Annotated in this window: 39 protein-coding genes and 3 pseudogenes; 22 read left to right on the plus strand and 20 right to left on the minus strand. The window is 44.9% G+C overall.

All coding sequences use genetic code 11. From position 1 onward, the window contains the following. From RIG66_RS09795 to RIG66_RS09805, 3 genes and pseudogenes are all read right to left on the minus strand, one after another. Positions 1 to 337 (minus strand): annotated as a pseudogene (locus tag RIG66_RS09795) (RNA-guided endonuclease InsQ/TnpB family protein); the annotation flags it as partial. 459 nt (positions 338 to 796) lie between these two features. Continuing rightward, complete coding sequence (locus tag RIG66_RS09800; RefSeq protein WP_446377512.1) at positions 797 to 925, minus strand: hypothetical protein; 129 nt, start codon at positions 923 to 925, stop codon at positions 797 to 799. Between the two features lie 116 nt (positions 926 to 1,041). After that, positions 1,042 to 1,154: pseudogene (locus tag RIG66_RS09805) on the minus strand (ROK family protein); the annotation flags it as partial. 210 nt (positions 1,155 to 1,364) lie between these two features. Here RIG66_RS09805 and RIG66_RS09810 point away from each other — a divergent pair. From RIG66_RS09810 to RIG66_RS09825, 4 genes are all read left to right on the plus strand, one after another. Then, positions 1,365 to 2,345 (plus strand): serine/threonine protein kinase, encoded by a 981-nt coding sequence (locus tag RIG66_RS09810; protein ID WP_446377514.1) that lies wholly within the window; start codon positions 1,365 to 1,367, stop codon positions 2,343 to 2,345. Positions 2,346 to 2,406: 61 nt separating this feature from the next. After that, positions 2,407 to 3,756 carry a protein kinase domain-containing protein gene (locus tag RIG66_RS09815; protein WP_446377516.1) on the plus strand — a complete coding sequence of 450 codons (1,350 nt, stop codon included), beginning with the start codon at positions 2,407 to 2,409 and terminating at the stop codon, positions 3,754 to 3,756. A gap of 71 nt (positions 3,757 to 3,827) precedes the next feature. Next, on the plus strand, positions 3,828 to 4,382 hold the full coding sequence (locus RIG66_RS09820) for a COP23 domain-containing protein (RefSeq protein WP_446377518.1): 555 nt from the start codon (positions 3,828 to 3,830) through the stop codon (positions 4,380 to 4,382). A gap of 12 nt (positions 4,383 to 4,394) precedes the next feature. After that, positions 4,395 to 6,695 carry a trypsin-like peptidase domain-containing protein gene (locus RIG66_RS09825; protein ID WP_446377520.1) on the plus strand — a complete coding sequence of 767 codons (2,301 nt, stop codon included), beginning with the start codon at positions 4,395 to 4,397 and terminating at the stop codon, positions 6,693 to 6,695. Here the strand turns inward: RIG66_RS09825 and RIG66_RS09830 are convergent. From RIG66_RS09830 to RIG66_RS09850, 5 genes are all read right to left on the minus strand, one after another. Beyond that, entirely contained in the window at positions 6,670 to 9,651 is a 2,982-nt protein-coding gene (locus RIG66_RS09830) for a CHAT domain-containing protein (RefSeq protein WP_446377522.1), read from the minus strand. The genes RIG66_RS09825 and RIG66_RS09830 overlap by 26 nt on opposite strands. 65 nt (positions 9,652 to 9,716) lie before the next feature. Then, positions 9,717 to 10,349 (minus strand): type I restriction endonuclease, encoded by a 633-nt coding sequence (locus tag RIG66_RS09835; protein WP_446377524.1) that lies wholly within the window; start codon positions 10,347 to 10,349, stop codon positions 9,717 to 9,719. Positions 10,350 to 10,760: 411 nt separating this feature from the next. After that, a complete protein-coding gene (locus tag RIG66_RS09840; protein ID WP_446377526.1) occupies positions 10,761 to 11,468 on the minus strand; it encodes an ROK family protein in 708 nt (235 codons plus the stop codon). A 241-nt stretch (positions 11,469 to 11,709) separates the two neighbouring features. After that, complete coding sequence (locus tag RIG66_RS09845; RefSeq protein ID WP_446377528.1) at positions 11,710 to 12,609, minus strand: S1 RNA-binding domain-containing protein; 900 nt, start codon at positions 12,607 to 12,609, stop codon at positions 11,710 to 11,712. A gap of 85 nt (positions 12,610 to 12,694) precedes the next feature. Further along, positions 12,695 to 13,435 carry a dienelactone hydrolase family protein gene (locus RIG66_RS09850; RefSeq protein ID WP_446377530.1) on the minus strand — a complete coding sequence of 247 codons (741 nt, stop codon included), beginning with the start codon at positions 13,433 to 13,435 and terminating at the stop codon, positions 12,695 to 12,697. Between the two features lie 589 nt (positions 13,436 to 14,024). On the opposite strand from RIG66_RS09850, the gene RIG66_RS09855 reads away from it, so the two are divergent. Further along, positions 14,025 to 15,008 (plus strand): GntR family transcriptional regulator, encoded by a 984-nt coding sequence (locus tag RIG66_RS09855; RefSeq protein ID WP_446377532.1) that lies wholly within the window; start codon positions 14,025 to 14,027, stop codon positions 15,006 to 15,008. 160 nt (positions 15,009 to 15,168) lie between these two features. On the opposite strand, the gene RIG66_RS09860 is transcribed toward RIG66_RS09855, so the two are convergent. The 3 genes from RIG66_RS09860 to RIG66_RS09870 form a co-directional block, all read right to left on the minus strand. After that, positions 15,169 to 15,438, minus strand: a complete 270-nt coding sequence (locus RIG66_RS09860; RefSeq protein ID WP_446377534.1) for a BrnA antitoxin family protein — start codon at positions 15,436 to 15,438, stop codon at positions 15,169 to 15,171. A 297-nt stretch (positions 15,439 to 15,735) separates the two neighbouring features. After that, positions 15,736 to 16,083: a DUF4870 domain-containing protein gene (locus RIG66_RS09865; RefSeq protein ID WP_446377536.1), complete on the minus strand. Its 348-nt coding sequence runs from the start codon at positions 16,081 to 16,083 to the stop codon at positions 15,736 to 15,738. Between the two features lie 184 nt (positions 16,084 to 16,267). Further along, positions 16,268 to 17,653, minus strand: coding sequence for a sensor histidine kinase (locus tag RIG66_RS09870; RefSeq protein ID WP_446377538.1), 1,386 nt, complete (start codon positions 17,651 to 17,653; stop codon positions 16,268 to 16,270). Positions 17,654 to 18,093: 440 nt separating this feature from the next. Between RIG66_RS09870 and prfC the strand changes: the two genes are divergently transcribed. Both prfC and RIG66_RS09880 read left to right on the plus strand, forming a co-directional pair. Beyond that, on the plus strand, positions 18,094 to 19,722 hold the full coding sequence (gene prfC, locus RIG66_RS09875) for a peptide chain release factor 3 (protein WP_006106022.1): 1,629 nt from the start codon (positions 18,094 to 18,096) through the stop codon (positions 19,720 to 19,722). A gap of 509 nt (positions 19,723 to 20,231) precedes the next feature. Then, on the plus strand, positions 20,232 to 20,486 hold the full coding sequence (locus RIG66_RS09880; RefSeq protein ID WP_446377541.1) for a hypothetical protein: 255 nt from the start codon (positions 20,232 to 20,234) through the stop codon (positions 20,484 to 20,486). Positions 20,487 to 20,698: 212 nt separating this feature from the next. Here RIG66_RS09880 and purM read toward each other — a convergent pair whose 3' ends face one another. Continuing rightward, complete coding sequence (gene purM, locus RIG66_RS09885; RefSeq protein ID WP_446377543.1) at positions 20,699 to 21,742, minus strand: phosphoribosylformylglycinamidine cyclo-ligase; 1,044 nt, start codon at positions 21,740 to 21,742, stop codon at positions 20,699 to 20,701. Between the two features lie 613 nt (positions 21,743 to 22,355). Between purM and RIG66_RS09890 the strand changes: the two genes are divergently transcribed. The 4 genes from RIG66_RS09890 (at position 22,356) to RIG66_RS09905 (ending at position 27,770) form a co-directional block, all read left to right on the plus strand. Further along, a complete protein-coding gene (locus tag RIG66_RS09890; protein ID WP_446377545.1) occupies positions 22,356 to 23,477 on the plus strand; it encodes a septal ring lytic transglycosylase RlpA family protein in 1,122 nt (373 codons plus the stop codon). Positions 23,478 to 23,790: 313 nt separating this feature from the next. After that, positions 23,791 to 25,353, plus strand: coding sequence for a bifunctional pantoate--beta-alanine ligase/(d)CMP kinase (locus tag RIG66_RS09895; RefSeq protein WP_446377547.1), 1,563 nt, complete (start codon positions 23,791 to 23,793; stop codon positions 25,351 to 25,353). A gap of 520 nt (positions 25,354 to 25,873) precedes the next feature. Continuing rightward, positions 25,874 to 26,776 carry a polysaccharide deacetylase family protein gene (locus tag RIG66_RS09900; protein WP_446377548.1) on the plus strand — a complete coding sequence of 301 codons (903 nt, stop codon included), beginning with the start codon at positions 25,874 to 25,876 and terminating at the stop codon, positions 26,774 to 26,776. Positions 26,777 to 27,326: 550 nt separating this feature from the next. After that, the gene (locus RIG66_RS09905; RefSeq protein ID WP_446377550.1) at positions 27,327 to 27,770 is read left to right on the plus strand and encodes a hypothetical protein; all 444 of its coding nucleotides are present in this window, start codon (positions 27,327 to 27,329) and stop codon (positions 27,768 to 27,770) included. A gap of 132 nt (positions 27,771 to 27,902) precedes the next feature. Here the strand turns inward: RIG66_RS09905 and RIG66_RS09910 are convergent, their stop codons facing one another. Continuing rightward, complete coding sequence (locus RIG66_RS09910; RefSeq protein WP_446377552.1) at positions 27,903 to 30,389, minus strand: substrate-binding domain-containing protein; 2,487 nt, start codon at positions 30,387 to 30,389, stop codon at positions 27,903 to 27,905. Positions 30,390 to 30,563: 174 nt separating this feature from the next. Between RIG66_RS09910 and RIG66_RS09915 the strand changes: the two genes are divergently transcribed. The 3 genes from RIG66_RS09915 to RIG66_RS09925 all read left to right on the plus strand — a co-directional run bounded on the left by RIG66_RS09915 (position 30,564) and on the right by RIG66_RS09925 (position 32,855). Beyond that, positions 30,564 to 30,773: a Nif11-like leader peptide family natural product precursor gene (locus RIG66_RS09915; protein WP_446377554.1), complete on the plus strand. Its 210-nt coding sequence runs from the start codon at positions 30,564 to 30,566 to the stop codon at positions 30,771 to 30,773. Between the two features lie 738 nt (positions 30,774 to 31,511). Beyond that, complete coding sequence (locus RIG66_RS09920) at positions 31,512 to 31,694, plus strand: hypothetical protein (RefSeq protein WP_446377556.1); 183 nt, start codon at positions 31,512 to 31,514, stop codon at positions 31,692 to 31,694. Between the two features lie 99 nt (positions 31,695 to 31,793). After that, on the plus strand, positions 31,794 to 32,855 hold the full coding sequence (locus RIG66_RS09925; protein WP_446377558.1) for a hypothetical protein: 1,062 nt from the start codon (positions 31,794 to 31,796) through the stop codon (positions 32,853 to 32,855). 25 nt (positions 32,856 to 32,880) lie between these two features. On the opposite strand, the gene RIG66_RS09930 is transcribed toward RIG66_RS09925, so the two are convergent. Together RIG66_RS09930 and RIG66_RS09935 are read right to left on the minus strand one after the other, a co-directional pair. Next, a complete protein-coding gene (locus RIG66_RS09930; protein ID WP_446377560.1) occupies positions 32,881 to 34,095 on the minus strand; it encodes an AAA family ATPase in 1,215 nt (404 codons plus the stop codon). 304 nt (positions 34,096 to 34,399) lie between these two features. Further along, complete coding sequence (locus RIG66_RS09935) at positions 34,400 to 34,654, minus strand: hypothetical protein (RefSeq protein WP_446377562.1); 255 nt, start codon at positions 34,652 to 34,654, stop codon at positions 34,400 to 34,402. A 124-nt stretch (positions 34,655 to 34,778) separates the two neighbouring features. Here RIG66_RS09935 and RIG66_RS09940 point away from each other — a divergent pair, with 124 nt between their 5' ends. The 5 genes and pseudogenes from RIG66_RS09940 (at position 34,779) to RIG66_RS09960 (ending at position 38,291) form a co-directional block, all read left to right on the plus strand. Further along, entirely contained in the window at positions 34,779 to 35,024 is a 246-nt protein-coding gene (locus RIG66_RS09940; protein ID WP_446340516.1) for a helix-turn-helix domain-containing protein, read from the plus strand. Between the two features lie 107 nt (positions 35,025 to 35,131). Further along, on the plus strand, positions 35,132 to 35,347 hold the full coding sequence (locus RIG66_RS09945; protein ID WP_446340527.1) for a hypothetical protein: 216 nt from the start codon (positions 35,132 to 35,134) through the stop codon (positions 35,345 to 35,347). Beyond that, positions 35,338 to 35,622: pseudogene (locus RIG66_RS09950) on the plus strand (PIN domain-containing protein); the annotation flags it as partial. The gene RIG66_RS09945 and the pseudogene RIG66_RS09950, both read left to right, overlap by 10 nt. A gap of 77 nt (positions 35,623 to 35,699) precedes the next feature. Then, positions 35,700 to 37,085, plus strand: coding sequence for a ribosome biogenesis GTPase Der (der, locus tag RIG66_RS09955; RefSeq protein ID WP_446377564.1), 1,386 nt, complete (start codon positions 35,700 to 35,702; stop codon positions 37,083 to 37,085). A 201-nt stretch (positions 37,086 to 37,286) separates the two neighbouring features. Then, positions 37,287 to 38,291 (plus strand): energy-coupling factor transporter transmembrane component T family protein, encoded by a 1,005-nt coding sequence (locus tag RIG66_RS09960; protein ID WP_446377566.1) that lies wholly within the window; start codon positions 37,287 to 37,289, stop codon positions 38,289 to 38,291. Between the two features lie 145 nt (positions 38,292 to 38,436). Here the strand turns inward: RIG66_RS09960 and RIG66_RS09965 are convergent, their stop codons facing one another. Further along, complete coding sequence (locus RIG66_RS09965) at positions 38,437 to 39,195, minus strand: hypothetical protein (RefSeq protein WP_446377568.1); 759 nt, start codon at positions 39,193 to 39,195, stop codon at positions 38,437 to 38,439. A gap of 281 nt (positions 39,196 to 39,476) precedes the next feature. Between RIG66_RS09965 and RIG66_RS09970 the strand changes: the two genes are divergently transcribed. Next, on the plus strand, positions 39,477 to 40,886 hold the full coding sequence (locus tag RIG66_RS09970; protein ID WP_446377570.1) for a DUF3370 domain-containing protein: 1,410 nt from the start codon (positions 39,477 to 39,479) through the stop codon (positions 40,884 to 40,886). A gap of 140 nt (positions 40,887 to 41,026) precedes the next feature. Here the strand turns inward: RIG66_RS09970 and RIG66_RS09975 are convergent, their stop codons facing one another. Then, positions 41,027 to 41,236, minus strand: coding sequence for a hypothetical protein (locus RIG66_RS09975; protein WP_446377572.1), 210 nt, complete (start codon positions 41,234 to 41,236; stop codon positions 41,027 to 41,029). 259 nt (positions 41,237 to 41,495) lie between these two features. On the opposite strand from RIG66_RS09975, the gene RIG66_RS09980 reads away from it, so the two are divergent. Both RIG66_RS09980 and RIG66_RS09985 read left to right on the plus strand, forming a co-directional pair. After that, on the plus strand, positions 41,496 to 42,926 hold the full coding sequence (locus tag RIG66_RS09980; RefSeq protein ID WP_446377582.1) for a protein kinase domain-containing protein: 1,431 nt from the start codon (positions 41,496 to 41,498) through the stop codon (positions 42,924 to 42,926). A gap of 208 nt (positions 42,927 to 43,134) precedes the next feature. Further along, positions 43,135 to 44,532, plus strand: coding sequence for a protein kinase domain-containing protein (locus tag RIG66_RS09985; RefSeq protein WP_446377574.1), 1,398 nt, complete (start codon positions 43,135 to 43,137; stop codon positions 44,530 to 44,532). 157 nt (positions 44,533 to 44,689) lie between these two features. Here the strand turns inward: RIG66_RS09985 and RIG66_RS09990 are convergent, their stop codons facing one another. From RIG66_RS09990 to RIG66_RS10000, 3 genes are all read right to left on the minus strand, one after another. Further along, positions 44,690 to 45,511 carry an SIMPL domain-containing protein gene (locus RIG66_RS09990; protein WP_446377576.1) on the minus strand — a complete coding sequence of 274 codons (822 nt, stop codon included), beginning with the start codon at positions 45,509 to 45,511 and terminating at the stop codon, positions 44,690 to 44,692. A 223-nt stretch (positions 45,512 to 45,734) separates the two neighbouring features. Continuing rightward, complete coding sequence (locus RIG66_RS09995; protein ID WP_446377578.1) at positions 45,735 to 46,352, minus strand: CP12 domain-containing protein; 618 nt, start codon at positions 46,350 to 46,352, stop codon at positions 45,735 to 45,737. Between the two features lie 449 nt (positions 46,353 to 46,801). Further along, positions 46,802 to 47,455, minus strand: coding sequence for a sigma-70 family RNA polymerase sigma factor (locus RIG66_RS10000; protein WP_446377580.1), 654 nt, complete (start codon positions 47,453 to 47,455; stop codon positions 46,802 to 46,804). Positions 47,456 to 47,888 lie beyond the last annotated feature (433 nt).

Consider the following 47,888-nt stretch of genomic DNA (forward strand, 5'->3'; position numbering starts at 1 on the left):
CGTGTTCACGAAGTCGAAACAAGTCCTTGTCACAATCCATACTGCTTGGTATAAAGCCTTTAACCGGCTTACCCTTTGAACAGGCAACCTTTCGGTTAGCCGCTACTCTTGCACAAGCTCTGACTGCCATATTTGCTACCAGATTGAATTGGTTTTTAATGGTTTGATAAGTCAAAGATTGGATAGCAATTTTGTTAGTCAGTTTTGGAGCTGTATGTTCGTTCACGTAGTTGCAAGCATCCGCAAACGCCTGAAGGGTTGCCTCTAAGAAGGCCACCTGTTCAGGGGAGGGTTGAAGCTTTATGACTATCGTGAGGACTTGTTTCATGGCTACCATTGTACCACCCGGGAAATAACTGGAAATACTTCGGCTAAACGCCCGAAGTATTTCCCGCTCTCCCCCTACGGCTTACCTCCACTTCGTTCCGGTTGAAGCCGTAGCCCCTCGCGATTTAGGTGGCGCTAAGAGTTTTAGGTTTAATTTGGATTATTTTAGCAGATTGAAGGATGGATGCTCCAGAATCAAGGCTTTGTTACAAAACTTTATCGGTGGGCATGGCTGAAGCTACGTTGAGGTAGTCTTTGGGAATGTGATTGTGGAATTCATTGCAATTTTACTACTATTTTAAGGCGGTCAACATTAGGTATCAGTTAACCTAAAAAAGCCACGAAATAAATTTACGGAACCAACGCTCAAGTAAGAATCGAGCTGACTGGGTAAGTCTTTCAACCCGTTTTAACGGGTTTAAGCTTTTAGCCAGAACTTTAGTTCTAGGCTGAATGCTTATGTCAGCTATTATGACTGTAGATAACTCCCATCTACAACTACCCAAATTTCCGGTTCAAATAATGTAAGTAATTTGATACCTGTTCGTTCTTGAGGAGTGACAAAATGTTCCTCTGCTTTTAATTCCTCAGCATTCATGAATGGTTATTTAGTCACGACAATTGAAAAAGGGCGGGTTTTGAAGCAACGTTATTATCAATAGCGCAATGAAAGTCCCTAAACCCGCCCCTACATGGGTAAACAATTAGGAAAAATTAATCCCGCCACAAGGCAATTCCGCCTAATAATCCATTGATATTGGGGACAATTTTGACATTGGGCGGTAACTCGAAGGTGATTTTTTTGCTTCTCCACCCCCAATATATAGTTGTAGGGTGGGCATTGCGACACGGGATACTCCTGGCATCTTACCCTGTAGGATATGCAATGCCCACCAAACGTATGGGGGTAGACGGCTACAACTGTTAGATTTGGCAGAGATTGCCCGAAAAATTGGGGAGTGAGGGATTTGGGTTAACGTTTCACTGCTGGATGAGTGTGTCAAAATTAACTCAACAGGAGTTGAGCGTTTTGAGCAATGGTGTGGACACCCGGACAGCAGTTGCACGGCGGCAAATATACGATTCAGAAAGTGTTAGGGCATGGGCGGTTTGGTCTCACCTACCTTGCCAGGGATAAAGATGGTGAGGCGGTTGTGATTAAAACACCGAACGATGAATCCCTTAACCGACCTGACTTTGACCGATTACAGCAAGTGTTTGTACAAGAAGCCGTCAAACTGGCTAAGTGCAAACATCCCCATATTGTCAAGGCGGAGGAACCCTTCCAAGAAAATGGGGTGTGGTGTATTGCCATGGAGTATATTGACGGGGTGGATTTAGATAGCCGCGCCCAGCCTATTTTGCCTCAAGAGGAAGCGCTACGTTATATCCAGCAAATTAGTGATGCTTTGATTGTCGTTCATGAGAATGGCTTGCTGCATCGAGATATTCAGCCACAAAACATTATGGTACGGGCTGGCAAAGCTGAAGCGGTACTGATTGATTTTGGGTTGGCACGAGAATTTGACCACGATTTGACTGTGACTCGTACCGAAGAAATTGCTGAAGGTTTTGCCCCCCTAGAACTCTATTCTCGACAAGCCGAACGGGGTGCATATACTGATATCTATTCCTTGGGTGCTACCCTTTATGTTTTATTAACAGGTAAATTACCTGTTAGCGTTCAAAAACGTAAGCTTTCAAATGAGCGTCTAATTCCACCAAAAAAAATTAATCCTCAAATTAGTAATCGCGTTAATCGAGCAGTTCTCTGGGCAATGGAATTGGAAGCAAAAGATCGACCTTCGTCAATACCAGAATGGCTTGATTCCTTAAAGTTAAGTCCCACAAATCCAGACCCTAAACCCTCTGTCTCAGAGTCTAAATTTAATTGGACAGTGTTTTGGGCTGCAGTCGCAGCCGTGGGAACCTTATTGTCAGGAATTGCTGCCTGGATGAGTATTCCTAAGCCTGAACCCCCACCAGCTTCAATTCAGTCACCTAGTCAAACTCCCTAGCCAGAGGTAACAACAATAACTATTAGCCAAAAATAAATACTGCGTTCTGAAACTATTTTTTATGAGATGGGCAAAGGGACAACAATTAAAAGCTGGACAATATATCATTGAAGAGGTTCTTGGTCAAGGAGGTTTTGGTATAACGTATAAGGCGGTGCATGAATCTCTTAATCAGCTTGTTGTGATTAAGACACCGAATGATTATCTGAAATATGAAGCGGATTACAATAAATACGTCGAGCGTTTTATTAAGGAAGGACAGATTCTAGCTAGATTGTCGGAAACTCATCATCCTCATATTGTGGCAGTCCGTGAATTATTCCGGGATGGTGATACTTACTGTTTAGTTATGGATTTTGTTTCCGGGAAAAATTTGTTTGATGTGGTTAAACAACGTGGACGACTTTTGGAACGAGAAGCTGTGAGATGTATCTGTCAAATTGGAGAAGCATTGGCATTTATTCATCAAGCAGGATTGGTACATCGAGATGCTCATCCGGGAAATATTATTTTATGTGAAAATGGTCAAGCTGTTTTAATTGATTTTGGTATTTCAAAAGAGTTAACTCCCTCAACACAAACGTCAACGGGGGATGCAGGAAACCGGGGCTTTGCCCCCTATGAACAGCTTGCTAAAGGGAGTCGAGAACCAACAGTAGATGTTTACTGTCTGGCTGCTACTCTCTATTACGCAGTGACAGCTCAACGTCCGCCTACTTCTCTGGAGCGCAAGCTCAATAATGTGGCGTTGATTGCGCCAAAGCAAATTGTTCCAGAGATTAGCAATCGTTTAAATCAGGCAATTCTCTGGGGGATGGCTCTAGAGCCAGAAGATCGTCCAAAATCAATGCTGGATTGGCTCAAGGTGTTGGATTTAGAGGGAAATGATTTTTCGTTTTGGTTGACACCTAGGTATGTCGTATCGCAAGCTGTTACTCTCTTCAGGCAAAATACACGAAGGCGTTTTCATTTAATTTTTAGTATCTCAATTTTGGTATTTACGCTCAGTTTATTTGCCATGGTTAGAATTGGAATACAAATTAAAAACGCTGTGTCTGTTCCTAAACTGCTTCTGAATGGTGAAGTGGTTAAGGGTGTTCTCAGTGGTGATGACATCAGTGATCATCCTCTAGATAAAACCTATTCTGATGTCTATGTTGTTGAGGGGAGGAAGGGTCAGCAATTAACTATTGAGATGAGCAGTAAAGCGTTTGATCCCTATCTGATTTTACGTCAGTCTGATGGCAGCCAATTAGCGTACAAAGATGATATTTCGCCGATGGATTTTAATGCTAAAATTGTGGTGACATTGCCTAAAGATGACATCTATACTGTAATTGCTCGCTCATCTGCACCAGGAGAGGTCGGATCTTACAGTTTGAAAGCTATGGCTACTGAACCGTCTCGTTAAGTTTAATTTCAATAAATTGACAAAATTATTATTTTAGAGTATTCCGAGAATGGAATGGGTAGTGGAACGTGGTGAATGTAAAATTAGCAATCACAGTACTGGCAACCGGAGTAATCGCGGCGCTAAGTCCGACAATTGCTCTCAGCCAAGGGAACCAATCAAGTCAGGTTCAGTTTATCTGTGCCGAGGGCTACGACCCTGAAGGGAACCGATATGTACCGACAACCTTTGCCTGGACAGAACGGGGAAAAAGTCCCGTGATTCGCTGGCGCTCAGATGCTTCATTCAGCTCACAATGGGATACTCCAACACGGTGTCACGCCGTCTCTGCTCGATTCCAAAAGTATTACCAAGACGGTCGGTTGAACTTGATTACTCATGGGATTATGAACCGTCAACAGGTTATTTGTGTCACCAATAACTATGGCGGTTCTTGTACAGGTATCCTTTATACCTTGAAGTCCGGTGACGACCCAGAGGTTGAGGCTGAACAGCTTCGTGACATTCTCAATGGTAGAAGCCGGAGTGTGATCAATCAAACCTCTGGTGCTCTTCAACTCTATATCGAAGTTGATATTGAGGAGTTTATCCGCACTGCCCCGATTGAGGAAGACCCAGGAAATTAGGGGGTGAATGGAATGAATGGTCGCGCACTGGCTTTTTTTGCCTGTCTCGGCAGTTTGTTACTACTGCCAGCATCTGCCATTTATTTAAGTGTGCCGACTCCCCAAGTATTTGCTCAACAGTCTGACCAACTCTCCGAAGACCAACTGCGTCAGGTGGCTGAATCCATTACAGTTCGGATTGCGACTAAACATGAAAATGCGGGTTCGGGAATACTGGTTGATAAACAGGGGCAAGTTTATCAGGTGGTCACCAATGCTCATGTGTTGACATCGGGCGCACCTTACGCGGTCAAGATGCCGGATGGTCGTGTTTATCCAGCCGAGAGAGTAAAGACTGTTGATTTTGGCAGGAATGATTTAGGACTATTGCAGTTTCAATCTGAGGTAGATTATGCCGTCGCGTCTCTGGGACGGTCATCGGCTTTAGACCTGAATGAGGCAGTGTTTGCGGCTGGATTTCCCTCTGAGGCGGACGAACTTGTCTTCAATCAAGGAAAGTTTACTCAGTGGCAAGATAGAGCGCTAATCGGTGGCTATCAGTTAGGGTATACCAATGAAATTCAACAGGGTATGAGTGGCGGACCCGTTCTCAATCAGCAGGGAGAAGTCGTGGCGATTAATAGCCTGAGGGCTTATCCGATTTTGAATAATGCCTATGTCTATGAGGGAGAGCAGGGGGACCAATTGCCGGATGAGTGGGAGTTACAACAACTGAGGCAATCGAATTGGGCGGTTACGACAGAGACGTTTGTCGCTCAAGCTCCCGGATTTGACTATGCTTGTGTTGCCTCACCCGCGTCACAGCAATCGAATGACTTCTCAACTGTATCCCAATCGCCGATTATGGCAGAGGTTCACCAAAAATCTCAAAGGATTACGGTTTGGATTGATGGACCCCAAGAGCGGGATGGGTCTGGTGTGATTATTGGCAAGGACGGTAATGTTTATACGGTTCTCACGGCAGAACACGTCGTTCCCACTCAAGCCCAAGATGGAAAATATGATATTGTCACTTCCGATAATCAACGGTGTCCAGTCAATTATCGGCGGGTGAAGAAACTGCCAGGAGCAGATTTAGCCCTATTACAATTTACAAGTAACCATTCTTATCCCGTGGCAATGCTGGCGTCTTATAAGCCGGGAGAAGATAGACGATATGTTTTTGTTTCGGGTTGGCTCCCATCAAATCCTTCCAATCCGGTATCCCAGCGTCTGTTTACGGTAAGCACTGGATTGCTTTTTGGCAGAGAATCATCGCCGTTTTGGACACGAGATTTTGTGTCATTGACGTATGGTTATGAGTTGGTCTATACCAATCTGACAAATCCAGGAATGAGTGGGGGACCTGTATTAGATACCCAGGGACGGGTGATTGGCATCCATGGACGAGCTGATGGGATTGATACGATTGATCAAGCTGGTCAGTCACGACCGATTCAGTTATTTTTTAGTTTAGGCATTCCGGTGAGTACGTTTCTGAATCTGGCAGCAAAAGTGGAACTAGAGCCTGGGATGTTGAAACAAGAAACCTCTGAGCCAAAGAAACTGACGCCATCGGAGGAAGATTCCCTGAAAAAATCATTATTAAAAAATGTCGAAGTTCCTCAAAACAGTACCGATGCTATTGCTTGGCTTAATTATGGCAATCAACTGTGGCGGGTATTGCAGTTTACAGAAGCGCTAGATGCTTTTGATCAGGCGATTCAACTTCAGCCAGATTTTTATCAAGCCTGGTATGCTCGTGGACTCATCCTACAATCTCAGGGTCAAGAGCAGTATCAAAAGGCAATTGAGTCTTTTGATAGAGCGATTCAAAAAAGTCCACCCAGTTTTGCTCCACCTTGGCGTTCCAAAGGCTGGTTGCTGTCGTTGTTGAACCAACATCAAGAGGCGTTGATATCCTTTGACAAGGTACTGAAGCTTGATCCCAAAGCGGAAAAGGAGGATTTTGCCCTTCATCTGTTACGGGGTATTTCATTAGGAGAGTTAGAGCGTTACCCAGAAGCGATCGCAGCTTACACTCAAGCGATTAAAATCAATCCTCATCCTTGGGCTTATAACAATCGCGGTAATGTTTATTTTAGATTAGAAGACTACCAACAGGCGATCGCGGATTACACCCAAGCCATTGAACTCAACCCTGATTTGACTGTTTTGGCAACGGCTTATTACAACCGAGGAGATGCTTATTGTCAATTGGGCGATGAGCAGACAGCGTTGAGAGACTTTCAGCAAGCTGGGGAGTTTTATCAGCAACAGGGAAGAACAAAAGAGTATCAAGAGGCGATTACCAGGGACTGCCAATCATCGTGAATCCTGCCCAATAGTAAGGATGGGAGAAATCTCGATTGTTTGACCCGTATATTGGTGAAAGGGGTATACTCTCCCCACTGTTACGTAATTGTCCTTCTTCTATACGAATTTGTCCTCTAAGCAGGGCTAACTGTGCTTGCCGCAGAGCCTCAGCTTTAGTCGGTGCGGTTCGTAGTTGCCGATAGAACTCCGTCATCAAAGCTAAACTTCCTCTGTCGTCAACGTGCCAAATACTTCCCAGTACCGACTTCACACCTATTTGCACCGCCAACCCAGCAAAGCCTAATTCAGCGTTCACATCCCCGAAAGCAGTACGAGAGGCACTCAGAACCAAAAGTTCTACGTCTTTCAAGCCAAGTTCTCGCAACTGATCCAAACGCAGCTTGGTGTCCCAAAGTTGGATATAACTATTAGAGGGATTTCCTGACTGAAACTCAGCATGAGTAGCTAAGTGAACAATGCCATAATCTCCTTGTCCAAGTTGGTTTTTGAGGTTATCCAGCGTAAACGCTTCGTTGAGGAAGGATGTGCCTTGCCAAATCTGCTCAGCAATAATTTCAAGTTCTATCGGAACAGTTGGTAGGGGAGGCAGATCAACGAATTCTGAAGCACCCATTGCTAGAACTGGCAAGTTTTTGATATCAACATAGCTAAAATCCGTCAAGCTTACACTAGGAATCAAGCTGATACTGTAGTTTTCAACTAGAAATTGTTGTCCGTCATGGAGGGCGGCGAGGGGAATGAGGCGTAATCCGGTATCCATGGAGAAGATGAGGGTGTCGATTTCTAGGTGTTCGATTTCATTTTCTAGGGGAGCAATTAGCCATTTATAGAGGGTTTGAGCACTGGGTAAGTAGGCATGGCTGGTGTTATTGTTAATCGCGTGGTTGAATTTATTTAATTCTTGCTTTAGTTTTTGGCGGTTGATATTTGGGATGGTTTTGGGGATGGGTGGGGTGTCGGGGGTGACTAAAACGAGTTGCAATTGGTCGGGAAAGGCGCGAACATAGATAACCACGGCTCGTTGTCCAGTTTGACTTTCGATGGTTTTTAGGGTTTCCCTGACACTGTTCGAGGTACGGGTATCCCTGTCTCTTACTCCTACCTCATCTATTCCTTGGTATCTTCGGCGAATAGGTAGTTGATAATTCACACTAAAGTAAAATCCCTCATCCTGGGCATTTTCTCTCCTATCGTTGAGGTCAACCAGTGGTAAAGCGTAGTCCAATCGCAGAATCAGTCCTGGTAGTGGCTCCCATAATGCTCCTAAACCCATGCCAGCAATAAATTTTTGGTCTTGTAACGAATTCGGATTATCACCCACATTCCAGACATAACCAGCATCAAAAAAAGGAGCCAGTTGAAACGTCGCAACCCCTGTTCCATCTCGTTCTAGGGTAATCCGGTCTTCAATAGACAAGCGAAAACCATTGTCACTCGCCCGAACATTTTGCCGATAGCCCCGCACCGATTGATCCCCACCAATCACCAATTGTTCTGAGGGGAGTAAGCTATCAGTTGTTAGCTGAAGGTCAGCTTCAATAACTAAATAATTATCAGGATGAAGAATTTGCACACGCTGCACCTGACCTAGCCAACTCAAAAAACGACTATCAGGAATCGGGTGATCATTTACCGTGGCATCAAAAAAGCCAGTACCGAGACTAAACTGAGAACGGAATGCCCAAGCTCCAGATACATCTCGAAGAGTATAATCTTGTCCAAATCGAAACACACTGGTACGACTCGAACCCTCTTCATCAGTGCCAAAACTAAAAGGTGTGGGACTTGCAAAAGTAAAGGTTTGACCGTCTTTGAAGCTAAAGCCTAAGGATAAAGCAAATTCTTCACGGGGGGTACGAATTAAGGGTTGCCGATAGCTGATTTCATATCGCTGAGATTCTCCCTGGATATCCTCATCCTCGAAAGGCTCCCCAATAAATTCATTACGCTCAAATTCCGTCTCCAACGTCACAGTGCCATTCATTGGGTTGACTGGTACTGTATAGTTAAACTGCAAACTTTCAGCACCACCCGCCGTCGTCCGAGTATAAGTACCGGAAATTTCATCACCCATGCCAGTTGGATTGTGATAGCCTAAATTGACACCTAAACGTTCGGAACCAACAGGAGGAGGAGAATAGTTATCAACAAACACACTCTCCCCAAAAGAATCAGCTTCATCAACACGTACCACTAGAATACTCTGACCTAAGCCAATTCCTGCTCTCAAACTGGCTTCCACATTCACAAATAAAGGGTTAACTCGAAGCAATCGCAATTGATCTTCCAACGCACCCGTATTGAGTGGTGTTCCAGCCGCCAATTGTACTCGCGAACGGACATAACTCTCATCTAACCGTTGTGTACCTTCAACCAGAATTTCTTCCAAACTCCCTTCAATTACGCGAATTTCTACAATTTCCGTGGATAAAGATTCTTCGACGATAACGGCTCTAGAGGTAGTATAGCCTTGCAGTAAATACAGCTCGGAAATAGCATTAGCAATAGATCTGAGTTCTTCAAGGGTAGTTATGCTTCCTTCTAAGGGTTGAATAATAGGATTTAATTCAGTTTCATCAAAAATAGTACTCCCTGTGACTCGAATATCCGCGACCTGAATTTCCGTTGAGTCTGGCGTTTGAATAGGAGGTGCTTCTTTGACTTCTATTTCTTGAATAATCGATCCGGGTTGATCAAATCGGGGATTAGGTATGATATCTCTTTGTGCTAATTGTGAAAAGCTTGGCTCAGATGTGCTTGTCGGATTCTGCTCTTGTAGATTAGAGCTTAGAGTTTGTAAGGTTAAAGGTTGCTCAAGCAGCAGATGTTCGGGTGTGTCAATCGGGGAGAATTCCGGTTGAAGTATTACTTCTAATTCTTCAGCCGCGACAGTGGGTAGAGTGTAACTAAAGACCATACCAACTGCACCCATGAGGGGAAACAGTGGCAACATACTCCAAAAAACCTTTGCTTGATGCCGATCTATCATTAGTTCAATGAGGTAATTACGGCTGAAAACTAATCGTCTATCGCTAGCATCTTCAAGCGTTTCAATATCCTTAAGACATCGTATAAATCATGACCTGGGTTAAACATATCAAAAATTCTAGACATTGCATATTGAGGTAAGGGATTCTGTACCAACTTGAGAAAGCGAAAACTACTGCCATTGGCAATTAGTCCAAAACTAGGACGTTCGGGATGAGGATTGGATAACATATAGGCTAAAATTTGAGGTCTGGCTATATCGAGAGAAAAATCTGCTTTTTTGGACTCAATTACGACTAACCACAGTCGTTCTAGTAATACTAAGACATCAATATCCCCTCTCATCAATATGCCATTATCTTCTGCGGAGATCTGGGTAGACGCTTCGGATTTAATATGTAAGGGGAATTGGTAGAAGTCAGCTAAATCCAATAACTGACCTAGGACGACCATTTTGACGGTGTTTTCTAAGGTTGGTGGATATTTTAAAAGGTTAGAAAAGTTTGTTTCAATGCGATCAAGCCGTTGTTTTTCTGTGTCACTAATATCGGGTAGATTGTCTTGCCACTCGCGGAAAAACTGTTCCTGCTTAGTAAACTGAAGCCCAAACCGAGTTTCTAAGTCAAGTAATGTAACATTTTTTGCCTGAATTGTTTGTACCATCGTGTTGAGCTGACTATGAGGTATAAGCTAGACCAAGGTGGAATGAATTTCAATTTTACTACTATATATTTGAAAGCGGTCAGCATTAGGTATCAGTTAACCGAAGGAAGCCACAAAATAAATTTCCTGCTAAAAGCTCAAGTAATAATCGATCTTACTGGGTAAGTCTTTCAACCCGTTTTAACGGGTTTAAGCTTTTAGCCAGAACTTTAGTTCTAGGCGTAATGCGTAAGCTGTTCGGCATTTAAACCATAATGTTAAGAACTGCGAAATCCTTGCGGTGCAACTATCTTGGTCACTACCCATTCCCAATTTAAATGCATAACAGCTTACCATTCGACCTAAGTTGAAGTAAGTTTGTAGTCAGTCCCGCAGCGTTTATGGCGCTAAAGCGCAACTACAAACCCAGAATTAATCCCGCCACAAGGCAATTCCACCTAATAATCCATTGATATTGGGGACAATTTTGACATTCGCTGGTAAGTCGAAGGTGATTTTTTTTGCTTCTCCGCCACCAATATAAAGATAATCGTAATTAAATAACTCGGCTAGCGTCGCGATCGCCTTTTTTAACCGATTGTTCCATTTCTTCTCTCCCTTCTTCTCTAACGCCGCCCGCCCTAACCGTTGTTCGTAGGTGTCTCCCTTGCGAAAGGGGTGATGCGCCATCTCTAGATTGGGGACGAGTTTACCATCGATAAATAAGGCTGAACCAAATCCTGTCCCTAGGGTAATCATCAATTCCACGCCTTTACCCTGAATCGTGGCTAATCCCTGCATGTCTGCATCGTTAGCTACACGCACCGGCTTTTTCAAGGCTTTAGACAGAGTAGTCGCTAGATCAAATCCTTGCCAACTGGGATCTAAATTCGCGGCGGTTTTGACGACTCCAGCCATAACTACCCCAGGAAAACCCACAGATACGCGATCGCATTCTCCTTGGGCGGCGGCTAATTCTGCGATCGCCTCAATGACAACATCCGGTTTAGCGGGTTGGGGTGTGGTGACTCGATGGCGTTCAGTGATTGGATTTCCCGCCTGATCTAACACGATCGCTTTAATTCCACTTCCACCAATATCTACGCTAAGAGTACGACTGGATTCATCTGCTTGCGCCATCGGATTTTGATCCTCCTGTTTCAAATAAAAAAAATAGGAAACCGCTACAACATTTTGAATGTGTAGGGGCGGGTTTAGGGACTAACTTTGATTGTTGTTCTTAGCTTAGCTACAAAACCCGCCCTCCCCTCTGTTCGTTCAAAAGCCAAACTTGGGCTAGGGCGGGTTTAGTTACATCTGGATGAGGTAATAAACGATAATAGTCAAACCCGCCCCTACACACAATTTAGAACGATTCAGATTAGATCATTTTCGCCCTCGCCCGTTCTGAACGTGCCTCAGCACTTTCCATCACGTCTGCCATTTTATGCACCATTTCTCCGGGATAGTTTTCTAACACTTTTGTCGATAGAGAAACGCGATTCGTCCCTTCATCTAAGTCAATCACGATCGCTTTAATGGATTGACCCACCTCAAACATATCAGTCAGTGATTCCACCATGTTTTGGCTGACTTGCTTGATATGCAACAAGCCAGTAATCCCTTCTAATTCGACAAACACACCAAAAGGTCTGATATTAGAGACAGTACCTTCCACTAACTGTGCAACCTCTAGCATCGAGAAACTTGCAGCGCGAGTGGCTTCCCGTTGCGAAAAGACTAACTTGCTGCGATCGCGATCGGCTTCCAAGATGCTGACGGTTAAACTTTGACCAATCAACGACTCTAAATTCCCCCGTTGATTCAGGTGCGATCGCGGAATAAATCCTCGCAATCCCTGCCAATCTACCGTAACGCCGCCTTTATTCACGCCAGTCACCTGCACCTGTAGCGACTTGCCACTGTCTTGGATTTGCACCAATTGATCCCAAATCTTATTGATTTCCAACTGACGCCGTGATAGAGTTATCTGACCTTCAGCATTCTGTTCCCGAATAATCAGAAATTCCAACTCTTCCCGCAATGGCAGCACCTCTGACCAATCTTCTACGGGTGCTACTGACACTTCCCCTCCCGGAACATACGCCAGGGATTTCCCGCCAATATCGACATAAACGCCTTCCATTTCATAGCTATGCACTTTGCCTCGCACCACCTGCCCTTGGCTAAATTCGTAGTCATACTCTTCTAGGGCTTTGGCAAAATCTTCCATGGAAAAGGCAGTTTTGCTGGTTTGAGGACGGGTTGATTCTGAAGTCATGAGTATTAAGTGTTGAAAAAAATCGATGTATCATTTATCATTTGCCATTCGAGGTTATTAATGACAAATAATCGATGACGAATAACTACAGTTCTTGCTGAAATAGCGTCTTCACTTTTTCCCAAGCATCTTTTGCCGCTTGTGGGTTATAGCTAGCACGTTGATCGCAGAAAAATCCATGATCAGCGCCCTCATAGCGAAAGATCTGGTGAGAAATTTGATGCTTTTTCAGTTCAGCTTCAATCTGGTTAACTTGTTCAGCCGGGATGCTAGCATCGTCCAAACCAAAGAAGAGATGGATGGTTCCGGTAATATCTTGGGTGCGGGTAATCGTTGGTTCATCTCCTCCTGGCGTCATCGTGGCAATTCCTGCACCATAGAAAGAGGCTGTGGCTTTGATGTCGGGTAAGGTTGCCGCTAAATAGGCGACATGACCCCCAAAACAGAAGCCGATACAGCCGATCGCATTTGATTTAACGGGTGTTTGCCCCCGTAAGTAGTCAATCGCCCCTTGGATGTCACCCAGCAGTTCCTCCGCCTTAGTTTGCGCCTTATACTCCTTGCCGATTTTCAAGTCTTGTTCGGTGTATCCCGTTTCAAAACCGGGGGCTTGGCGTTGATAGAGGGCGGGTGCGATCGCGACATATCCCTCTTTGGCAATCCGCTGAGTCACGTCTCGGATATGGTCATTCACGCCAAAAATTTCCTGCAACACGACCACCCCTGGTAAAGACTCCTCTCCCACGGGCATCGCTAAGTAAGCGTCTATTTGTAGAGAGCCGTTTGTAATCTTCACCCAATCGCTTTTGATTTCTCTAGCCGTCATAATTCAGGTTCATGCTGTTGTTCGTCGATCTATCGCAGTCCTCGCTGCTATGGCTTTTGACCTTTTGGTCAACGGTCAAACTTCTGCTTAATTGTAACGCTCACGTCCCCCCAATTCAGCAAATCATTTACGGATTATTATAATTCTATTGGTTTACTTATTATTTTTCAAGGATTTATTATCTATTTCTGGTGGTGAGCCACCCTCTAATGATTTGGACAAACCTGAATAGGATTTTAGTTTTCAATCTACTGATTTAAACAAACAAAAATTCTGTTGCATTTTGTAGGCTGATCAAACTAGACTATTTAATGAACACATATCATTAAGCTAACAGATTACCTGTTTTGTTTTTGCTCAGGAGCGGCTATTTAAATGCACAAGAGCTTAGTCAAGAGGGTATTCTGGTATAAAGCGCCAAATGATACATCAGATTAAGAAAATCCCACTTGTTTTAAAGTTTAGCTATGATACATGCTTAGAGAAATGCCTAGGTCAGGACTAGAGGGTCAGCCACCCACCATCCGATCTTCAACTGTACGTTATACTCTTGTGTCTATTGAAGAGCAAGTGCTTGGGAGACTTTATAATGGTTCAGCATCATATTCAGCCCGATAGCGAAATCCCTGCTTCAAAGCAGCTATTCGACCAAATTCAGTTTGCGATCGCCTCTCGCCAATATCCGCCGGGACATAAACTGCCCAGTACCCGTCAGTTAGCCATGGAGACGGGGTTGCATCGGAATACAATCAGTAAAGTATACCGCCAGCTAGAAGAAACCGGACTGGTTGAATCCATCGCCGGATCAGGGATTTATGTGAAAGCCCAGGGTCATGAAGGCGGAACTCAGCGTCAATCTCCGATTCTCCAGCAATATCCCCAAGCCTCCAGAATTGTCCAGCAGAGTTTGGACGAATTACTCTCTCAAGGGTGTTCCCTCAATGAAGCCCGCGAACTCTTTTTAGCCGAAATTGACTGGCGGTTGCGCTGTAGTGCTAGAGTGCTTGTTACCGTAGAATCACGAGATATGGGCGCTGGGGAATTAATGGTGCAGGAATTGGAATCCGCCCTGGGAATTCCCGTCCAGTTAGTCCCCTTAGAAGAATTAGAACAAACCCTAGAACGCACCAATTCCGGAACAGTCGTCACTAGCCGTTATTTTATCCAAAAAGCCGAAGCGATCGCCGCGCCGAAATCTGTGCGGGTGATTCCTGTGGATATCCACGACTATGGACAAGAAATCGAAATTGTTAAAAGTCTTCCCAAAGACAGTTGTCTGGGTTGTGTAAGTTTGAGTGGGGGTATTCTACGGATTGTAGATGTGATTATCCACAGTTTGCGTGGGGACGATTTACTCCTGATTACCGCTCAGGTTAGTGATAAATATAAACTGAATGCTTTAGTTCGTAGTGCGCGAACAATTATTAGCGATCAAGCCAGTTATGATGCCGTTAAACGGGCAATTCTAGACGCCAGGGATGATCTGATCCGTCCGCCTAAGCTGGTTTGCAGTGAAAATTATATTGGCACAAAATCGATTAATTTACTCAAACGTGAGTTGGGTTTAGGGTAATTAGGGGTTGCTGAATAAGGATTGTGGTGAGGATAGGGAACTCTTAACAGGGAACGGTTGTAGTGCGAGCGTCTCGCTCGCTATTTTGTATGTTTTTATAGCAGTAGACACATCGATTAGGACTTTCGACACCATTGTAGAGACGTTGCATACAACGTCTCTACAGACTAATTCGCTCTAGCAATACCTCATTAATAACTGTTTGATAACCAATCCCTCTTTTTTGGGCTTCTTCTTTCGCCCATGCTAAGACTTTCGGGTGAAGTCTAATCGAAATTGGCTCATACTTCTCCTCTTCATTTTTAACAGGTCTATCCCGCTTTCTTAATTCCATACCAAACTGTTCAGAAATCGCTGCTCTGAATTTCTGATTTTCTTCTGGTGTAACTCGCCTCGCCCTCTCAAAAGGGAATTCAGATTCCTTGTTCATATCTCCTGCGTTCTATTTTGGTCTTCAAATTATTTTATAGTAGCGATCGGCTTTTCTCAGCTAGCACGTTAACGCAAGTCACTAAATTGGCGATCGCACTGTGCGTCAGGATGAATCGCTTTTCAGGGAGAGGGCGGTCATGTACTCTCAGGGAGCGAAGTCGGGGCGGGTTTAGTTACATTTAGGTGAAGGAAGAAACGATAGTAGTGAAACCCGCCCCTACACACTCAAAACTTAAAGGACTCCACCTTTTCACTGAGATGGAGTCCGAATGGGTGTGACTAAATGAAGCGAAAACTACAGAATACGGAAGATAAAGGGATAGCGGAAAGATTGATCAGGATTATTCAATACTTGCCAAATCGCGATAATTGGCATAACAACATTCACGATACCCAAAAGACCCAGTAGGGGCCAACCAATAAGCACAATCGTCAAGATGCCAAAGATTAATCCGTAGATCCAAAGGTTAATGTGAAAGTTCAGTGATTCTTTCGCGTTTTCTTTCACCACTGGATCATCCGATACGAACAAAACGGCGATCGGAATCGCGATCGATACTAACGCCGCACTAATAAAAATTGATCCATGACAGAGGGCAGATAAAAGCTTGCGTTTGTCGCTATCATAAACATCATACGTCATGCGACAGTCCTCCTTCCCCTCAAGGGAAACTAACTCTTCATCCTGACTGTAGCAGGTTCTCTGAACAAGACAGGTCGTAAATTCCGTCCTATGCAGGGGGGATATTCCTCTTATCAGGTACACAGATCCTGTAATTTGCATACTCCTACACCCTACACCCCACACCCTACACCCCATAACCCCTTCACGCCATCAAGCTAACCTCTGGCTTGGGTACAGATTGCTGTCGATGTTGCTGAATCGGAATCGCGATCGCGAATTCTGCGCCTTGTCCTGGTGCGGATCGACAGTTAAGCTGACCCTGATGTCTATCAACAACGATTTGATAGCTAATGGATAGTCCTAATCCGGTTCCTTTCCCTACAGGTTTGGTGGTAAAGAAGGGGTCAAAGAGTTGACGCTGAGTTTTTTCGCTCATTCCCGGACCGTTATCGATAATTCGGATCGCAACTTGGTTAGGTGCGATCGCTTCAGTCCGAATCCGAATCGTGGGATGATTTTTTCCATTATCCGTGGTTCTTGATTCCTCTAACGCATCGATCGCGTTACTCAACAGATTCATAAACACCTGATTGAGTTGTCCCACGTAGCATTCTACTTTGGGTAAATCTCCATACTCTTTGACAATCTGAATTTCCGCATATCCCGGTTTTGCCTTGAGTTGATTTTGCAAAATCAGCAATGTACCTTCTAACCCTTCATGCAAATCTACCGCCTTCACCTCAGCTTGATCCATCCGGGCAAAGTTACGCAACGACAGCACAATCTGACGAATCCGCTTGGTTCCCACTTCCATTGATTCGAGTAGGTTAGGTAAGTCGTCTCGCAGAAACCCTAAATCCATCTGTTCCGCCGCCGCTTGAATTTCTGGGACAGGTTGGGGATAGTGCTTATCGTACAGGGAAATTACATCCAGTAAATTTTGTGCATAATTTTTGGCATGCACCAGATTCCCGAAAATAAAGTTAACTGGATTATTAATTTCATGGGCTAATCCGGCGACGAGTTGTCCCAAACTCGACATTTTCTCCGTATGAACTAATTGGGCTTGGGCATGTTGCAAGTCACGCAACGCCTTTTCTAAAAGGGTCGCTTTTTGCTGAATTTCATCCTGCGATCGCCGCAACGCCACTTCGGTTTGTTGGCGTTCTTGAATTTCAGCTTCTAAACGCTGGTTGGCGGCTTCGAGTTCTACCGCACTGGCAACATCAAAGGCTTTGGGCATTAATGGTACTAATTCTAGGGCAGTATAGACGGAAATTAACGCCGTAATCGCTTTGATTAATCCAAATAGCCAATAATCGGGATGCCAAATCGTCCAAATTGCCATAGCATGAGTAATACCGCAGGCAATGATAAAAGCGGCAAACATGAGAAAGATGCGGGAAAACGGCAAATCCCGTCGCTGGCAAACAAAATAGATTAAGGTTAGGGGAATTGAAGCATAAGCTAGGGCAATGAAGGCATCGGATAACAGATGTAGCCAGACTAAACCGGGCTTCCACAGGTAGCAGTTGCCATGAGGCATGAAAAGTGTGGCAGTCAAACTGTGCATGATCAACGACTGCATAATGTCTCCTTATAATCAATAATCAGTTCTTATCTGGTAAAATTAAAACGGTTTGAGGGGACTCAATCAGTGATCCGTGAAACCGTGAACTATGACTCAGCATACAGTCAGGAACCCCACGCCTCCTTGTTACCCCTTACTAACCCTGATTTTTGATGGTGGAGGATGTAACCCTCTAACCAGGAAATAAGGAGAAAGTTCTCACCCTGTTAACGTTTGAACCTGAAGCAATTGGATTGACTCAAAAGGCGCTAATTTCAGTATTCCCCAAAATTAGCAGAAACTACACCTTCTAGGGTTATAACCTATAGGGTTAATTTTGATAAAAAAATCTTGACAATTTATGACTGAGGATATAGAAAATACTAACTCAAGCCAACCGACCCAGGATCTCAACTTCTATAATGGAAGGCTGAGTGTTCCGTAATTAGGCGTTTTGAATGTCCACTGAACTTAAGGCTGAACTGCAAACGGCGGTTGAACACCGACGGAATTTTGCGATTATTTCCCACCCTGACGCGGGGAAGACGACGCTAACCGAGAAGCTGTTGCTATATGGAGGTGCGATTCATGAAGCCGGGGCGGTGAAAGCACGACGGGCGCAGCGTAAGGCAACGTCGGACTGGATGGCGATGGAACAACAACGGGGAATTTCGATTACCTCGACGGTGTTGCAGTTCGCGTACAGGAATCGCCAGATTAATTTGCTGGACACGCCGGGACACCAGGATTTTAGTGAAGATACCTATCGCACATTAGCGGCGGCGGATAATGCAGTGATGCTGGTGGATGCGGCGAAGGGGTTGGAACCACAGACGCGCAAGTTATTTGAAGTCTGTCGGATGCGATCGCTACCGATTTTCACATTTATGAACAAGATGGATCGTCCGGCGCGGGAACCCTTGGAACTGTTGGATGAAATTGAGCAGGAGTTAGGGTTACAGACGTATGCCGTGAATTGGCCCATTGGCATGGGCGATCGGTTTAAGGGCGTATTTGACCGCCGTCTGCGGCAAATTCACCTATTTGAACGCACGGCACATGGGAGTAAGGAAGCGGGAGATACGGTAATCGATTTGGGGGATTCCCGGATTGAAAAATTGCTGGATCAAGACCTGTATTATCAGTTGAAAGAAGAGTTAGAACTGATTGAGGGGATTGGACCCGATTTAGATTTAGAGTTGGTGCATCAGGGTCAGATGACGCCTGTGTTCTTTGGTAGTGCTATGACCAATTTTGGCGTCAAGCTGTTTTTGGATGCCTTTTTAGAGTACGCCATGCAACCCGAAGCCTACAAGTCTACCGAGGGGGAAATGCCGCCAACCTATCCAGACTTCAGCGGATTTGTGTTTAAGCTGCAAGCGAATATGGACCCCAAGCACCGAGATAGAGTGGCATTTGTCCGGGTTTGTACAGGTCGATTTGACAAGGACATGACCGTGAACCATGCGCGGACTGGTAAAACGGTACGGTTGTCAAGACCTCAGAAGTTATTTGCCCAAGGGAGGGAATCTCTGGATGTGGCATATCCAGGGGATGTGATTGGCTTAAATAATCCAGGAGTGTTTGCGATCGGGGATACGATTTACAATGGTAAACGTTTGGAGTATGAAGGAATTCCCTGCTTTTCTCCGGAATTATTTGCCTATTTGAAAAATCCCAATCCTTCTAAATTTAAGCAATTCCACAAAGGGGTGACTGAGTTGCGCGAAGAAGGGGCGATACAGATTATGTATTCTGTGGATGAGTCCAAGCGCGACCCAATTTTAGCCGCCGTGGGACAGTTGCAATTTGAGGTGGTACAGTTCCGCTTACAGAATGAATATGGCGTAGAAACGCTATTAGATATGTTGCCCTATAGTGTTGCCCGTTGGGTAGCTGGGGGTTGGCAAGCCTTAGAGAAAGCGGGACGGTTGTTTAATACGGCGGTGGTGAAAGATAACTGGGGGCGTCCAGTTTTGTTGTTTAAGAATGAGTGGAATTTACAGCAGGTGATTGGGGATCATCCAGAGTTGCAGTTGAATGCCACAGCACCTGTGGCGTCGGGACAGGAACCTGATTCGTTGTGACCTCTCCCCTAACCCCTCTCCGGCGAGGAGAGGGGAATAATTTTATAAGCTTTATCACACCAATGCACAATTTTTATAGCAATTACAACCAAGAAAAAAACGATGACGAATGGAATTCGCAGCTACAAAAACCAAGTCCGCCTGCGCGGACTGAGGTTGAGACTGAGTTTACTGAAATAACGACAACATGGTCACAATTTACAGCCCAGCAATTCTTTTCCGGATACAGCGAAACAGATGCTATCTATGACAACATTTGATCCCACATTCCAGACTTCGCGGTGGAATACGTAATGATTACGAAAATCTGGAGCGGGCATCTTAACCTTATAGAAAAATGATAGTATTAAGAATTGAGTTATGAGATAATGGCTTTTAAAGTTAGTCTACCAATTGGATTACAACAACCGTTTAAAATCAAACGATACAAAATAAAATTTATCACATAAAACTATAGCTAGTCGTTAAGCAATTTAGCTCCACAAGAATTCAATTAAGGATGTCGCTTTATGGCAATTGTTGTAACCCTCAACCCAGAGTTAGAAGCGCTACTGCGTGACAAAGCCGCTCGTCAAGGTCAAGATGTTGGTCTTGTTGCATCTGAATTACTGGCTCGTGTTTTAGAGTGGGAAGAACAAGATTCAGAGGAAGCTATTAAAGGCATTCAGCAAGGTTTAGATGATTTTGAGGCGGGTCAATTTCGCTCTTTCCAAGAGTTTGCTGACGAACAACGCCGTAAGTATAGCAACCGCCACAAGGGTTAGGACAAGTCGGCGGGTATCGAAACGAATAAACGGCACGAATAAACGGCATCCATCGGATGTCCTTATGCTCTTGGTGACTGCTATATTGACGACGAATGAGGGCACGGCAATGCCGTGTTCCTACCCCTTACCATAGCTCAGGTATTAGGTAGGGGCACGATACTATCGTGCCCTTAAACTCCCTTAAACTTGAAAACCGCTGTAATTACTAATTAACTCGATAGACCAACCACTTCCCCCGAACCTTCAATTACTTCCCCAATCTGATAAGCCGTAACGCCTTGAGATTCAAACCAACGACAGGTTTTTTCCGCTTGAACGGATGACACCAACACGACAAACCCAATCCCCATATTGAACGTATTAAACATCTCTTTTCGACTCACTTGACCCGCCTCAGCGAGCCATTGAAAAATAGGTAAAATCTCCCAGCTATTCGGCTCAATCTGTACCGATTGCCCTTGACCTAAACACCGAGGTAAATTCTCTGGTAAACCGCCACCCGTAATGTGAGCCATACCATGAATTTCAATCCCAGCTTGTAGCGCATCTAGAATTGGTTTCACGTAAATTTGAGTCGGTGTCAGCAGCACGTCTCCTAAACGTTGACCTCCCAGTAAATCGGGACAGCTATCCCAACTGAACGGCGATTCCTGGTTAACCGAGTCGCTAACAATTTTGCGGACTAAACTAAACCCATTACTGTGAACCCCCTGACTGGCTAAACCAATCGCCACATCTCCCAATTGCACCTGAGAACCGTCTAAAATTTCGCTTTTTTCCACAATCCCCACGCAAAAGCCAGCAATGTCATACTCTCCCGGTTGATAAAAACCGGGCATTTCTGCGGTTTCTCCTCCCAACAACGCACAGCCAGCCAGACGACATCCCTGAGCAATACCCGCTACCACCTGAGTGAGTTGTTCTTGATTCAGTTTTCCTGTGGCTAAATAGTCCAAAAAAAATAGGGGTTGTGCGCCAGATGTCAAGACATCGTTGACACACATGGCAACTAAGTCAATACCAACGGTGTCGTGACGATTCAACTCATGAGCCAGTTTCAGCTTTGTCCCTACTCCATCCGTTCCCGACACTAAAACGGGTTCGCGATATCCCATCGGTAACTGGAAGCAACCATTAAAGCCACCGAGTCCACCTAAAACTTCCGGTCGATGGGTGCTTTGGACTAGCCCTCTAATTTGCTGTACAAACGCTCGACCTACTTCGATATCAACACCAGCTTCTCGATAATCCATGGGATAGCACTAGGAATGAAAGAATTTTTCCGAATGTAGGGGCGGATTTCACTATTATCATTTTTTTGCCACCTTGATGTGACTCAACCCGTTCCCACCGAGGAATGTAGGGGCGGGTTTCACTATTATCGTTTTTTTGCCACCTTGATGTGAATCAACCCGCCCCAACCAAAGTTGTGAGGGTGTCCTTTGTTTTCCTCCCTTGGATATTTTACAGGTTGATCCCGGCAAAGCCTAGAGCCAAAACGTTATCGGTAAAACCCGCCCCTACAGCATTGATGGAAAACCTTCGCCGCGACGGTCGAGGTTTGTTGTCTCTATTGTAAAGTTTTGTTAAGAATCTCGTCAATTCCCTGAGAGGGGTAAAAGCGGGAAATCCTTGTCATATCAAGCTTTAGGGCAAATTATATGATATCGCACTTTTGAAAATCTTATCGCTGATTCCCAAAAATCACTGATCCCCAAACCCAAAACTTCGTGTTAGTCTGTGTCAGTTCCATAAAAATAGAGCGAAATCGAAATGAGTATGAGTTACAGACGGTTTTTCTTAATCCTCTTGCATCACCATCCATAACCCTAAACGTAGAATTCTAGAGGCTTTTGATCTAGGCTTATGAATCAGCGAATTTTGAGTGGTCTCACTGTTACCGTCTTAACCACAGCCCTCAGCACAGTGATATTCCATCCGGCTAACCAAGCTCAGGCAGTTGACCAAGGTTCTGAGGGCAACTTGACTCTCGCTCCAGCGCTACACTCTCGGCAAACAACTCCCTCCACCTCCTCTCAACCAACCCCTCAGCCGCCAGAGGTGGTAAAAGTGGGAGAATTTCAATCCCCAACGGCTCAAGTTGGGGAAGCAGAAGAAATCATTGCTAAAATTCATGCCTATTCACTCGATGGGCGTCAGGCGGCTACTCTTTATGTGCGCGACATCCCTGTCCTGACGTTCTTAGGTTCTCCTGCAACTGCTAATAATGACACCAAAGTGGGAGAAGTGGCTCTGGGAAATGACGCTGAAGCCGAGTATTCCTCATCAAAAACGGTGTCTGGTTATCAATCCTCAGAGGCAGACCAACTGGATAATATTGCCTCGCCCAGTGTCACCTCGTCCAGTAATGCCAATCCAGATGATGCCGTAGGGCGGGCGACAGCGGTTGCGGCTCAACTCAATCAACTGCATCGGGATAATATTGATGCAGACGCGATCGCAGTTCGTTGGAATGAGTCGTGTAACTGCTACAGCATCCAGGTAAACGACCAGGAGTTGGTGCAAGTTAACGAAAACACCATTCTGCCCGATACCACCGAAAACCTAACCGAAGATGCCCGACAAGCCACGAACAGACTGCGACGCTTGATGGGTGATGCTCCCCCCATACGCGAAATTGAGGGCAAACCCAAAGCCCAGACAATTGCCCAAGTTGCTCTGGGTCCAGTACGTTTCCAGGTTAAGGGTATTGCCTCCTGGTATGGTCCTGGCTTTCATGGAAACCGCAGCGCCAGTGGTGAGCGATTTAATCAAAACGCCCTAACCGCCGCTCATCGCAGCTTACCCTTTGGTACTAACGTGCGAGTCACCAACTTAAATAATGGTCGTTCCGTTATCGTGCGGATTAATGACCGAGGACCCTATACCAGAGGGCGAGTCATTGACCTTTCTGCCGCCGCCGCCAGAGTCCTAGGATTGATTAGGACGGGTGTGGCACCTGTACGGATTGAGGTTTTAGATAACTAGCTAGGGAATAGTTTGAGTGTGTAGGGGCGGGTTTAGGAAATTGATGCGTGGCTATTGATGGTAACGTTTCTGCAAAACCCGCCCTGACCGATCGCTTCCCTAGTCAGACAAGGTTGTGAATGTTCCAGACGTGCCATGGCGCGTCTAAGAGGAAAGGGCGACCCGACCCAATTGAGTGAACTGGAGTTGTTCATTAGTGCAAGCGGGTCGCCCCTACAAAGTTCATAAATTCTTGGACGAATGACGAATGACCAATGACCAATGACCAATGACAATTGCTAACATCGATCTAAAATCCAATCACTAAACTCTCATGCGTCTGTTTACGACAATCGCGGGATTGCGCTGCCACCTAGAACGTCATCGAACCCAAAAAACCGTCGGTTTAGTACCGACGATGGGGGCGTTGCACCCTGGTCACTTGAGCTTAATCGAGCGGGCAAGACGCGAAAATGCTATTGTCGTTGTCAGCATTTTTGTCAATCCACTCCAGTTTGGACCTGGGGAAGATTTGCAGCAATACCCGCGTCCGTTGGAGGAGGATCAACGCTTTTGTGAACAAGCGGGAGTTGATGTGATTTTTGCGCCCACAGCCGTGGAGTTGTATGGCGATGACCCATCCGATTCAGGCACCCCGACGGAGTTCACTCAAGTTATGCCCCCACCAGCCATGACTTCTATATTATGTGGTCATTCTCGTCCGGGTCATTTTCAGGGGGTGGCGACGGTGGTGACTAAGTTATTAAATCTAGTTCAACCCGATCGCGCTTATTTTGGTCAAAAGGATGCTCAACAATTGGCGATTATTCGCCGTTTGGTCGCGGATCTGAATTTGCCTGTCACTATCGTCTCTTGTCCGATCGCCCGTGAGCCGTCAGATCTTGCCTATAGTTCTCGTAATCAGTATTTAACGTCAGCACAAAAGGCACAAGCTCCGATTCTCTACAAGGGTTTACAAAATGCCCAAAATGTGTTCAAAGCTGGGGAGCGTGATCGCACCGCCTTAATTGCTGCTGTTACCTCAGAACTCAGCTTGATAGAGGAGATTCAAGTCGAGTACATTGAATTAGTCCATCCCACTACTCTGACTCCCCTAGAACAAGTAGAAGATCAAGGATTACTCGCGATCGCGGCTCGTCTGGGTTCAACTCGATTAATTGATAATATTATGCTGCGAAATCGCCAACCGATTATTGCTATTGATGGACCGGCGGGGGCGGGTAAATCCACGGTGACTCGGTTAGTGGCGCAGCAATTAGGCTTAATGTATCTGGATACGGGAGCCATGTATCGGGCGGTGACGTGGCGAGTGCTGCAAGCTGGAATTGATTTTACTGATGAACCTGCGATCGCGGAATTGGTGAGTCAATGTCAAATATCCTTGATCAGTAGTGGTTCCCAACCGCAAAGCCTGAGAGTGTGGATTGATGGCAAAGAAGTCACCCAGGCGATTCGCTCGTTAGAGGTTACCGCCAATGTTTCTGCGATCGCGGCGCTCCCGGTTGTACGTCACGAATTAGTCAAACAGCAACAGCGCTGGGCGTCTAAAGGTGGTGTTGTCGCTGAAGGGCGAGATATCGGGACTCATGTTTTCCCAGACGCCGAACTGAAAATTTTTCTCACCGCCTCGGTTCAAGAACGGGCACGCCGACGCCTGCAAGATCTCCAAGGCGAAGACCAAGGTACTGTCAGTTTAGAACAGCTAGAGGCGGATATTCAATTACGAGACCAGCGTGACAGCACTCGTACCTTAGCTCCCCTGCGCCAAGCTGCTGACGCGATCGAAATCAATACGGATGGTTTCACAATTCCTGAGGTCACTGATAAGATTATCAGTTTATACCATAAAAAAGCATCATCGTTACCTCAAGGATAAAAGCCTGCTCATCCAGACATTTCATGGATTAAATAGTTTTCGTCCTTAAACCTCAGACAGGGCGAATTTTGATACCAAATTCGATTACTGGAGTGGTGTTCTCAAAGCTGGCGTTCAATTTTGAACAAACACCCTACACCCTACACCCTACACGCCATACCCACTTAGTACCCTTAAGTCCCAACCATACCCCGTCAGCTTCTACTCTCTACCCTTTTACAAAATATCCCGGATATACTGCCATTTGCGTCGTAACTAACAAAAGAATCATTAACACTAAGGCGGATTTCGGTATCCAGTTGCCCTACAGCGAACTGAATATCCCTAGGAATGGTTGCGTTTAGCGATTGAGACGCAGGGTTTAGCATCAGAATTTATCAAGCGGGTTGATCTACGCTTAGACATTTATGTCTGGCGATAGATTAACCCGCCGCTTGGATTATTCTGCAACAAGAATAATCTAAAAATAAACAACCATGACGTGCCGCCTGTGTATTCAGAGGAGTGAAGGAGATTAAAGGTGGCAAACCCTTGTCAGTTAGTTTGGCAGTACAGATTATCCATTAGTTTAATCGCTGCCACACTTGGTTTTATTGCAAGTTTGAGTGTATCCGTTGCTCGTTCAGTTAACCCAAAGCTAACGATTCCTAGTCCTAAATTGAACCAACAAGAACGCTCTAATTCCCAGAGTTTGCAAATCAATGGTTTAATTGGAGATGAAAAAGATATCTATGAAAAAATGTTGGTTCACTTGGCAGAGGAAGAAGCCAAACGCTTAACTTTTTCTGTGCCAGTAGAATTTCAAGGCAAAACCCTTCATTCTCGTGTCCTCAAGGATAAGGCTAAAGTGATTGCCCTCACGTTTGATGATGGACCTTCATCCCAGACAACCCCCCAAGTTTTAGACATTCTCAAACGAGAAAATATCAAAGCCACCTTTTTTGTTGTCGGTAAGACGGTTAAGAATCATCCCCAGGTTATGAAACAAATTGTGGCTGAAGGTCATGCCATTGGTAATCATACTTGGAATCATCACTATCATCAGTACAGTCCATCGGCGGCGGCACAGGAACTGGAGACAACCGCCACTTTAATTCATCAACTCACTGGCGTCAAAACGGCGTTATTTAGACCGCCTGCTGGCATTTTAAATAACGGCTTAGTGAGCTATGCTCACCAAAATAAATATGCTGTAATTATGTGGTCAGCCGATACAAAAGATTGGCAAAGTCGCCGGATCACTGTGCCAAAATTAATCGATAACGCTCTTGAAGACGCGCAACCGGGTGGTATTATTTTACTGCACGATGGCGGGGGCGATCGCTCTAAAACAGTAGAAGCTTTACCAAAGTTGATTACTGAACTGAAACAGCGTGGTTATCAATTTGTCACCGTGCCAGAATTATTGGATATGCCAGATTAATACTAATAGGATTTACGCAAAGGATTTATATGTAGGGTGTGTTAGCGTAGCGTAACGCACCTTAACTAAGTATTTAATTGAGAATATATCACCTTGGGTTATCCTTTAGGGGCGACCCGCTTACACAAATTCACAACGGTGTTCATTCAACTTGATCGGGTCGCCCTTTACTCAATTTTTCCTGACAAGAATGATGCTTTTGCCCAACAATATCAATGGTTATTAGCACATTCTGGGTGGCTTGATTAAATCTGGTGCGTTACGGCGTACTTATGTTCGGAATTAATAACTGTTAATCCCGAAATTTGCCTAACGCACCCTACGAGTATAACTTTAGTGCTTTAACGCATAGCTGGAGAGGGCTTTAGCCCTCACTACTGACGAATGACGTAGCTTGCTTCTCGCGAAGCGAGTATGACAAATGACAAGCGACTTTTGTGAAGAGTTTGTAAACACAAAATTATTTTTAGGTAGATTTAACATAATGGGTAAAGAAATGTAAACAACTAGCACCTAAAAGCAGTGCCACTCATAGCAAGGGAGTTGAGAAATGGAATTATTCTATAGAATTCGCCAGGTCATTCGAGCCAATTTTAACGAGATGATTCAACAGGAGCAAAATTCCGAAACTGTAGGGTTAACATTTTATTCTCGTGAGGGCTTAAAAGATTACCAAACAATTGCCGAAGTAGCTAGAATCCAACGTGATGGACAGCAAGAAACAGTGGAGACGATAAACCACAGTCTAGTAACCTTAGAGAAAAAACAGGCGGCGGCAAATAACCTAAAGTATCGGTTATACGATAGCACTCACTTCAGCCAATTCCCGTTTTATGAGGATCAAGAGACTATCAACATACCCGATAATGTTCCTCAATTCCAGGAGTCTGCTTGGAAGGAGATAGAAGGGTTCTTCATTTCCTTAACATCCTCTAGGGAGATAGATAATGAATGGGCAACCCTGGAAGAATTTGCTTCAAAAATCTCTGTTTGATTCAGATAGCCTTCAAGTAAGTGAGGTACACAGACAGATCCCTGACTCCTCCAAGAAGTCGGGGATCTTGCTTAAAACTGTACCTCAGTTGTGGTGATTTCCGACCAAGAGCGATTAATTTGCTCAACTTATTCATCCGTTATCAGGTTCAGCGCTTTCTAATTCCTGAGTACAGAATGTAGAATCCAGATAGGGTCGCAGTGGGACTAATCCGGTTTTAGACAATAAACATTGCGCCTGTTCAGTTCTGAGAATTTCAGCAAACTTTGTGCCAATGGGGGGACGGCTATTATCTCTCGGATAAATAACAGCTAAGGGATAGGCTAAGGGATAGGTTTGGCTAATAAATGCCTCCACATTGGCTCCATAACTCCCTTTAGCATTACATAAATCTGTGTTCGGAGTAATCGGTTGTCGGTTATCTTGTACTAAGGGGGAAATCGCATCATTTTCTCCGTCCACGATGGCTAGGGGATAGACTGAACATTGCCCTAATACTTTACTCAAAGAATCAAATCCGATCGCGCCAATGTTTCGCCCCTCAAAATCCCGAATTACTTGTCGCAGTGTCTCAAAGGTTTGGGTGCGGATAATCGGCGGACGACCTAAATTGGCAAATGAGCGACTCGGTTGGTTACTTTGTTGCAGAAGTGCTTCAAATTCGGCAATATTACTCGTATTCGTATCCTCTTGCAGAACCCGCTGCTTAAACAGTTCAATGGCTTGATCACTGGGAGGAACATAGAGTTGAACCGGGAGATCGGGTCCTCCTAATTCTTGCCAATTGGTAATTTCTCCGGTGTAGAGTAAGCGTAATTGCTCAAAGCTAATTTGCCCATTTAAGGCGGCGGGTAAGCTGTTTTCCCGTTGTGCATAACTGAAGGCGACAAAGACAACTAAGCCATCATGAGCCACTTCTTCTGTGTCTAAGGCAAATCCTAACCGATTAATGGGAGTCGCGATCGCAAACTCCGCCTCCTCCTCCCGAACCTGTGCGATCGCGTCTGTCCAAGAGGGTACAGGTTGATAGTTTAACTCTAATTTCGGTTGACGCTGGTATAATTCACCCGCCAAGGTGGTATCCTTGGCAATTAAATTGGGTTGCTCCAAAATATAATCCCACGCTCCGTATGCTTCTGCTGTATAGGTAAACGTTCCTGTGGGAATCCCGGATACTTGTTCAATACAGCAGGGAAATGGTTCAGTTTCCATCGCGGTTTGGGGTTGATTTCTGCCGAATAGCCACCAGATTAATAATCCTAACAACAGCAGCGCCAACAGCAGCCATAATAAGCGAGGACGCCACCATCGTCTTTTCTTTTTTTTCGCCTCGGTTTCAGCTACGGGTTGGGAGAAGGGTGGGATAATTTGCGGTTCAGGGGGCAATTGTAATAAAGCACGGCGGGCAATTTCGGCGGTTTCAAAGGATGAGGTACCAATGCCAATTAGGGATAAAATATAGTCTTTAAACACGGGTTGGATTAGGGGCCAATGCTTGGTAATCCGGGGATTAAAGGGTTGAAGCGTAACCGGATCATGAGTACCGCCGTTTAAAAGATAAAATGCCACATACCCCAAGTCTTGTAAATCCTTTTTAGCAGATAACAAAGGACGTTCGAGTAAGGGCGGATCAAATCGTCCTTCCCACAAGAGGAGGTCACACAAATAGATAAAAAAGCCTTGGAAAGTGGGAACAATCAGTAAACTATCTAAACTGATATTGCCATCGGTGAGTCCCTCTTGGACTAAACCCGACGGGAGACGAAATTTTTGTCCATGGAGAAATTCTAAACTTTGCAAAACTTGTTCCAGGATTTGTCGCACCTGATAACTGGTCATCGCCCCAGTTTCTGCCACGTAACTGGCTAAGGTAGGATAGGTATCTAAGATCCCCTGGCTGACTAAATAGCAGCGTTCAAACCGGGGATCTGCGATCGCGTCCCACGGAGAGACGAGGCGAAAGTCTTGCACCCGCCCATCAGCCAAGGTGACGCCAGCGAGATTGACAAAGGCTTCTTTGCGTAACTGACTTTCTTGGAAATTAAAATAGCGATCGGGTAACAGGTATTCCCTGATTACCACAGGTTGACGAGTCGGGAGTTGCAGGGCTTGATAAAGACGACCTCTACCCCGATTTTTGAGGAAGCCTTCAATTTGATAGGTTCCCCGACGTCCGCGAATTTTGGTTTCTGGCGGTAACAGCGTCGGAAATCCACATTGAGTACAATAGTTGGCACCGGGTTGTTCGAGCAGGGTTTGTTGCACCCATTCACAGTAAAGGGGATTTCCCCGAACACAGCGATACTCCGGATAGAGGGACTTTACCCCTGGTGGAACGACGACTTCTGTCACCACGCCACCTTCGGCTTCTAATCCTTCACCGGGTTTCGTTTTACCCGCCATGCGATCTTTGAGTTCATCTAAACTCGGCGCACGCTGTTTCAGTTCATCTTGCAGGAATGGAAATAACCAAAGTAACCGCGCTGGGACGAACCGCAGTAGGATAGCTCGAAAGCGACCTGGGATCGTCTTGAAGCGATGGAAAATCCGACTTCCTTCAACGCTGCGAAATTGTTGAAATAAGCGTCCCAGAAATCCTTTTGGGTTACCCTTAACCATAACTGCTGCTCCTGCCAAGCCTTGTTAAGCTGTGTATTGCTATCCTGCCATAAGCACGGTGTCAGTCTAAGCGGTGGTTTCCCAAAGCGTTGAGAAATTTAACAAAATTTGCTTTTCCTAGAGTCGGAAGTCTGCTAGTGTAGCATTATTTGGTCAAATTAGGAGTTACCAGGAATGGCAAAGGAGCAAGTGGCGAAGCTGTTTCGAGATGCTCAAGCGAACCCGGCTTTAAGAGAGGAACTCAGAGCTGCCCCCAACGTAGACGCCTTTATTAAAATGGCAAAAGAACGGGGGTATGACTTTACTGTGGAAGAATGGCAAGAAATGACGGGATTTTCGGTTGAAGAAGTCGAGGGCAAATTGTCAGAAATTCCTGGATTATAAGGGTTTATTCGTAATTCGTAAAAATGATATTCAATACATTGACCTTTTACTTCTTTTTCACTTCATTCGAGGACATGGTTCGAGGGACTGCTTTTACCTGTTCCTTGTTCCCTGTTTCCTCGCCTCACCACAACAGTTATTAAATAAGCCCTAGCTATTCCGTTAAATGATGGACAGTTCTAAAAAGGATAATTAGTTGTGCCAAAAATACAAAAATGTAATCTTTGTTACTTTATATTGTCTAACTACTAGATATATTGTGATAATTGCTCTACAGATACAAAGAGTGCTCTCACTTCAACTTCACCTTTTTGGTTATACCTTAAGAATTTATGATTATGTCAATAGACATACTATTGTCACTTTGGCAATAATACTTGTAGGGGATGCTTAGTTGTTCGGAGTTTTGGTATTTTTATAATGTAGTTAAGTCAACACAGGCAAGGTAAGTTTAAAGTTTTAATAAATCTTATGTACGCACCCTGTTTTAGTTGGATTATAGTATATAATGGTGAATGTGTGTTTAGTTAATAACTATTGCAAGAACATACAGGCTATGGTATAATTGCTGATCAAGTTGAGTCTTAATTAATATAAATTTGCCCAAGATGAGTTCATGCGTATCACCATTAGTAATATGTTATTGTAAAATTCAGTTTTCAACAACCTCATACTGATTCATTTATAAGAAGATAACCCATATTTGGTTGTCATTTCTATAAGGAGCAAAGCCTGATCATGACCAATTCCACGCTAATTAAGAAAAGAAAAATTGACAAACCAGACCGTGCAAGAGTGTTTAAAGAAAAAACACTAAAGATATCTAATCCCACTCCACAAGAGGTAGATAAAGCTGCGCGTGCCACACAAGAGATGGTGCGGAAAATAAGATCACACTCTATTTTTAACAAATGTGATTGATTAGAAATTGTGATTAATTAAAAAGCTATTATCCGTCCAACTAAATATGCATTGGATGGATTTATTTTTTAAAGATGTCTCCAAAAAATAAATATAAAAATGGATCTAGATTATTCAACTTTATCTTTTGCTTTATTGGGAGTTTTATTTGGAATAATATTTGTATCTGATGGTTGGTTGTCTTACCAAGGCTCAGATCAATCATTTGCTCGTTCTCCTAAGGTTAGAGGAATTTTGTATATTTTAGGAGGAGGGGTTATCCCAGTAATTAGAGAATTAACACAAGAGACAACAAAGGTAAAAACAAACTCAATAACTATTTATACCTTTTTTGTAACTGTATCAATACTGTTTATATTGCTAGCTTTATGTTTATATGCATTTCTGATTAGCTTTAAACGTTTGCGTAAAGTCAATTTTGGCGACTCATTGTGGGAGACAATTATCGAAACATTGCCTTTTGTTGCCGTAGCACTTCAAGAAGGTAATAAAAAATTCAACGAAGAGATTGAAAACAGATTAGTTCCCAAAAATATTAAGCAAAGAAATGACGTAATGGAGTTTTTGTCTTCAGCCTATAATGATTTATGTACTTACAATAATGACTTGTGTCAAACAGATGCCGATAGTTTAATGAAATGTCAAAAATTTGCTAATTTTATAGCACATTACCTAGAGGAATTTATTGATATATTTCTAGATAGTTCAAAAGTTAATTACCGGGCTTGTGTATATTATCTAGATAAAGACGCCAATCAATTGCTTTTTTTAGCTGGTTTTAGCCCTCAAATATCACCATACACGCGAGAAAAATTACCCGTAGAAGATAGCTTGGCTGGATATGCTATTAAAAATCCATACATAGCTCATTTATTTTATACTGATAAAAGAAGTAATTCTTTGCCATTTTATGTTAAAAGAAATCCTCGGAGATATAATTCAGTTGTATCTTGTGCTATTAAACACCCAGAAATAAATGAAAATAGTCTTGCAAAAATGGCTATTTGTATTGATTGTATATATGGTAAATCAAATAGTTTTATTGATTTCGAGTATATATCAAGAATGATTGTAATCTTATCTATTGTTTTCGCCAACGCACAAGTTTTAATGAGTATAGATAATGAAGGTATTGAACAATATATAAAAAATCAAGGTTAAGATATAAATAAATAGTTAACTTGGGCTAAAGTTTAGTTTTCGGGGCACCCTGGTTTTTGAGCGGATCACCAAATTCAAAGTACCCCTCCATCCAGAGATTACCCAGGGTTGCACCTTCAGCCATAAATTCAGGAATACCGCGCATATCGGCAGCACGCTTCGCCTGAGTGAAGCCCTCTTCATCACGATAGAGTACCCAAAGTTCTTCTGGGCGCAGAGCATCGACAAAGTAAGGAGAGTGAGTTGTAACCATTAACTGGCTTTGTCCAGAAGCGGTTCGGCACTCTTCGGCTAGCTCAGGTAGCAAACGAGGGTGAAGATGGTTTTCTGGTTCTTCAATGCCGATGAGTTTAGGTGGATCAGGATCATAGAGAACAGTCAAATAGGCAAACATTTTCAGGGTGCCATCTGAGGCAAATTTAGCCAAAATGGGTCTTTGAAATGGGGCATCTTTGACCTGTAAGAGCAATCGCCCATCCTGCATCATCTCGGCATCAATGCTTTCTAGGCGCGGAATCCGATCAGTAAGGGTTGTCAGAATTTGATCGAGCTGCTCAGGATACTGTTCTTTTAGATATTGAATGACATTGGGCAGGTTATCACCTGTTTCAGAGAGCCTTTCTTGAGGACCAGCTTCGGGAGTGCTACGAGTATGATCGGCAGTGAGATAAGACAGATACCAACCGCTGATAAATCGACGCAGAGCGCTCACCCGAGGATTACTTGCGAATTGTCCTAGGGTATTCACCGCGAGAATGTCAGGAGAGTCTAGCTGTTGCGGAATACGTTCGTCTTCTTTTTCCGGCATTTCACCGCTGATGACTTCACCTGTCCCCTCCTTAAAGTTCAAAAACTGAAATGGCGCACCTTGTTGTTCTCGTCGCCATTGTAGAGATTCTTCAGCCACGTAAGGACCACGAGAACCTTCGTCAATTGCCAGGTAGTAGGTGATGATTGGAGCTTTTGGCTGTTCCCTATATTTCAACTCAAAGGATATGGGACCTTCCGCCCCGCGAGTTCGCAATTCTCGAAACCGTCCCCGTCGATCCCAAGCCCGACGTAGACCAAATTGAAAGCATTCGGATAGAAATGCGAATATATCAAAAATGGTGGATTTACCACTGCCATTGGGACCTAAGAAGACGGTCAGTGGTGTAATATTTTTTAGTTCTAGATCGTGCAAAGCACGATAGTTTTTGACTCTCAGTTGTTCAATGCGGGGAATAGCGGGTTTGGGCATAGTGGATTGGATGGGTAGTCTTCTAGATTGTGCGATCGCCTTCCTTATCCCTCAGTTTGCCAAACGCTGTCTGTGATTGGCAGAACAGACGATAGCCGAGGTGATTATCGTCTGATTTTAACCTTGAACCTATATCAGGGCACGATGGTATCGTGCCCCTACCCCATCTCAGGGATAATTGATGGGTAGGGGTACGGCATTGCCGTACCCTATGATAGCTACCGATAACCTCTCAATTTAATCAATAATAAACCTTCTGCCCTCTGCCTTCTGCTATATCGCGCCAACGAATCACACCGACGATTCAATCCACCATGATCTGTCGCCTCAACAGACTCATCATTTCTCCCGAAGCACCATAAGGAATCGGTGGACTCCATTCCCTCACCTCCGCAAACCGTAAGCGATGCAGGGTTTTGATAATGCTGTTGATCCCTTTACGGGAACCGATAACCATCACCTTAATAAATTCTTTCCCGGAAACCGGATCAGTCGAAGCCTGGATAGAAACCTCAGCAGAGGGCAATTGATTCTCATTCGGCACAAAGTACGCTTGCATTTGAGTTCACCTGATTTATACCCAACGATGTTGTTGGTTCCAACAACATCTAGATCAATTCTGCCAGATGTTGTGAGTTCCAACAACATTTACTTGCGGATCATCCTCTGACACGATTAGAGGTATGGGAAAAGCGGGAAAAGCTCTCAGACAAGCATTGGAGACATACGGCATCAGTCAAAACAAGCTAGCCGTAACTTTGAAGGTTGATCGTTCAGTTGTATTTCACTGGTTTCACGAAAATCGAGATCCCTCAGCCGAAACCGTGGTGCAGATTGCTGAGGCACTTCATAGCCTCAATCCTGATGCAGCAGCAGAATTTATCCGATTGTACGTGGGTGATTTCCTCAAGAGTGATCAGGAAGGTTGAACGGAAGTTATGTCCAGATTGTAGAGACGTTGCATGCAACGTCTCTACAATGTTTTGGCTTTGGAGCTACGATAGAAACGTTAGACGTTGTTATGAAGCAGACTATTATGCTCAGTTTTAATAAAAAAATTGTGACTGATGAAGCGATGCGTCCTGTTGCGGTGTTGATTGATTATCAGGACTGGCAGAAAATTGAGCAACTATTAGAGGCTTATCAATTACAACAAAAACAAGAATTTAATTTAAACCAGTATGCAGGTGTGATTCAATTAACTCAAGATCCTTTGGAGTATCAGCAGCAAATGAGGGATGAGTGGCATTGACGCAGAATTTAATTGTATTGGATACGAATGTAGTTTTGTACTTCTTAGGGGGGCGTTTAACTAACCCGTTACCGTCAGGACAGTATTTTGTGTCAGTGATTACTGAAATTGAATTGTTATCCTATCTTAGTCTCAGTTCAGATGAATAAGTACAGATTCGGGATTTCTTAGCCAAGCTTACAGTGGTGGAACTTGAGAGTAATATCAAAGATTTAGCAATTACATTTCGGAAACAATACAAACTGAGACTTCCTGATGCAATAATTGCTGCAACAATCAGCCACTCCCTCTAACCTCGCTACAATAGAAGACTGGAGCATAACGCTTCATATCTGTAAGGGGGATAAAGACGATGGGTTTGCCAATAGTTGCTGTAATCGGACGCCCGAATGTGGGCAAATCAACGCTTGTCAATCGGTTAGCCGGGGTGATGGATGCGATAGTTCATGATCAACCGGGAGTTACCCGCGATCGCACGTATCGACCCGCGTTCTGGCAAGACCGGGATTACTCGATTGTAGACACCGGGGGGTTGGTTTTTGATGATGATACCGAATTTCTGCCCCTGATTCGAGAACAGGCAATGGCAGCCCTCAGCGAAGCCAGCGCCGCTATATTAGTCGTCGATGGTCAAGCGGGTCTCACGGCGGCTGATCAGGCGATCGCAGATTGGCTACGCCAGCATCCTGTCCCCGTTGTCCTGGCTGTAAACAAGTGCGAATCCCCCCAACAAGGACTAATCCAAGCGGCTGAGTTTTGGGAACTCGGTTTAGGTGAACCCTTTCCTGTCTCTGGGATTCACGGTGCAGGAACCGGGGAACTCCTGGATCAACTGATTACCCATTTGCCCACGGTGGGAATACTCCCCGATACCTTAGAAATTAACGTGGCGATTGTCGGACGCCCGAATGTGGGTAAATCTAGTCTATTAAATGCCCTGACGGGAGAAAAACGTGCGATCGTCAGTTCCGTTTCTGGTACTACCCGCGATGCCATTGATATGATTGTCGAACGCCCCGGAAACCCAGAAACCGAGACTGAATCTCAACTCTATCGTCTTATTGATACCGCAGGCATTCGCAGGAAGAAAAACGTCGAATATGGACCGGAATTTTTTGGCATTAATCGAGCCTTCAAAGCTATTCGCCGTGCTGATGTGGTTCTCTTCGTGGTTGATGCCCTAGATGGTGTTACCGAACAAGACCAAAAACTTGCTGGACGCATTGCTGAAGACGGACGGGCGGCGGTTATCTTGGTAAACAAATGGGATGCGATTGAAAAAGATACCTATACGATCTATGAATACGAAAAACTGCTGAAAAATCGCCTCTATTTTGTTGAATGGGCACCGATGATTTTTGTCAGCGCCTTAACCGGAAAACGAGTAGACAAAATTCTCGATTTAGTCGATACTGTTGCCGCAGAACACCAGCGTCGCGTCAGTACGTCTGTGATTAATGAAGTGCTTGCAGAAGCCATTAACTGGCATTCCCCGCCCACCAACCGCCAAGGACGCCAAGGCAAAATTTACTACGGCACCCAGGTTAAAACTAAACCCCCAACGATTGCCCTGTTTGTCAATGATCCGAAACGATTTAATGAAAACTATCGCCGCTATATTGAGCGTCAATTTCGCCAACAACTGGGTTTTACCGGGACACCCTTGCGTCTATTATGGCGTGGGAAGAAAGTCCGCGATGTTGAAAGCAGCAATGCTAATCGAGCCGTTCGGGTTTAATTTGTCCTTTGTCCTTGGTCTTATGTCCTTTATCAATGGTCAAAACAAGAGTGAGATGGGATACATTGATTCTTGACAACCTTCGAGGGCATATTTTTGCCTATTTCCCATTCCCTTTTGCCGAATAACGAATGACGTAGCTTGCTTCTCGATGAAAGCGAGTATGACAAATGACGAATGACGAATGACGAATGACAAACCATGGACTTACTGCGATCGCTCCCGTTAGGGCTATACCTGGAACAACCTGTAACTTGGCTCCATTACCTGGATTCTCGGGTAAAACTTATCTGGTTAATGAGCTTTTTGGCAGTACCTTTATTAGCCAATCCCTATTGCCGTTTGGCAGTTGTTGTGGTATTGATTTTGTTCACCCTGTCAGCCCGTATTCCGTTACGGGTTTGGCGTCAGCAAATGGGTTGGCTGTTGATGCTAGCGGTATTTGTCTTTATTCTCACCGCGATCGCACCCGATGGATTGGCGGTTGATCATCAGTATCGGCTTCCTGAGGCGGACATTCTCATGGTTGAGTCTGCTGAAACCTCAGCACAGGAATCGCCTCAACCTAGACCCTGGTATAATCCCTTTGGCATCGGACGTGAATCGGTTCCAGAGGCTTCTGAAAGTGAAACCATTATCCTGACCAATTTACCCCAACCGACTGACTACAGATATATTCTCCTAGAAGCGGGTCCAGTAACAATTACCCGTCGCTCATTGGATCTAGCGGTTCGAGTCAGTACCGTAATTTTTACACTAATTTATAGTACCAATCTTTACTTGCTCACCACCGCCCCAGAAGAAATTACCGCCGGGTTAGAAAGTCTAATGCTTCCCTTACGGCGTCTGAATATTCCAGTGACAGAAATTGCTCTGACATTAACCTTATCCTTGCGTTTTATTCCCTTAGTTTTGGAGGAAGTGCAAAATTTAGTTCGTTCGATTCGGACTCGGGCGATTAACTGGAAAAAGCTAGGGGTTCGCCGCAGCGCTCAAGTTTGGATTATGGTGACTGAACGGTTATTAGAAAACCTACTCATGCGAGCCGATCAAATTGCCAAAGCCATGACAGTGCGTGGTTTTACCAGTCCCAACCAGCATCGAGTCCAATGGCATCAACTGCGTTTACACTGGGGAGACTGGATCGCGATCGCGACTTTAGCTCCGTTTTGGGTAGCGCGGCTGATTTGGGGAGGAATGGGGTGATGGAGATACGGTAAAAAGAATGATGACTGAAATCACATATTTGTAGGGGCGGGTTTAGCCACTCAATCTGCTTATTACTGATAACGGAACAACAAAACCCGCCCTTACTTATGATCAAAAATAGATTGTTGAGTCGCTCGATTCTCTATTCATCCGTGGAATTCTGACAACGCGAATTGTGTGGATAAGACTCACAGAATTCGTCTAAATCTGTTGAATAAGTCTCGGAATCCTCGACTGTTGTTTCTTGAGTTTCCGGTTCCTCTTCAGCAGGAATTTCCGCGAAAATTCCCGTTAATCGTTCCAAATTGCTTCTTAACGTCAGTCCCAATTCCCGTTCGGTTACTAAGGTCAAAACCTGTGTCGTTGCGGGATCAGATTCTCCGGTGAAACCTACCTCTATTTGGGCAATCTTATCCGGTTTTGTGAAAACGGCACCCAGAACGCCAAACAGCAAGGTATTACCAATAATCCGACCCACGTTAGCTTTTTTGCCTTCTTGATAGGTTAGGGTATCAACATTACTTGCCGCAACAGTAATTTCCTGGGTTGGTCTTTCATCATCCAAAACCGCGAGGCGATCGCCTTGTTCAATATAAGCGGTGATGATTCCCTCAGTGAGGGAGATTTTGCATTTACCGGATAGATCCGTTTCACCAGAAGTTAAAGCGCACAGTCCCTCATGACCCGAACGCTGTTTGAGCGATACGGGGGGTTCGTAGCCTTCACAGCGCGAATTTAAGGGGAATTTTGTGCATAAGGTGTAAAGGTCAACTTCCGGGTTAGCTTGTGCGGGATTTGAGGCGGCGAGAAAAAAACTGGTTAAGGAGGTAGTCGCTAGGACTGTGGTTGTGGTTCCGGTGAGAATCAGACGATTCAGTTTAGGGTAGAAGCTGGAAGTCATCGTTCATATCCAAATTATGCCGTCGCTGGAACGTATATCTCGGTAGTGTCAGCTTATGCAGGTTGAATTCCCTGTTCCCTGTTCCCTGTTCCCTGTTCCCTAACAAATGACCAATGACCAATAACCAATAACAAGCGGTAGGATGATAAATCTACAGTTCTTAGTATCGGTCTATACTTAATCACTCTGCCATTGTTGCCAGTTTATTGCTGATGACGGGAGTGAAACGCTGAAACTGAGAACTGTTGTTGTGTGTGTGAGGTTGGAAAACCCCTTCGTTCATGCTGTCTCTATTCGCCAATTTCTCGCTGGCTCAAGTTGTTATCCCTGTCCCCCCGACAACCCCAACTCCTCCTCCCGCCCAGGAATTGGTGGTGCAACCTCAACAAATACGACCGTTACCAGGACAACTGGATCAGATACCTGTCTTTAATAGCAATAGTCCCGAAGTGATCCAAACCGAGGGGATTTTACTGTCAACCTTCCCCCCTTACGGAAAAGCGAGTCCTGGCGCTCATTTAAATTTCCCGCTTTCTGGACGCTTTGATATCTTTGCTCATCATATCGCCCGCTCCAATACGCCAGAGGAATGGCGACCCATGTACCAAGGGGTTCTGGTTCACAATGCGGGGAGTCAACCTGTAACCTTAGATATTTTGCAAGCGGTAAGTTATGTAACCAATCCGGATGCTCCGTTTATCAACTTACCGCCTTATATGGATAATCCCTTTGGCTTAGTCTACTCTGGTCCCGGTTCACGGGTAGCGACTGATGTCTTGCGTGGTGTGCATCAATCCTCATTTCCTTCTCAAGTTGTTATTCCGCCGCGACAGAGCGAAATGGTATTCAATTTACCGATCGCGTTAGGCAATTCCCGGTCTACGTTGATGCGTCTGCGAACCAATCGACCTGTTTATATGGCAAGTTTAGCCATGTATGCACCCCTGAACTCTGATCGCAAAGTGGATGGAAAACCTTCAGGGACACCTGCACTTCCCTATCGTCCACCAACTCTTGACGAATGGCGGTATTTATTATTTAAAGGCAATTTAGCCGGACCACGCGATCGCATCCCGACACCACCCAACCAGACGGACGGTAAGATTGTCTATGGTCGGGTCGCAGGTGTGGCGGTCGGTTCTCAATGGCGTACTGAGGTCGTTGATCGTCCGGGTGCATCGAATCTGAGTATTCCTCAACCGGGTCAAGCGTTTTCCTATCCCCTAAGTACAGTACCGTTTATCACCTTAGGTACTGATCAGGTACAGAGTGCGCCTCTAAAAGTCCGTTATCCGGATACTGCTCATCGCGCCCATGGCAATTATGGAGTGCAGTATCACCTTACTTTGCCTTTGGTTAACCGGACAGATGCTTCACAAACCGTAACCTTGGCGATTCAAACCCCGCTGAAACCCGACGAAGAAGAAGAAACTGACAGACTGCACTTTTTGAATCCTCCCGATTCCCAAGTCTTCTTTCGGGGTACCGTACAACTACGCTACACCGATGACCGGGGGTTAGCCCGCACCCGTTCGGTTCATCTGGTACAACATCGGGGTCAAGCTGGGGAGCCATTGTTAACCCTAAAAATGCCTCCCGGCGATCGCCGTTTGGTTGAGGTAGATTTTATCTATCCCGCAGATGCAACCCCACCCCAGGTGTTAACTATTCGGACTCTGCGATCGCCTTAAGAAGGCAGGGGGAGCTGGGGGAGATGGGGGAGATGGGGGAGATGGGGGAGATGAGGGAGCAAACAAATGACAAATGACAAATGACAAATGACAAATGACAAATGACAAATGACAATCTAAATTATTCCCACCTCCTTAGTTTAGCCATCTGGGAACTGCCAACAGGGAATCCGTTCAATATCGTGGCTACCGCAGTGATTACAGGCACTATTTAACGATGAGTCTACCCATTCATCACCGCAATGACGACAATGACAAAAAATATTGTTTTGATTAGCGATTTCGATTTTCTGACGCCATTGGTTCAACAGAGTATTATCTTGTTCGTTTTCGTTGCCAATTTCTGACATAGTATTTCTAAAATAAATGTAACTTTATCTTCCCCTACTTCCCCTGCTTCCCCTGCTCCCCCTGCTTCCCCTGCTCCCTCTGCTTCCCCTGCTTCCTCTGCTTCCCCTGCTCCCTCTGCTTCCCCTGCTCCCCCTGCTCCCCCTGCTCCCCCTGCTTCATCGTATCTACGAAGCTGCTTAAGTATTTTTGCCGTGCTGCACTAGGGCAAACCTCCCCGAAGAGGACGATACAATTGTTAGTGCCAATGCTTTCAGAACAATGGAAATTTACTGCACTCGTCCCACCTGTCCTCGCCCCCAAAACTTTTTTGCCGATCTCGATGACAAGGCGACACTGCAAACGGCACAACAGAAGTATTGTACAGCTTGTGGGATGCCCCTGATTTTAGTGGGTCGCTATCTTCCTACCAAGTTACTGGGTCAGGGCGGGTTTGGTACCGCATTTCTAGCCCGCGATCGCTATACGCCAACGATGCGTGATTGTGTCGTGAAGCAGTTCCAGCCGTCTGGTGATTTAAGCCCCCAACAACTTGCCATTGCCCAAGGTTTATTTGAACGGGAAGCGGAGGTATTAGAACAACTCGGTAATGATCATCCCCAAATTCCCAATCTTTATGCCTTTTTCCCTTTAAGTGTTAGTAATCTGCACCAATCGGGTAAAGAAGACCAGTTTTTCTACTTAGTCCAGGAATTTATTGATGGACAAGACTTGGAGGAGGAACTGCAAACCAAAGGGACATTCTCTGAAGCTGAAGTCCTAGAAGTGTTACGGGCAATGCTGAAGGTACTCCAGTTTGTCCATGATAATGGTTCAATCCATCGGGATATTAAGCCCTCTAATATCATGCGTCACCAGAATGGACGCTTGTACCTGTTGGATTTTGGTGCGGTTAAACAAGTCACCAAAGGCGCAGCAGGAACCCCCTCTGGCAAATCCACGGGAATTTATTCGATGGGATTTGCGCCACCCGAACAGATGTCAGGGGCGCAAGTTTACCCGTCAACGGATTTGTATGCGTTGGCGGTAACGTTGATTATGTTGCTGACGGGGAAAGAGCCAGAAGAGTTATATGATTCTTACAATAACTCCTGGAACTGGAGACCCTATACCCAAGTTAGTGATACGCTAGCAGACGTCTTAAACCGTATGCTTCTGTCAACCCCAAATAAACGCTTTCAATCGGCTCAAGAGGTGATGGACGCCCTGAAACCGCGTCGAACTCCCCCAGCACCACCACCTCCACCGCCTCCTGCTCCCAAACCCCAACCAGCCGTTCAACAACAACCTGTGGTTCAACCGCAACCTGTGGTTCAGCAACAACCCGCGATTCAGCGACCCAAATCCCGTTTTACCCTATCAGAAACGTTAATCAGCGCAGGGTTTACTGGCTTTGAAGGGGCGTTACTGTTTATTGCTCTGAAAAGTTTTTTGGGTATCTCTGGGATTAGTGTAGGATTAGTGGGAATGATTGTCGGGGGTTTAATTTATACACAATACCGCCGGATTATTGAAGGCAAAGACTTGCTAATTTTAGCTGGAATAACGCTGGTTCTATTGTTCATACCAGCATTACGGGTTGGGTTATCAATCCCTGGCGTCATCTTAACTGGAGCGTTTGTCGCTGCTGGTGCGATCGCCATCACTGCTCTATTTCGCTTGATTTACTTATTATTGTCTCGTTTCCTGTAAAGGCAAGGATGATGAAAGGCGCGATCGCGACTCAAAACCAGGTTCCCTTGAACGAAGTTAAGGATTCCGTAGCCAAGACTGATGAATCAGGGCGAGTTTTGCTTTTCAGTTATTGGTGAATAGCTGACCTGAGTCTCTAAACCCGCCCCTACAATTGATTTATAACTTATATATAACTGATAACTTATGACTTCTTTGGATATGAACAATGGAAATCCACTGCACTCGCCCCCATTGCCCTCGTCCCCAAAACTTCTTTGCTGAACTGGATCAGAAAGCCACGCTGCAAACAGCACAGCAGAGATATTGTACAGCTTGTGGAATACCACTTATTTTGGGGGGTCGTTATATTCCAACCCAGTTGCTAAATCAGGGGGGGTTTGGCACAACGTTTTTGGCACGCGATCGCCACACCCCAATGATGCGCTATTGTGTCGTCAAACAGTTTCAGCCTTCTGATCAATTAAATCCCTCCCAACTCGCTAAAGCTCAAGACTTATTTGAGCAAGAGGCAGAAGTTTTAGAAAAACTGGGTAATACTCATCCTCAAATTCCTAATCTCTATGCCTTTTTCCCCTTAAGTGTTGCCAAGTTATCCCAACCGGATACTCAAGATAAATTCTTTTATTTGGTACAGGAATTTATTGATGGGCAAGATTTAGAAGAAGAACTGAAAACCAAAGGAACATTCTCTGAACCTGAAGTTATAGAAATTCTCAGAGAAATGCTGGCAGTCCTCAAGTTTGTCCATGAGAATGGTTCAATCCATCGAGATATTAAACCCTCCAATATTATGCGTCACCGGAATGGACGGTTGTACCTGTTGGATTTTGGTGCAGTTAAGCAAGTCAGCAAAACAGCAGGGGAAAGATCGTCTATATCCTCAACGGGTATTTATTCTCCTGGATATGCTCCACCTGAACAGATGAGAGGGGGAGAAGTTAAAGCTTCCTCTGACTTGTATGCCTTAGCTGTGACAATAGTTGTCTTGTTGACAGGTAAAGATCTCAAAGATCTGCGCGATTCCCATACTAATTGTTGGCATTGGAAACAGTATATTCAAGTTAGCGATACTCTAGCAGATGTATTAGATAAGCTGCTCTTAGAAGCACCCGTTCAGCGTTTTCAATCGGCTCAAGAGGTGATAGATTTTATGAACTCGAAACCATTATCACCTCCGACTCAATCTTCACAACAACCCCATTCCCCAATTCCGCCGATTCCGCCAATTCCGCCGATTCCACCTCGTTCACTATCAGAAATTTTTGCGAAAGCGGCATTTGTCGGATTTGAAGGTGGATTACTTTTCATTGTTATAAATAGTTTACTGGGTATTTCAGGTATAAGTGTGGGAGTATTGGGTATGGTTGTTGGCGGTTTAGTTTATACACAATACAATCACCGGATTAAAAACAAAAATTTGCTAATTATTAGCGGAATTACTTTTGCTGTCTTGCTCATCCCTCTACTAGGGAGCGGCTGGTCTATCCTAGAAGTGGTCATTACTGGAGGGATTGCTGCTGCGAGTGCGATCGCGATAACGGCTCTATTTCGCTTGATATATTTGCTATTGTCGCGTTTGCTAGGAAGATCAGGGTATTCTTAGAACCTTATAAGAGGGCGGGTTTTGTTGATGAATTATTGGTGGATATCTGAATTTAGTCCCTAAACCCGCCCCTACAATTGACTGATTTATGCTCAAATTTCCCAACTTCCCCAGCTTCCCAGCTCCCTCTGCTCCCTACCTTCACAGATTTCCCCACTTAGCGTCCAGTATAGGTGACAAAGATATCCTTGTTTACGGTAACTGCTACAGGAGCATCTGGATCGTACACCGATGAGGTCGTATTGCCAAAGGGTAAATTTCCCTCTGAGTCACATCCGGGTAAGAAAACCTCATAGAAGGGTTCAGCGACTGAGGGGACTAGCCTGAGTTGAGTTCCCATCGCCGCCGCTAGACTGTTGGCTCGGTTTTGAGCATCTTCAACGGCTGATTGATAAGCGGCTTGGACTAGGGCTTGACAGTTATTCACCGCATATTCTACGTTAACTGTACTGATCAGAATCGCTTCAATCGGGCTGGCTGCATCCGTTGCTGTATTGACAATTTCCTCTAAGCGATCGCGGTTAGGATTGTCCACGGTGACCACAAGTTGCGCTCCTCCTTCTGTGGCGGTGGAGGGAAAAGGAAAAGGTAAAAAGCTACCACTGGGTTCAATAATTTCTAAGTCAATCGCTTGATCAGAAACGCCAATAGCTTGGAGTGCATCCAGAATGGGTTGCAACATCTCTAAGGTGACGTTCTCTTCTGAGGGTTCAAATTGAGACAAGACTCCCTCTGGCGGCGACGGATAGTTTCTGGCAAATTTAAACAGGAGACTAGCTCTATCAGCAGGTTGACTGGCTCGACCTTTGCCAATCACCCGAAACGTGGGTTCTTCGCTGGGTGGTGGATAAAATAACTGGCTGATTTGACGAGCATCGGGCGTTGAGTCGTTACTGATAGTCTCAGTCCTACCTGGATTAGGAATTAAACTTGTCGTGATAACAGCGACAACCAAAGATGACATAACTCTTTTTTTCATTTTGCCCGATTCTCCTGACCCCATGGCGAAATACAGTAGTTCAATTATCCAATAGCAAAATTATCCTAGCCCAGTTCCGCCCAAAAATGTACTACTTCCTTTATTGAAGCCAGCAAAAATTGTCAAAAAAAGCCACCACCCAATCAAAGATTATGGTGGTGGAGGGTATCATGAGGAAATTTTCTCTTGTCTTCCGGGTAGCCCGGTAAAATCTGAAATCAAATTAACTGTCATAAATTCGAGATTCCAGGGCTTCAGGATATTCTTGGCAATATTCCTCAAACGCTGTTTGGGGGAGTTTTTCTGCCCGTTGGTGTGCAGCTTCCGCTTGCAGTTCTTCCACAATATCCCAGGCGGCGGCACATTCTTTAGAGGTTGGTCCTTTTTGGGCGCAGACAGCCCGTGCTTCTTCTACCGCTTTGCGGATTTCGTCTTCAAGAAGTACGCTCTTGGGTTTATCGAGAAAGTCTCCTTTAGCCAGAATATCGGTAATAGAGATAATACCCAGGAGTTTGTCCTTGATCACTGGAGCGCGGCGAATGCCTGTATTGGCAAACAATCGCGCTACGTACTCTACACCGAGGTCAGGATTGACCACGATGCAGGGCTTATTCATAATTTCATAAACCCGGACTTTTTTGGGATCTTTGCCATAGGCAATCACTTTATAAACAATATCCGTTTCCGTGACGATGCCATAAGCATCTTGGTCATGGCGGCGATCTACAATTAAAGCCCGTAGACCCATATCGTTCATCAAATCCACAGCATCAGCTACGGTGGCTGAACCGCGAATGGTGACCACATCAGTGGTCATGATGTCTTGAGCCTTCATCATCATGTCAGTTTCTCCTGGACGTTGATCTGCCTTTATGATGCGACAGGGAAGTCGGATCAGTCCTCAGACAATGCTTACGTTGGAAGCTGATTCTTCCAAGCCCCGAACTCTGAGAGATTAGGGTCATTGACCTGTAGGGACTTCTATCGTGGAGCATTTTTGATTAAGGTTGTCTCTTGTTGCTCTACCTGGAGAGTCCCACGGACTTTACCGTCATTTTAGCGCGATTTAAGTATTATTGCTTATCTAGAGACTCGACTCATGCCCTATAGATTTGATGGGTGAGACGATAGGGGGATCTCTGAAATCCTGATGTTTTGGTCTACCCCCGACAATGCCCAGGGAGTAGACACGATTTGCACGAGACAGGGCGACCCGATCAAATTGAGTGGACTAGTGTTGTTAATTGGTGCAGGCGGGTCGCCCCTACACAAAAACCCGTACCGTTAGCATTAATTAACAATTACATATTCCCTAAACTTAGGACGAAAGCGAACCAAACAACGCTGGTAAAAACTGTTTAGGGTCGATATCTTAATTCCCAGCTCGTTAGAAATTTCTTTCCAGGAGTAGCCAGCCATCACCTTGAGAGCTAAAAACTTAAAATTAGCGACAGGCTGATTCACAATATGAGTACTTTGGAAAATTCCTTCTGGATCTTCCTGCAAAACATCAATAACTTCTTGTAAAATCGAAGGGGTTGATGAATGAGGAAGTTGTAGGGACGTTTTTTGTTCCAGTTGTTCCAGCGTTAATCGGGTCACTTGACGCTGATATGTCCGCTGAAACCCCTTGGGCATCACTTCACGACTGGCTGCGATAAAAAACCGCTTCGCGAATAGAAAGTTGACCCAGGATAAGACATCATACTGAGGATTATACCTATCAATGTTTTCGCAGATGTAACAGAATAGTTTTTGCTGGGCTTCGGCATAAATATCGTCATAGAAGCCTCTAAATTTACCTTTATGCGGACGGCAAAGCCTACCCGATTGTAAAATTTCTTTGATCAATTTAGCTAGAGCCAGTTGTCTGTTTTGGCTTTTCGTCGGAGATTGCTGGGCGGTGAGAGCCAGTTGTTTTAGGCGGGCGTTGAGTTCGTTCATGGGTGGGGTGTCGTTATACTGGAAACAAGGTTGTTTAATAGCTTGCTGACAGTATCGAACGCCCTTTAGATGACTTCAATGGGAAAAAGTCGGATGGTTCGCTGAGGCTTGTATCAGGTTTTATCAGTTCTGGGGTAAGTGACATCAGGAAAAGTCTGTTATTTGTTATTTGTTATTCGTCATTCGTCATACTCGCTTCGCGAGAAGCAAGCTACGTCATTTGTGGAAGAGTGCTTGCACTTCATTGGGGCGGGTTTAGTGACATCCGGGTGAAAACGAAACGTTAAGGGTAAAACCATGGGTGTCAACTTAAGCCACATTACCCACGATAGGATACTGGGTGTGGGGTATGGGGTGTGGGGTGTGGGGGAAAGCGAGCAATTTTGGGGAGCTATGTATTAAACGGAACCTGTTTGAAAAAAACATTGTGGAT

The sequence above is a fragment of the Coleofasciculus sp. E2-BRE-01 genome, assembly GCF_040221695.1.
Taxonomy (GTDB): Bacteria; Cyanobacteriota; Cyanobacteriia; order Cyanobacteriales; family Coleofasciculaceae; genus Coleofasciculus.

What these genes read in the sequence shown, in the direction of transcription:
- RIG66_RS09800 (WP_446377512.1), bottom strand. Translation starts at nt 925, where the DNA reads ATGAATGCTGAGGAATTAAAAGCAGAGGAACATTTTGTCACTCCTCAA.
- RIG66_RS09810 (WP_446377514.1), top strand. Translation starts at nt 1,365, where the DNA reads ATGGTGTGGACACCCGGACAGCAGTTGCACGGCGGCAAATATACGATT.
- RIG66_RS09815 (WP_446377516.1), top strand. Translation starts at nt 2,407, where the DNA reads ATGAGATGGGCAAAGGGACAACAATTAAAAGCTGGACAATATATCATT.
- RIG66_RS09825 (WP_446377520.1), top strand. Translation starts at nt 4,395, where the DNA reads ATGAATGGTCGCGCACTGGCTTTTTTTGCCTGTCTCGGCAGTTTGTTA.
- RIG66_RS09830 (WP_446377522.1), bottom strand. Translation starts at nt 9,651, where the DNA reads ATGTTGCCACTGTTTCCCCTCATGGGTGCAGTTGGTATGGTCTTTAGT.
- RIG66_RS09835 (WP_446377524.1), bottom strand. Translation starts at nt 10,349, where the DNA reads ATGGTACAAACAATTCAGGCAAAAAATGTTACATTACTTGACTTAGAA.
- RIG66_RS09840 (WP_446377526.1), bottom strand. Translation starts at nt 11,468, where the DNA reads ATGGCGCAAGCAGATGAATCCAGTCGTACTCTTAGCGTAGATATTGGT.
- RIG66_RS09845 (WP_446377528.1), bottom strand. Translation starts at nt 12,609, where the DNA reads ATGACTTCAGAATCAACCCGTCCTCAAACCAGCAAAACTGCCTTTTCC.
- RIG66_RS09850 (WP_446377530.1), bottom strand. Translation starts at nt 13,435, where the DNA reads ATGACGGCTAGAGAAATCAAAAGCGATTGGGTGAAGATTACAAACGGC.
- RIG66_RS09855 (WP_446377532.1), top strand. Translation starts at nt 14,025, where the DNA reads ATGGTTCAGCATCATATTCAGCCCGATAGCGAAATCCCTGCTTCAAAG.
- RIG66_RS09860 (WP_446377534.1), bottom strand. Translation starts at nt 15,438, where the DNA reads ATGAACAAGGAATCTGAATTCCCTTTTGAGAGGGCGAGGCGAGTTACA.
- RIG66_RS09865 (WP_446377536.1), bottom strand. Translation starts at nt 16,083, where the DNA reads ATGACGTATGATGTTTATGATAGCGACAAACGCAAGCTTTTATCTGCC.
- RIG66_RS09870 (WP_446377538.1), bottom strand. Translation starts at nt 17,653, where the DNA reads ATGCAGTCGTTGATCATGCACAGTTTGACTGCCACACTTTTCATGCCT.
- prfC (WP_006106022.1), top strand. Translation starts at nt 18,094, where the DNA reads ATGTCCACTGAACTTAAGGCTGAACTGCAAACGGCGGTTGAACACCGA.
- RIG66_RS09880 (WP_446377541.1), top strand. Translation starts at nt 20,232, where the DNA reads ATGGCAATTGTTGTAACCCTCAACCCAGAGTTAGAAGCGCTACTGCGT.
- purM (WP_446377543.1), bottom strand. Translation starts at nt 21,742, where the DNA reads ATGGATTATCGAGAAGCTGGTGTTGATATCGAAGTAGGTCGAGCGTTT.
- RIG66_RS09890 (WP_446377545.1), top strand. Translation starts at nt 22,356, where the DNA reads ATGAATCAGCGAATTTTGAGTGGTCTCACTGTTACCGTCTTAACCACA.
- RIG66_RS09895 (WP_446377547.1), top strand. Translation starts at nt 23,791, where the DNA reads ATGCGTCTGTTTACGACAATCGCGGGATTGCGCTGCCACCTAGAACGT.
- RIG66_RS09905 (WP_446377550.1), top strand. Translation starts at nt 27,327, where the DNA reads ATGGAATTATTCTATAGAATTCGCCAGGTCATTCGAGCCAATTTTAAC.
- RIG66_RS09910 (WP_446377552.1), bottom strand. Translation starts at nt 30,389, where the DNA reads ATGGTTAAGGGTAACCCAAAAGGATTTCTGGGACGCTTATTTCAACAA.
- RIG66_RS09915 (WP_446377554.1), top strand. Translation starts at nt 30,564, where the DNA reads ATGGCAAAGGAGCAAGTGGCGAAGCTGTTTCGAGATGCTCAAGCGAAC.
- RIG66_RS09920 (WP_446377556.1), top strand. Translation starts at nt 31,512, where the DNA reads ATGACCAATTCCACGCTAATTAAGAAAAGAAAAATTGACAAACCAGAC.
- RIG66_RS09925 (WP_446377558.1), top strand. Translation starts at nt 31,794, where the DNA reads ATGGATCTAGATTATTCAACTTTATCTTTTGCTTTATTGGGAGTTTTA.
- RIG66_RS09930 (WP_446377560.1), bottom strand. Translation starts at nt 34,095, where the DNA reads ATGCCCAAACCCGCTATTCCCCGCATTGAACAACTGAGAGTCAAAAAC.
- RIG66_RS09935 (WP_446377562.1), bottom strand. Translation starts at nt 34,654, where the DNA reads ATGCAAGCGTACTTTGTGCCGAATGAGAATCAATTGCCCTCTGCTGAG.
- RIG66_RS09940 (WP_446340516.1), top strand. Translation starts at nt 34,779, where the DNA reads ATGGGAAAAGCGGGAAAAGCTCTCAGACAAGCATTGGAGACATACGGC.
- RIG66_RS09945 (WP_446340527.1), top strand. Translation starts at nt 35,132, where the DNA reads ATGCTCAGTTTTAATAAAAAAATTGTGACTGATGAAGCGATGCGTCCT.
- der (WP_446377564.1), top strand. Translation starts at nt 35,700, where the DNA reads ATGGGTTTGCCAATAGTTGCTGTAATCGGACGCCCGAATGTGGGCAAA.
- RIG66_RS09960 (WP_446377566.1), top strand. Translation starts at nt 37,287, where the DNA reads ATGGACTTACTGCGATCGCTCCCGTTAGGGCTATACCTGGAACAACCT.
- RIG66_RS09965 (WP_446377568.1), bottom strand. Translation starts at nt 39,195, where the DNA reads ATGACTTCCAGCTTCTACCCTAAACTGAATCGTCTGATTCTCACCGGA.
- RIG66_RS09970 (WP_446377570.1), top strand. Translation starts at nt 39,477, where the DNA reads ATGCTGTCTCTATTCGCCAATTTCTCGCTGGCTCAAGTTGTTATCCCT.
- RIG66_RS09975 (WP_446377572.1), bottom strand. Translation starts at nt 41,236, where the DNA reads ATGTCAGAAATTGGCAACGAAAACGAACAAGATAATACTCTGTTGAAC.
- RIG66_RS09980 (WP_446377582.1), top strand. Translation starts at nt 41,496, where the DNA reads ATGGAAATTTACTGCACTCGTCCCACCTGTCCTCGCCCCCAAAACTTT.
- RIG66_RS09985 (WP_446377574.1), top strand. Translation starts at nt 43,135, where the DNA reads ATGGAAATCCACTGCACTCGCCCCCATTGCCCTCGTCCCCAAAACTTC.
- RIG66_RS09990 (WP_446377576.1), bottom strand. Translation starts at nt 45,511, where the DNA reads ATGAAAAAAAGAGTTATGTCATCTTTGGTTGTCGCTGTTATCACGACA.
- RIG66_RS09995 (WP_446377578.1), bottom strand. Translation starts at nt 46,352, where the DNA reads ATGATGATGAAGGCTCAAGACATCATGACCACTGATGTGGTCACCATT.
- RIG66_RS10000 (WP_446377580.1), bottom strand. Translation starts at nt 47,455, where the DNA reads ATGAACGAACTCAACGCCCGCCTAAAACAACTGGCTCTCACCGCCCAG.